The sequence below is a fragment of the Candidatus Villigracilis affinis genome (assembly GCF_016705895.1).
GTDB classification, from domain to species: domain Bacteria; phylum Chloroflexota; class Anaerolineae; order Anaerolineales; family Villigracilaceae; genus Villigracilis; species Villigracilis affinis.
Window position 1 is genome coordinate 1 of the sequence record NZ_JADJKT010000004.1, and the last position, 54,700, is coordinate 54,700.

The 54,700-nt window shown below is 52.3% G+C and carries 68 protein-coding genes, 1 tRNA gene and 2 pseudogenes (1 of these 71 cut by a window edge); 17 read left to right on the forward strand and 54 right to left on the reverse strand.

Features of this window, described 5'->3' with window-relative positions; genetic code table 11:
- Positions 1–457: hypothetical protein (locus tag IPI86_RS01275; RefSeq protein ID WP_345296165.1), on the forward strand; the 457-nt coding region annotated here is incomplete at its 5' end.
- A 111-nt stretch (positions 458–568) separates the two neighbouring features.
- Here the strand turns inward: IPI86_RS01275 and IPI86_RS01280 are convergent.
- Positions 569–898 carry a GyrI-like domain-containing protein gene (locus tag IPI86_RS01280; RefSeq protein WP_345296166.1) on the reverse strand — a complete coding sequence of 110 codons (330 nt, stop codon included), beginning with the start codon at positions 896–898 and terminating at the stop codon, positions 569–571.
- Between the two features lie 711 nt (positions 899–1,609).
- Between IPI86_RS01280 and IPI86_RS01285 the strand changes: the two genes are divergently transcribed.
- Positions 1,610–3,670, forward strand: a complete 2,061-nt coding sequence (locus IPI86_RS01285) for an S-layer homology domain-containing protein (protein WP_345296167.1) — start codon at positions 1,610–1,612, stop codon at positions 3,668–3,670.
- Between the two features lie 188 nt (positions 3,671–3,858).
- Here the strand turns inward: IPI86_RS01285 and IPI86_RS01290 are convergent, their stop codons facing one another.
- Both IPI86_RS01290 and IPI86_RS01295 read right to left on the reverse strand, forming a co-directional pair.
- Positions 3,859–4,284, reverse strand: coding sequence for a hypothetical protein (locus tag IPI86_RS01290; protein ID WP_345296168.1), 426 nt, complete (start codon positions 4,282–4,284; stop codon positions 3,859–3,861).
- A gap of 18 nt (positions 4,285–4,302) precedes the next feature.
- Positions 4,303–5,748, reverse strand: a complete 1,446-nt coding sequence (locus tag IPI86_RS01295) for a M1 family metallopeptidase (protein WP_345296169.1) — start codon at positions 5,746–5,748, stop codon at positions 4,303–4,305.
- Between the two features lie 38 nt (positions 5,749–5,786).
- Here IPI86_RS01295 and IPI86_RS01300 point away from each other — a divergent pair.
- A tRNA-Arg gene (locus IPI86_RS01300) sits at positions 5,787–5,858 on the forward strand.
- A 192-nt stretch (positions 5,859–6,050) separates the two neighbouring features.
- Here IPI86_RS01300 and recN read toward each other — a convergent pair.
- The 8 genes from recN to IPI86_RS01340 all read right to left on the reverse strand — a co-directional run bounded on the left by recN (position 6,051) and on the right by IPI86_RS01340 (position 10,661).
- Positions 6,051–7,787 (reverse strand): DNA repair protein RecN, encoded by a 1,737-nt coding sequence (gene recN, locus IPI86_RS01305; protein ID WP_345296170.1) that lies wholly within the window; start codon positions 7,785–7,787, stop codon positions 6,051–6,053.
- Positions 7,788–7,790: 3 nt separating this feature from the next.
- On the reverse strand, positions 7,791–8,303 hold the full coding sequence (locus IPI86_RS01310; protein WP_345296171.1) for a hypothetical protein: 513 nt from the start codon (positions 8,301–8,303) through the stop codon (positions 7,791–7,793).
- Positions 8,300–8,920, reverse strand: a complete 621-nt coding sequence (locus tag IPI86_RS01315) for an NAD(+)/NADH kinase (protein WP_345296172.1) — start codon at positions 8,918–8,920, stop codon at positions 8,300–8,302. The genes IPI86_RS01310 and IPI86_RS01315 overlap by 4 nt, the downstream gene beginning before the upstream one ends.
- Positions 8,902–9,165 (reverse strand): hypothetical protein, encoded by a 264-nt coding sequence (locus IPI86_RS01320; protein ID WP_345296173.1) that lies wholly within the window; start codon positions 9,163–9,165, stop codon positions 8,902–8,904. Before IPI86_RS01320 ends, IPI86_RS01315 begins: the two co-directional genes overlap by 19 nt.
- Before the next feature lie 41 nt (positions 9,166–9,206).
- The gene (locus tag IPI86_RS01325) at positions 9,207–9,716 is read right to left on the reverse strand and encodes a Dna2/Cas4 domain-containing protein (protein ID WP_345296174.1); all 510 of its coding nucleotides are present in this window, start codon (positions 9,714–9,716) and stop codon (positions 9,207–9,209) included.
- 34 nt (positions 9,717–9,750) lie between these two features.
- Positions 9,751–9,936 carry a hypothetical protein gene (locus IPI86_RS01330; protein ID WP_345296175.1) on the reverse strand — a complete coding sequence of 62 codons (186 nt, stop codon included), beginning with the start codon at positions 9,934–9,936 and terminating at the stop codon, positions 9,751–9,753.
- Between the two features lie 71 nt (positions 9,937–10,007).
- Positions 10,008–10,382: a hypothetical protein gene (locus tag IPI86_RS01335; RefSeq protein ID WP_345296176.1), complete on the reverse strand. Its 375-nt coding sequence runs from the start codon at positions 10,380–10,382 to the stop codon at positions 10,008–10,010.
- Positions 10,383–10,391: 9 nt separating this feature from the next.
- Positions 10,392–10,661: a hypothetical protein gene (locus tag IPI86_RS01340; RefSeq protein WP_345296177.1), complete on the reverse strand. Its 270-nt coding sequence runs from the start codon at positions 10,659–10,661 to the stop codon at positions 10,392–10,394.
- Between the two features lie 67 nt (positions 10,662–10,728).
- On the opposite strand from IPI86_RS01340, the gene IPI86_RS01345 reads away from it, so the two are divergent.
- Positions 10,729–11,280 carry a phosphoribosyltransferase family protein gene (locus IPI86_RS01345; protein ID WP_345296178.1) on the forward strand — a complete coding sequence of 184 codons (552 nt, stop codon included), beginning with the start codon at positions 10,729–10,731 and terminating at the stop codon, positions 11,278–11,280.
- An 82-nt stretch (positions 11,281–11,362) separates the two neighbouring features.
- Here the strand turns inward: IPI86_RS01345 and IPI86_RS01350 are convergent, their stop codons facing one another.
- Positions 11,363–11,617, reverse strand: coding sequence for a GIY-YIG nuclease family protein (locus IPI86_RS01350; protein WP_345296179.1), 255 nt, complete (start codon positions 11,615–11,617; stop codon positions 11,363–11,365).
- A 112-nt stretch (positions 11,618–11,729) separates the two neighbouring features.
- Positions 11,730–12,599, reverse strand: a complete 870-nt coding sequence (locus tag IPI86_RS01355) for a prephenate dehydrogenase/arogenate dehydrogenase family protein (RefSeq protein ID WP_345296180.1) — start codon at positions 12,597–12,599, stop codon at positions 11,730–11,732.
- Positions 12,600–12,665: 66 nt separating this feature from the next.
- Between IPI86_RS01355 and IPI86_RS01360 the strand changes: the two genes are divergently transcribed.
- The 4 genes and pseudogenes from IPI86_RS01360 (at position 12,666) to IPI86_RS01375 (ending at position 15,018) form a co-directional block, all read left to right on the forward strand.
- Entirely contained in the window at positions 12,666–13,013 is a 348-nt protein-coding gene (locus tag IPI86_RS01360) for a methylated-DNA--[protein]-cysteine S-methyltransferase (RefSeq protein WP_345296181.1), read from the forward strand.
- A 59-nt stretch (positions 13,014–13,072) separates the two neighbouring features.
- Positions 13,073–13,594, forward strand: a complete 522-nt coding sequence (locus IPI86_RS01365) for a chromate transporter (RefSeq protein WP_345296182.1) — start codon at positions 13,073–13,075, stop codon at positions 13,592–13,594.
- Between the two features lie 59 nt (positions 13,595–13,653).
- Positions 13,654–14,165, forward strand: a pseudogene (locus IPI86_RS01370) (chromate transporter).
- Positions 14,166–14,172: 7 nt separating this feature from the next.
- Positions 14,173–15,018, forward strand: coding sequence for a universal stress protein (locus tag IPI86_RS01375; protein WP_345296183.1), 846 nt, complete (start codon positions 14,173–14,175; stop codon positions 15,016–15,018).
- Positions 15,019–15,260: 242 nt separating this feature from the next.
- On the opposite strand, the gene IPI86_RS01380 is transcribed toward IPI86_RS01375, so the two are convergent.
- The 12 genes from IPI86_RS01380 to IPI86_RS01435 form a co-directional block, all read right to left on the reverse strand.
- Positions 15,261–15,662, reverse strand: coding sequence for a hypothetical protein (locus IPI86_RS01380; RefSeq protein WP_345296184.1), 402 nt, complete (start codon positions 15,660–15,662; stop codon positions 15,261–15,263).
- Between the two features lie 5 nt (positions 15,663–15,667).
- A complete protein-coding gene (locus tag IPI86_RS01385; RefSeq protein ID WP_345296185.1) occupies positions 15,668–15,979 on the reverse strand; it encodes a hypothetical protein in 312 nt (103 codons plus the stop codon).
- A gap of 2 nt (positions 15,980–15,981) precedes the next feature.
- Complete coding sequence (locus IPI86_RS01390; RefSeq protein WP_345296186.1) at positions 15,982–16,179, reverse strand: zinc finger domain-containing protein; 198 nt, start codon at positions 16,177–16,179, stop codon at positions 15,982–15,984.
- A complete protein-coding gene (locus IPI86_RS01395) occupies positions 16,140–16,793 on the reverse strand; it encodes a DNA-formamidopyrimidine glycosylase family protein (protein WP_345296187.1) in 654 nt (217 codons plus the stop codon). The genes IPI86_RS01390 and IPI86_RS01395 overlap by 40 nt, the downstream gene beginning before the upstream one ends.
- 128 nt (positions 16,794–16,921) lie before the next feature.
- Positions 16,922–17,911 carry a ribose-phosphate diphosphokinase gene (locus tag IPI86_RS01400; RefSeq protein ID WP_345296188.1) on the reverse strand — a complete coding sequence of 330 codons (990 nt, stop codon included), beginning with the start codon at positions 17,909–17,911 and terminating at the stop codon, positions 16,922–16,924.
- Positions 17,912–18,466: a GNAT family protein gene (locus IPI86_RS01405; RefSeq protein ID WP_345296189.1), complete on the reverse strand. Its 555-nt coding sequence runs from the start codon at positions 18,464–18,466 to the stop codon at positions 17,912–17,914. It abuts the gene before it with no gap.
- Positions 18,463–18,756: a hypothetical protein gene (locus IPI86_RS01410; RefSeq protein WP_345296427.1), complete on the reverse strand. Its 294-nt coding sequence runs from the start codon at positions 18,754–18,756 to the stop codon at positions 18,463–18,465. The genes IPI86_RS01405 and IPI86_RS01410 overlap by 4 nt, the downstream gene beginning before the upstream one ends.
- Positions 18,719–19,492: a methylmalonyl Co-A mutase-associated GTPase MeaB gene (gene meaB / locus IPI86_RS01415; protein ID WP_345296190.1), complete on the reverse strand. Its 774-nt coding sequence runs from the start codon at positions 19,490–19,492 to the stop codon at positions 18,719–18,721. The genes IPI86_RS01410 and meaB overlap by 38 nt, the downstream gene beginning before the upstream one ends.
- A gap of 60 nt (positions 19,493–19,552) precedes the next feature.
- Positions 19,553–19,975: a cobalamin B12-binding domain-containing protein gene (locus tag IPI86_RS01420; RefSeq protein ID WP_345296191.1), complete on the reverse strand. Its 423-nt coding sequence runs from the start codon at positions 19,973–19,975 to the stop codon at positions 19,553–19,555.
- Between the two features lie 119 nt (positions 19,976–20,094).
- Positions 20,095–20,481 carry a type II toxin-antitoxin system VapC family toxin gene (locus IPI86_RS01425; RefSeq protein ID WP_345296192.1) on the reverse strand — a complete coding sequence of 129 codons (387 nt, stop codon included), beginning with the start codon at positions 20,479–20,481 and terminating at the stop codon, positions 20,095–20,097.
- Entirely contained in the window at positions 20,463–20,690 is a 228-nt protein-coding gene (locus tag IPI86_RS01430) for a hypothetical protein (RefSeq protein WP_345296193.1), read from the reverse strand. Before IPI86_RS01430 ends, IPI86_RS01425 begins: the two co-directional genes overlap by 19 nt.
- A 68-nt stretch (positions 20,691–20,758) precedes the next feature.
- The gene (locus IPI86_RS01435) at positions 20,759–23,080 is read right to left on the reverse strand and encodes a DNA translocase FtsK 4TM domain-containing protein (RefSeq protein WP_345296194.1); all 2,322 of its coding nucleotides are present in this window, start codon (positions 23,078–23,080) and stop codon (positions 20,759–20,761) included.
- Positions 23,081–23,464: 384 nt separating this feature from the next.
- Between IPI86_RS01435 and IPI86_RS01440 the strand changes: the two genes are divergently transcribed.
- Both IPI86_RS01440 and pfkA read left to right on the forward strand, forming a co-directional pair.
- The gene (locus tag IPI86_RS01440) at positions 23,465–24,397 is read left to right on the forward strand and encodes a ribonuclease Z (protein WP_345296195.1); all 933 of its coding nucleotides are present in this window, start codon (positions 23,465–23,467) and stop codon (positions 24,395–24,397) included.
- Positions 24,387–25,361 (forward strand): 6-phosphofructokinase, encoded by a 975-nt coding sequence (gene pfkA, locus IPI86_RS01445; RefSeq protein WP_345296196.1) that lies wholly within the window; start codon positions 24,387–24,389, stop codon positions 25,359–25,361. The genes IPI86_RS01440 and pfkA overlap by 11 nt, the downstream gene beginning before the upstream one ends.
- A gap of 54 nt (positions 25,362–25,415) precedes the next feature.
- Here pfkA and IPI86_RS01450 read toward each other — a convergent pair whose 3' ends face one another.
- The 8 genes from IPI86_RS01450 to IPI86_RS01485 all read right to left on the reverse strand — a co-directional run bounded on the left by IPI86_RS01450 (position 25,416) and on the right by IPI86_RS01485 (position 29,070).
- The gene (locus IPI86_RS01450) at positions 25,416–26,072 is read right to left on the reverse strand and encodes an HD domain-containing protein (protein ID WP_345296197.1); all 657 of its coding nucleotides are present in this window, start codon (positions 26,070–26,072) and stop codon (positions 25,416–25,418) included.
- Between the two features lie 107 nt (positions 26,073–26,179).
- Positions 26,180–26,590, reverse strand: coding sequence for a hypothetical protein (locus tag IPI86_RS01455; RefSeq protein ID WP_345296198.1), 411 nt, complete (start codon positions 26,588–26,590; stop codon positions 26,180–26,182).
- A gap of 3 nt (positions 26,591–26,593) precedes the next feature.
- Positions 26,594–27,163: a DUF5655 domain-containing protein gene (locus tag IPI86_RS01460; RefSeq protein ID WP_345296199.1), complete on the reverse strand. Its 570-nt coding sequence runs from the start codon at positions 27,161–27,163 to the stop codon at positions 26,594–26,596.
- Between the two features lie 27 nt (positions 27,164–27,190).
- On the reverse strand, positions 27,191–27,595 hold the full coding sequence (locus IPI86_RS01465; protein WP_345296200.1) for a hypothetical protein: 405 nt from the start codon (positions 27,593–27,595) through the stop codon (positions 27,191–27,193).
- Between the two features lie 167 nt (positions 27,596–27,762).
- On the reverse strand, positions 27,763–28,170 hold the full coding sequence (locus IPI86_RS01470) for a DUF1761 domain-containing protein (protein WP_345296201.1): 408 nt from the start codon (positions 28,168–28,170) through the stop codon (positions 27,763–27,765).
- Positions 28,171–28,242: 72 nt separating this feature from the next.
- Positions 28,243–28,458 (reverse strand): AraC family transcriptional regulator, encoded by a 216-nt coding sequence (locus IPI86_RS01475; RefSeq protein WP_345296202.1) that lies wholly within the window; start codon positions 28,456–28,458, stop codon positions 28,243–28,245.
- Positions 28,401–28,928 carry a DUF6597 domain-containing transcriptional factor gene (locus tag IPI86_RS01480; protein WP_345296203.1) on the reverse strand — a complete coding sequence of 176 codons (528 nt, stop codon included), beginning with the start codon at positions 28,926–28,928 and terminating at the stop codon, positions 28,401–28,403. Before IPI86_RS01480 ends, IPI86_RS01475 begins: the two co-directional genes overlap by 58 nt.
- Complete coding sequence (locus IPI86_RS01485; RefSeq protein WP_345296204.1) at positions 28,900–29,070, reverse strand: hypothetical protein; 171 nt, start codon at positions 29,068–29,070, stop codon at positions 28,900–28,902. Before IPI86_RS01485 ends, IPI86_RS01480 begins: the two co-directional genes overlap by 29 nt.
- 116 nt (positions 29,071–29,186) lie before the next feature.
- On the opposite strand from IPI86_RS01485, the gene IPI86_RS01490 reads away from it, so the two are divergent.
- Both IPI86_RS01490 and IPI86_RS01495 read left to right on the forward strand, forming a co-directional pair.
- Positions 29,187–30,008 carry a DsbA family protein gene (locus tag IPI86_RS01490; protein WP_345296205.1) on the forward strand — a complete coding sequence of 274 codons (822 nt, stop codon included), beginning with the start codon at positions 29,187–29,189 and terminating at the stop codon, positions 30,006–30,008.
- 119 nt (positions 30,009–30,127) lie between these two features.
- Entirely contained in the window at positions 30,128–30,793 is a 666-nt protein-coding gene (locus IPI86_RS01495; protein WP_345296206.1) for a deoxynucleoside kinase, read from the forward strand.
- An 87-nt stretch (positions 30,794–30,880) separates the two neighbouring features.
- Here IPI86_RS01495 and IPI86_RS01500 read toward each other — a convergent pair whose 3' ends face one another.
- The 5 genes from IPI86_RS01500 to rlmB all read right to left on the reverse strand — a co-directional run bounded on the left by IPI86_RS01500 (position 30,881) and on the right by rlmB (position 35,989).
- Entirely contained in the window at positions 30,881–31,513 is a 633-nt protein-coding gene (locus IPI86_RS01500) for an aminoglycoside phosphotransferase family protein (RefSeq protein WP_345296207.1), read from the reverse strand.
- A gap of 26 nt (positions 31,514–31,539) precedes the next feature.
- Entirely contained in the window at positions 31,540–33,672 is a 2,133-nt protein-coding gene (locus IPI86_RS01505) for a Tex family protein (protein ID WP_345296208.1), read from the reverse strand.
- A 354-nt stretch (positions 33,673–34,026) separates the two neighbouring features.
- Positions 34,027–34,533, reverse strand: coding sequence for a family 1 glycosylhydrolase (locus tag IPI86_RS01510; RefSeq protein WP_345296428.1), 507 nt, complete (start codon positions 34,531–34,533; stop codon positions 34,027–34,029).
- Positions 34,427–35,221, reverse strand: a complete 795-nt coding sequence (locus tag IPI86_RS01515) for a family 1 glycosylhydrolase (protein WP_345296209.1) — start codon at positions 35,219–35,221, stop codon at positions 34,427–34,429. Before IPI86_RS01515 ends, IPI86_RS01510 begins: the two co-directional genes overlap by 107 nt.
- A gap of 39 nt (positions 35,222–35,260) precedes the next feature.
- The gene (gene rlmB, locus IPI86_RS01520; RefSeq protein ID WP_345296210.1) at positions 35,261–35,989 is read right to left on the reverse strand and encodes a 23S rRNA (guanosine(2251)-2'-O)-methyltransferase RlmB; all 729 of its coding nucleotides are present in this window, start codon (positions 35,987–35,989) and stop codon (positions 35,261–35,263) included.
- A gap of 54 nt (positions 35,990–36,043) precedes the next feature.
- Between rlmB and IPI86_RS01525 the strand changes: the two genes are divergently transcribed.
- Complete coding sequence (locus tag IPI86_RS01525; protein ID WP_345296211.1) at positions 36,044–36,511, forward strand: GNAT family N-acetyltransferase; 468 nt, start codon at positions 36,044–36,046, stop codon at positions 36,509–36,511.
- On the opposite strand, the gene IPI86_RS01530 is transcribed toward IPI86_RS01525, so the two are convergent.
- From IPI86_RS01530 to IPI86_RS01550, 5 genes are all read right to left on the reverse strand, one after another.
- Complete coding sequence (locus IPI86_RS01530) at positions 36,512–36,664, reverse strand: hypothetical protein (protein ID WP_345296212.1); 153 nt, start codon at positions 36,662–36,664, stop codon at positions 36,512–36,514. It abuts the gene before it with no gap.
- A gap of 19 nt (positions 36,665–36,683) precedes the next feature.
- Positions 36,684–37,958: an aspartate aminotransferase family protein gene (locus IPI86_RS01535; RefSeq protein WP_345296213.1), complete on the reverse strand. Its 1,275-nt coding sequence runs from the start codon at positions 37,956–37,958 to the stop codon at positions 36,684–36,686.
- 145 nt (positions 37,959–38,103) lie between these two features.
- Positions 38,104–38,874 (reverse strand): class I SAM-dependent methyltransferase, encoded by a 771-nt coding sequence (locus IPI86_RS01540; RefSeq protein WP_345296214.1) that lies wholly within the window; start codon positions 38,872–38,874, stop codon positions 38,104–38,106.
- Between the two features lie 179 nt (positions 38,875–39,053).
- Positions 39,054–40,451, reverse strand: coding sequence for a cysteine--tRNA ligase (gene cysS / locus IPI86_RS01545; RefSeq protein ID WP_345296215.1), 1,398 nt, complete (start codon positions 40,449–40,451; stop codon positions 39,054–39,056).
- A gap of 104 nt (positions 40,452–40,555) precedes the next feature.
- The gene (locus tag IPI86_RS01550) at positions 40,556–41,644 is read right to left on the reverse strand and encodes a PIN domain-containing protein (protein WP_345296216.1); all 1,089 of its coding nucleotides are present in this window, start codon (positions 41,642–41,644) and stop codon (positions 40,556–40,558) included.
- A 113-nt stretch (positions 41,645–41,757) separates the two neighbouring features.
- On the opposite strand from IPI86_RS01550, the gene moaA reads away from it, so the two are divergent.
- The 4 genes and pseudogenes from moaA to IPI86_RS01570 all read left to right on the forward strand — a co-directional run bounded on the left by moaA (position 41,758) and on the right by IPI86_RS01570 (position 44,972).
- On the forward strand, positions 41,758–42,738 hold the full coding sequence (moaA, locus tag IPI86_RS01555) for a GTP 3',8-cyclase MoaA (protein WP_345296217.1): 981 nt from the start codon (positions 41,758–41,760) through the stop codon (positions 42,736–42,738).
- Positions 42,728–43,111, forward strand: a complete 384-nt coding sequence (locus tag IPI86_RS01560) for a hypothetical protein (RefSeq protein ID WP_345296218.1) — start codon at positions 42,728–42,730, stop codon at positions 43,109–43,111. Before moaA ends, IPI86_RS01560 begins: the two co-directional genes overlap by 11 nt.
- The gene (locus IPI86_RS01565) at positions 43,045–43,452 is read left to right on the forward strand and encodes an HAD family hydrolase (protein WP_345296219.1); all 408 of its coding nucleotides are present in this window, start codon (positions 43,045–43,047) and stop codon (positions 43,450–43,452) included. The genes IPI86_RS01560 and IPI86_RS01565 overlap by 67 nt, the downstream gene beginning before the upstream one ends.
- 171 nt (positions 43,453–43,623) lie before the next feature.
- A pseudogene (locus tag IPI86_RS01570) lies at positions 43,624–44,972 on the forward strand (malic enzyme-like NAD(P)-binding protein).
- Between the two features lie 111 nt (positions 44,973–45,083).
- Here IPI86_RS01570 and IPI86_RS01575 read toward each other — a convergent pair.
- From IPI86_RS01575 to IPI86_RS01625, 11 genes are all read right to left on the reverse strand, one after another.
- Entirely contained in the window at positions 45,084–46,316 is a 1,233-nt protein-coding gene (locus IPI86_RS01575; RefSeq protein ID WP_345296220.1) for a PLP-dependent aminotransferase family protein, read from the reverse strand.
- A gap of 174 nt (positions 46,317–46,490) precedes the next feature.
- Positions 46,491–46,910, reverse strand: coding sequence for an NUDIX domain-containing protein (locus tag IPI86_RS01580; protein WP_345296221.1), 420 nt, complete (start codon positions 46,908–46,910; stop codon positions 46,491–46,493).
- 39 nt (positions 46,911–46,949) lie between these two features.
- Complete coding sequence (locus tag IPI86_RS01585) at positions 46,950–47,804, reverse strand: EamA family transporter (protein ID WP_345296222.1); 855 nt, start codon at positions 47,802–47,804, stop codon at positions 46,950–46,952.
- 3 nt (positions 47,805–47,807) lie between these two features.
- Positions 47,808–48,671: an alpha/beta hydrolase gene (locus IPI86_RS01590; protein WP_345296223.1), complete on the reverse strand. Its 864-nt coding sequence runs from the start codon at positions 48,669–48,671 to the stop codon at positions 47,808–47,810.
- A 4-nt stretch (positions 48,672–48,675) separates the two neighbouring features.
- Entirely contained in the window at positions 48,676–49,347 is a 672-nt protein-coding gene (locus tag IPI86_RS01595; protein WP_345296224.1) for an SDR family oxidoreductase, read from the reverse strand.
- Between the two features lie 2 nt (positions 49,348–49,349).
- On the reverse strand, positions 49,350–50,108 hold the full coding sequence (gene ribA, locus IPI86_RS01600) for a GTP cyclohydrolase II (RefSeq protein WP_345296225.1): 759 nt from the start codon (positions 50,106–50,108) through the stop codon (positions 49,350–49,352).
- 32 nt (positions 50,109–50,140) lie between these two features.
- Positions 50,141–50,836: a dihydrofolate reductase family protein gene (locus IPI86_RS01605; protein ID WP_345296226.1), complete on the reverse strand. Its 696-nt coding sequence runs from the start codon at positions 50,834–50,836 to the stop codon at positions 50,141–50,143.
- A gap of 59 nt (positions 50,837–50,895) precedes the next feature.
- Entirely contained in the window at positions 50,896–51,666 is a 771-nt protein-coding gene (gene ygiD, locus IPI86_RS01610) for a 4,5-DOPA dioxygenase extradiol (RefSeq protein WP_345296227.1), read from the reverse strand.
- Positions 51,667–51,675: 9 nt separating this feature from the next.
- A complete protein-coding gene (locus IPI86_RS01615) occupies positions 51,676–52,098 on the reverse strand; it encodes an Rrf2 family transcriptional regulator (RefSeq protein WP_345296228.1) in 423 nt (140 codons plus the stop codon).
- 175 nt (positions 52,099–52,273) lie between these two features.
- The gene (locus IPI86_RS01620; RefSeq protein ID WP_345296229.1) at positions 52,274–53,881 is read right to left on the reverse strand and encodes a M1 family aminopeptidase; all 1,608 of its coding nucleotides are present in this window, start codon (positions 53,879–53,881) and stop codon (positions 52,274–52,276) included.
- Positions 53,881–54,700: the 3' portion of a M1 family aminopeptidase gene (locus IPI86_RS01625; RefSeq protein WP_345296230.1), read on the reverse strand. 671 nt of this gene lie beyond the right edge of the window; only the last 820 of its 1,491 coding nucleotides appear in the window; its start codon lies off the right edge, out of view — the gene reads right to left on this strand; it ends in the stop codon at positions 53,881–53,883. The genes IPI86_RS01620 and IPI86_RS01625 overlap by 1 nt, the downstream gene beginning before the upstream one ends.

Genomic DNA, 54,700 nt, shown 5'->3' on the forward strand with positions numbered 1-54,700 from the left:
TAATAATTTCGATCCATTGCAACGAATTCTTTTCGGTTGTTGCTGTCTTGTGATTGGGGTAGGCGGCTATTATGGCTACCAAGCCTATGTGGCAGCGAAAGAAATTGTAGATCAGGCCACGGAAGTGTATGAGATTCCAGTTAATCCAGATGACCCCAACAGTCCCAATGTTCCAATTCCGTTTACACCTTTTAGCGAAGCGCCGGAAGGCGGGCTGGGAGATAAAAGGGCGCGCGAACTTGTCTGGTCGCAGATTCCCATCTACTACGAAGAAGCGAATTGCCCGGCTCCCCAAGTGGATACGACTGAGATTACTGTGGTCACCCAGCCAAATGCTGAAGGCTCGTGGCAGGAAGAATGGAAAGTGGATTGCGGCGACGAAACATTCCATGTTTTTGTTGTGGATTTTTTTACCCAGGATGGATATTCTTCCGGGCTTGTTCAACCACCTCAGTAACTGTTTGTAATGTGTAAAATAAAAACGCGGGTAGATGTCAATCTATCCGCGTTTTGTTTGTGAGTGTTGATTCGCCGCCCGCACGGCGCGGGAAATCGCTGTGCGAAAATTTTATTTATCCGCTACTTTGATCGCCACTTTGATCTGCCATTTGGATTTTCGCGGTTCGATCTTCGGGTCTGTGAGAAAGGTTTCGTAACGCCCGCGGAAGTTATCTCCCTCCTCTGTATCCCAACGATCAAAGTCGATGCCCTGGGCGCGCACCCATTCGATCAAAGCCCTGTTGCCGGAAATGCCGCCGCCCGAATAAATGAGGCTGGCATATCGTCCCGCTGGAACTACATCTGCTTTGATATTGCCATTGTCGGGCGATGCCTTGCGGACGGGAATACAGTACGAAATATCCATGAACCCGCGCATGTCGATGACATGGTATCGCAAAAAGGCGGCCTGTGGTTTTGATCTTTTTCGTCCACCCAACTGTTTAGTTCGTTCGCGAGTCTGTCAATCTCTTTGGACATTCCTTTGAATGGCGAAATGGTTCGAATGCCCATATAAGTCAGTTTTGGACGCTTTTCTATTTTGGGTTTGCCAATCGTTGTCATTTGGGCTCCTTGTAAAAATAACCGGACTCAATTATCTCCACAGTACAGGCATCTTGCGCGTGAAGTCAAGGTCTAAACTGCAAGTCACGCCTAATGTGTAACTTGCAGTTTGGCGCGTGAATGTTCGCGCAGGTTCTCGCGGCGCGCGCCCACGCCGATGACGAAGCGGCTGGGGAAATTTTATCAGCGTGGCAAAATGCAAATTTGCCGTCACCAGTTCCCAGGTCCAGCATGATGCGATCGTAGTTTGCGAGCCGCGCGTACAAGTCAGTCAAATCCATGTTAAGGGACGCTTTGCCCCGAATTGTTTCCATTTGAAACCTCCAGTTTGTTGAGTTGCAAAATGGGACAAACTGGAGCGCGAGTCGCATTGTTGATCGCAAACAGACGGGCGCCATGGGCGGCGTTTTCTACAATGGCCGATATGCGGACCGCGCTGGATCAATAATTTTCCCATGTAAATTTCCATGTGACTTGGTTGTCATTTGTTGTTACAATCCTGAAACTCCTCCGGTATATTTGACAATCATCTGAAAAGGAAACCAGCATGTATAACCTCAAACGTTTTTCCCTCATTCTTCTGATATTGTCCGTTCTTTTTGCCGGTGCGCCTGCCGGATTCGCACAGGCTGCCGGTCAGGTTTATTATGTTGCCGATAATGGGAATGACAGCAACCCCGGCACGCTGGCTCAGCCCTGGCGTACGATTCAACATGCGGCTGATTCGGTTGCAGCGGGTGATACGGTGCAGGTGCGCGGCGGAATTTACAACGAGACCGTTTCCATCAATAGTTCAGGTTCGGAAGCAGGCGGCTACATTACATTTCAAACCTATCCCGGGGAGATCGCAGCCCTCGATGGCAGCGGATTCGCCTCCGCCGCTGGAGATATTGCCTTTACCATCGAAAATCAAAATTACATCATTGTGAATGGATTCGAAATCCGCAATTACAAGACCGCCCAGTCTGGCGCCACGCCGATGGGTATCTTTGTCACCGGCGCAGCGCATCACATTCAGATTCTAAATAACTATATTCACTATATTGAGACGAATGCCGGCGCGAATGGAAACGCCCACGGCATTGCTGTGTATGGAACTTTCGCTCCCGCATCCATTCATGACCTGTTGATTCAGGGCAATCAGTTATACGACTTGAAACTGGGCAGCAGTGAAGCGCTCGTTCTCAATGGCAACGTGGAAAATTTTATTGTCACCCAAAACAAGGTGGCATTCTGCGACAATATTGGTATTGACCTGATTGGGTTCGAGGGTGTTTCTCCCAACCCCGCCTACGATCAGGCCCGCGATGGCGTGGTTAGTGAGAATCAAGTCACTGCCATTGATACGATCACAAACCCCGCCTACAGCGGCTCACAAAGCGCGGCTGGTATTTATGTGGATGGCGGCACGCGCATCGTCATTGAGCGCAATGAAGTTGCCGCATCCAATATTGGCATCGAACTCGCCAGTGAGCATCAGGGACGCGCAACCAGTTACATTACCGTGCAAAATAACCTGATCCACTATAACCATATTGCCGGTCTTGCCATGGGCGGTTACGACACCCTGCGCGGCAGCACCGAAAATTCCGCCATCGTCAACAACACGTTTTTTGAAAACGACCAAAATCAGGATGGCAACGGTGAAATCTGGCTGCAATACAATGTCGTCAATAACATCATCCAGAACAACATCGTCTATGCCAACCAGCAAAGCTGGCTCATCACCAATCCCTATGCCCAAAATCAGGGCAACGTAGTGGATTACAACCTGTATTTTTCGCCCGCCGGAATTGACAACAGTCAGTGGCAATGGAAGAACATCTTCTATCAGGGCTTTGCCGCCTATCAGGCCGCTACGGGGAACGATGCCCACTCCCTGTTTATTGATCCTCAACTCGAAAGCACATTTGTGTTCGACTATAACCTGCTGGCAACCTCCCCCGCCATTGATCGGGCAAATTGCACCGCAGCCCCAGCCGCTGATTATGCAGGCGACCTCCGCCCGCAGGGCGCAGGCTGCGACATCGGCGCGGATGAATATTCCAACCTGCTCTTCGCCGACGTGCCGTCTGATCACTGGGCCAGAACCTGGATCGAAACCCTCTACACTACCGGCATCACCGGCGGCTGTGGAACCAACCCGCTGATCTTTTGTCCCGAGGCACCCGTCACCCGCGCACAAATGGCCGTCTTCCTCGAACGCGGCATGAACGGCTCCGCATACAATCCCCCCGCCGCAGTTGGCACAGTGTTCACTGATGTCCCCGCTGATTATTGGGCCGCCGCATGGATCGAAAAACTCCACGCCGATGGCATCACCTCAGGCTGCGCCTTTGCCGCCTACTGCCCCGAAGATTATGTCACCCGCGACCAAATGGCAATCTTCCTCCTGCGCGCCAAACACGGCGCCGCCTATGCCCCGCCGCCCGCAACGGGCGTATTCACCGACGTTCCCGTTACACACTGGGCCGCCGCATGGATTGAGCAGCTCGCCTCCGAAGGAATCACCGCCGGTTGCGGCAGTGGAAATTATTGCCCCGATCTGGCGATCAGCCGCGCCGAGATGGCAGTATTCCTTGTGAGAACCTTCAACCTCGCGCCATAAAATAAAAAACAGCAAAATAGATTTCTCAAGCGCGGCAATTTTGTCACGCGCTCTTCAACGCGCCTATTTGCGAAAAAAAATTCCAAAATGCGACTCATCTCCGCCCCGATTCTAATTTCCCGCGCCCAAACACCGCCTCAGACTCCGCCGATAATTGATCCTGCCGCCCGAACAGGGATCGCCCCGTATTATTGATCCTCCACGATCCGCATGATCGGCCAGCCCTTGAATCCTTCTACAATAAATTCACGGTGATAACTGGAATCGTCGCTTGATGAATCCACGCATTCATATCTGGCCAGCATTCCGGGCGAATCGACCTGCTTGCAGGTGGACATGCCGCTCGGCATCCACAAAGGACTGAGCAGTATGAAAACAAAACATGGAACAATAAGCGTCAGTATCAACCCGGCCAGCAGTTTTGCACCCGCAAGTTTTTTTTGAAACCCAAGCAGAATGCAGACGGGGACTCCCAGCATACAAATTGGCAGATAAAATAAAATCGCAACTCCCTGATTGGGCGGCGCCGGCACAATTTTTATAAAGAATAATATGGCCGCAAAAACGGGCGCGGCCATTATCATCAACATGGGTTTGATGAGGTTGTTTTTCATTTCTTGTTTTTCCCTTGGTTATCTGTTTTTGAAATATTTCTGCAAAAGGTCGGAATAATCAGCATCGGTGTGCGAATCCAGAATGCGGAAGAAATCGTCGCCAGAGACGATCTTCTCCCTGCCCTGATTGTAATAATCCTGAAGAAAAGCGAAGAAGGCTTCATCGCCGATGCGCCCGCGCAGGTCCCGCATAAAGTGCGCGCCGTTGAAATAGACAATGTGCTTGTACGTTTCTGCGTCCTGACCTTCGTATACGGGGATGTCGATCTGCCCAAACGGTTCAAAATAATCGATGCGATTCATCCACCACCAGCCCAGCGCTTCTGGGTGCGCGGATTCATAATAGATCGCCTCCGAGTAGGTGGTCAGGGATTCATCCAGCCAGGGTTCCTGCGCCTGATCGTTTGCGACCTGCTCGAACCACCATTGATGCCCGGTTTCGTGCGCGCCCACGGCGATAAGATAACTTTGCGGGGTTCCCTCATACAGATTATAGAAACTGCGGCTGTGGAAATACAACGCAGAAAACTCCATGCTGTCTTGAAAATCGGCAATGACAATGGAAAGTGTCTTGTGCGGGTATGGCCCGAACATTTGCGAGTAGACTTGAATGGCTTGCGAACTTGCCAGCATGACCGCATCGCCTGCGTTTTTATAAATGGGGAAATAGTAACTGTAAACAGTCGTCTCCCCGATTTTAGTAGTGGAGACTTGAAAATCGCGGCTGGCAGAAATTGCGAAGGCGCGGCCTGCTGTCAATGTGTAGCGGGTGAATTCACCGTTCGGTTCGGCAAATCCGCTGGCGGCGATGATGGGCGCGGTTTGCGGGTCTGCGAATTTAATATTGACCTCAAAATCTGCAATGGGATACACGAGATATTCCCCATGTGACCACGGCTCACGAATCACCCAGTCGCCGTTTTGGAATGGCGCGATAAACGGGTACCAGTTCACGAGGTTCATTTGAATTTCACTGTAACCAAAAATGCGCGCGCGCTGGCTGTTGACCTGATCCATATAGGGGAGAAAAATGCTGTAGCGCAGAGTCACTGTCGAAACAGAATCAGGCATGAGCGCGGCAGGAAGCGGTATGTCGAGTCGATTAAGGTTGAGGGCGTAATTCGTGACCGGGACTCCATCCACTTTTATTTCCATCACATAAAAACAATTCGGCCAAAAATTCGGCGCGACAGCAAGAGTTAAAGAGGTGAGTTGCTGCCCGGTATGATTGGGATAGACGATGGTTTGGTCCACGTCAATAAAGTGCAGGTCATAATCAAGGAAGGTGTTTATCGTATATTTTTCACGCGCAGGAATCGGGATCGGCGTGGCGGTTGGTGTGGGTGTTTCGGTGGCGGGCAATGTGGGCGTTGCTGTGTTGATCGGCGGCGCTGTTTGTGTTTGGGCGGCGGGAAGCGAACATGCTGTGAGTAGCAATGATAGAAGAAGAAGGATTCGGCGCATGGATATATTTTAACCTTTTGTGTATAATCTCTGTACCCGCCTCGATAGTTCAATGGATAGAACAAAGCACTCCTAAGGCTTAGATGTAGGTCCGATTCCTACTCGGGGCACAAACATTAATAATCTTCTAATGCAATACCCTTGTCAAAAATAAATGCCAGTAGTATTATTACAAACGATGACCGCTAGGGTGCCCCCCTCACCCTGGCGGTCATCATTTAATCTCATAGTATAAAAATATCCCGCAGGTTTGTTTGGATTTTTCAGCCAACAGACTGCGGGATATTTTTTGTTTAGACGATTTATTTTTTAGTTGTCTTGACCATTTGACGCGCAGACTGCAGTAATTCATGCGCTGAGCGCAATGTGCCTTCGCCCACTTCGCCGAGCATTTGCGAAAGTTCAAGCAGGCGTGATTCGCCTTCGAGGTTTTCCACGCGGGTCAGTGTGCGGCCTTTATCGACAAGTTTTTGCACCTGATAATGCTGGTCGCCAAAAACGGCAAGCTGGGGAAGATGGGTCACGCAGAAAACCTGATGCGAGCGGGAAAGATTCCAGAGTTTCTGACCAACCACCATGCCCACGCGCCCGCCAATGCCTTGATCAATTTCATCGAAGATCAAAGACGGCACTTCATCGGCGCGGGCGAGGACATTTTTCAGGCCAAGCATTAAACGCGAGGTCTCGCCGCCTGAGGCGATTTTTGCGAGCGGCTTGAGTCCTTCACCGGGATTCGGCGCGATCAAAAATTCCACGCGGTCGAAGCCGTTTTGGCCAAATGCGATGCGTGCGCCATCGGGCAGGGGAATACCGTTTACATCGGGCCTGGTCTGGAAGTCCACGCCGAAGCGCGCCGCTTCCATTCTGAGATCGTTGAGTTCGGCTTCGATGCCTTTGCCCATTGCAGTTGCCGCAGACTTGCGTTTTTCAGAAAGCGCGCCGCCTTGTTTGGCTAGTTTTTCCAACAACTTCGCTTCCTGCATTTCGAGTTCGTCGATTCGATCCGCTGCGCCGGTGAGGGTTTCAAGCTGTTTGCGGGCATCTGTGCCGTAGGCAATCACAGCGGGAATATTGCCGCCATATTTACGTGTGAGCGTGTGAATTAAATCCAGCCGTTCTTCAACTTCATCAAGGCGCTTGGGATTGAATTCGATCTCTTCGAGATAATTCTGCAAGCCGTGAACGACATCTGAAATCGTGTTAAGCATAAGTTCGGCTTGGTTTGCAAGTTCGTTTTGTTCAGGATCAATTTTTGCGAGGGCGGCTAATGCCTGCGCGGCCTGACCGATCAAATCGGTGGCAGCGGGTACTTCGGGTGAGCCTTCATCAAGCACGGCCAGCGCTTCCTGTGCATTCTGCGCGAGCGCTTCGGCATTCGCCAGACGGTCACGCTCTTTGCGCAGTTCCTCGTCTTCGCCAGCCTTCAAACGCGCCACTTCGATCTCTTCCGCTTGATAGGTGAGCATCTCAATGCGGCGTTCGGCATCGGATTGTGCTTTACGTAATTCAGTCAGTTCGCGCCGCAAGCCAAGCAAAGATTGGTAACTCTGGCGATAGTCGCCAAGGGGCCGATCCACTTCGGCGAAGCGATCGAGCAGGCCAAGGTGTGCGCGCGGATCGAGCAGTGAAAGATGTTCCGCCTGCCCGTGGATGTCGATCAACAGCGCGCCCAATTCCTTCAACAATCCAACATTGACGGTGCGGCCATTTACACGCGCCACACTGCGCCCTTCCTTGCGGACTTCGCGCATGAGCACAACATAATTCGGATCATCCAATAATTCTTCGCGGGTGAGGACTTCAGTCACCGCTTCTTTTTCTGGACCTGTGAGCTGAAACACCGCTTCGACAAATGCGGCGTCTGAATCAGTTCGCACAAAGGTCGTATCTGCCTTGCCGCCGAGCAGCATCACCACGGCATCGAGGATGATGGATTTGCCCGCGCCTGTTTCACCGGTAAGGATGATCAGGCCGGAGTCAAAGCGCAGATCGAGCTTGTCAATGATTGCAAAATTTTGGATGTGAAGTTCAGTAAGCATAGGCTATAACTGGATCCCCGCGAGGCGCGCATAGACTGTGGAGGTGGCGACTACTGCGTAAATTCCGATCGCGATGATGGAGAACATGTTGTTCGTAAAAACAAAATAAAGCGATGGGTAACGCGCCCAGCACAACCGCCGCGCAGATAAACAGCCAGCGGAACGGCGCTTGCCAGTGACTCGTAATGCGATATTTGAAAGGAATACGCCCGCTCCGCCAGCCACTGCAAACGAGACAAAGATCATGTAAAAGCCGATGAAGGTGGCGACGAACGCAAGCAATCCACTGGTGATCACTGAAAGAATTGAGGTGGCGGTGATACCAAGCAGATAGTCGTACCAGAGCGCGGTGTCGAATATTTTTTTATGCTGGTTGACACAATCTTTGCACAGATACCCCGTGGGTGTGCGCTGGGCGCAGGAGGCGCAGATCGGTTTCTCACAGCGTTTGCAGCGCAGTGTGGTCTCGCGGGTGGGATGGACATAACAATAGGTTACGGGTGTGTTCTCTATCATCGTGGAAATCCTAAAGAGTTTTCGTTCATGTGCGCTGTGAGGTTGCGATAAAAATAACCCGGGTCGCCAAAGCGGATAAATTGCGCGGTGACATCTGCGGCGGTTACTTTCACCTGATCATCTTCCATCAAAGGTGTTGGCGGTTGACCATCCACACTCATAACGGAATTTTCGCTTTTTACAACAATGCTCACCGAAGATCCTTCTGATAAAACGACGGCGCGATCTACAGAGAGATGCGGCGCAATTGGCACAAGCAAAATATTTCGCAACTCCGGCGGCAGGATCGGCCCGCCTGCGGCGAGGGCATAAGCCGTGGAACCTGTGGCTGTGGACGCAATAAGTCCATCCGCGACGTAGCTCGTCAGGCGGCGGCCATCCACTGTGGCGGTCAGGCGGACGGGACGAAGGTTCTGTCCGCGCGCGACGACGACTTCGTTCAAGGCGTTGGAGCGGTTGAGGCTTTCACCAGCGCGGATATGCTCGGCGCGCAGCATCATGCGGTTTTCGATCCACGCTTCGCCGTTGAATAATTTTTCAAAGTACTCGTGCCATTCCTTGCGATCGATCTGGATTAAGAATCCCAGCCTGCCAGGGTTTACACGGAGGATCGGCACACCGCAGGGGCGCGCACAAATTGTCCTGCGCGTAAGACACTTCCATCACCGCCGACGGCGATGAGCATGTCAAATTCACCTTTTTTTACACGTCCGCGAAGTTCTTCATCGTACATGGAACCGCAGGGCGCTTCAATTCCTCGCTCTTTGAGAAAGGCTGCCATGGCTTCTGCTTCAGCAAAGGCTTCAGGCATTTTCGGGTACGCCGTGACAACGGGACGTTTAGGCAGGAAAGGTTCAGGCATGTTGAAATTATACCTTTTGTAATGTCACAGCGTATTCTTTTTCAAACCAGACTCTGATCGCAAATGTTTTTGAATCCGCATTTGGCGCAGCGACCGGGTTGTTCATGCGAGCGCGGGACATTGTGGTTATGTTCATCCAGTTTCATGGCGGCGAGCAGATCGATCAGGGATTCTTCCAGTTTGCGGGTGTAATCGACTGCAAAGTCGCGGTCTTCATAATGGATGATTCCATAAGGCGGGCGTTTGCCGAAGGTTTTTTCTACCAACAGGCAATAGGCTGCAAGTTGATAAATATGTGAGTCGGGGGCTTCGGGCGCGCTGCCTGAGTTCACTTCCATGTGAATGATCTGTCCGTTCTTTTCGACGAGATAATCCGGTTTGCCGGTCAGTTCGAGCGCGGGATAGAAAAGAGGTTTCTCCACCTTGCCCCAGCCGCGCGTATCGGTGTAGATGATGCGGCCGCCGGGCAGCCCCGCTTCTTTCCGCTGAACCGATGACTGGCGGAAAAAGAACAGGGCAAAGATGAAAAGGGCGAGGGCGAGATAAAGCATGAGGAAAGGATGAAGGATGAAAAGTTGAGGGTGGTTATATTTTTTCCACAATACGAATGATGCGGGCGAGGCGGGTGAAGGCTGCGCCGGAGAGATCGTCATTGCGTTTGTTGAGGAATTTAATGAATTCGTCGCGGTTGGATTCGTTTATGGCGGGCAGTGTTCGCTCGGCGTGCTGGGGCAGTTCGCTTGGACGGGTGGCTGAGAGATATTTGATCAAAAAGGAAAGATGATTTTGTTGTATTCGTCATTTGCGGCGGCGGTGTTTGCCGCTGCACGGAAACTGAATGATCAATGGTGGCGTCTGAGCCTTCCTCTCGGGCTCTTGATCTCTTCGAGATGCTTGAAGGTAATATCAGGCCTGATCTTGGCGATTTCTGCGAGCGCGGTCATTGCGCCGCCGACCACATTTCCATGTTTGCTTTTCAGCAGTCTGACAAAATCTTCGGCATACGGCGCGATGAGTTTTGGATCGATAATGCCGATTTCATAGATGACATGAACGCAATCTGCTTGAATATTTTTGTTTTCACTGCGCATGTTTTCAGCGATTTCGCGGATGCCCGCCTTGTCGTTGCGTGCGGCGAGATCGCGCGCCAGATCGAGGTTGGGGGTTCGGTCACGGCGGGTTTGCAGATAGGCGAGGCGTTTTAGTAGATCGGACATGGGTATCCTTTATACATACTGGGCGGTACAAAATGCCACAAGCAAAAGAATTGCCGCCAGAAACAGGATCATGCCGAGGGTGCGCAAAAGAAGCGCGGATAAGGCTTTGCGTCCATGTTTGCGGTGGAGGTCTGTTCCGGCGGCGAGTTCCGCCTGATTCGAGGATTCATATCCTTTTTTGCGATACCACCAGGAACGCCGGCAGTATAAATAATTTCCGATCTCGGAGGCGCGGATGACTGGCATGGGCAGAGTATAGCACAAATATTCTATGCTCAATCGTTTCAATTTCAAATTATGATAAACTTCGGCGGTAAAAATATTTTTCCGTGAAAGAGGAAATGCAATGACCACACATGATTCTTACCCGATCGAAATTGCAGGCATCAAGCGTGACTTGCGCCTGTTTGAGATCAAGCCCGGTCTGCGGATTGCGATTTTAAATATTCTCGGTGATACCGAATTGGTGCAGGCTTGCGCGCGCGAACTCGCGAAGAAACTCGAAGCGGTTGATTATGATATTCTCGTGACGGCTGAGGCGAAATCGATCCCGCTGGCTTATGCGCTTTCGGTTGAAACGAAAAAGCCGTATGCGATTTTGCGCAAGACGTACAAGCCTTACATGGGCGCGGCGCTTCAAGCGGAGACTCTTTCGATCACCACCGGCCAGCCGCAGTTGTTGATTCTGGACGAGAAGGATCGTGAAAGCATTCAGGGTAAAAAAGTTGTGATCCTTGATGATGTGATCAGCACGGGATCAACCTTGCAAGGTATGCGCATGATTTTGGATAAGACCGATGCGAAGGTGGTCGCTGAAGCGGCGATCCTCACCGAAGGCGATCGCGCCCAGTGGATGCACATCATATCGCTGGGACATTTGCCGTTGTTTACGGAGTAATGAAGTAGATACGGAAATAAGTAGACAAGTAAACATGTAAAAAACACCAAGACCCTGAGATGTTTTCCTCGAGGTCTTGCTATTATGACTTCTCACTTCTTCCATCCCTTACTTCCCTTTGTTTCCGCTTCATTTTCTTGATTGCCAACTCTCGTTTCAGGGCCGTTATTTTATCGGGTTGGGTTTCGAGATAAACCAACTTCACCGGTCGGCGGGCGCTGGTGTATTTTGCGCCGATGCCTTTATTGTGCTGGGATACGCGTCTTTCAGGATCAAGAGTCCAGCCGGTGTAATAGGTGCCATCTGCACATTCAACGATGTAACAATAACAGGTCATTTCCTGTTGTGCTTTTTGACAAACATGCCGCCGAAGAAACGTTCGGAGAAGGTTGGCATCCCTGCTGCTTCAGAGCGGGGCGCATTGGTCCAATCGGCAGATACTCTTTCGCTCAGCCAGCGTTGCCTTCCTTCGAGCGCAGATTCAAGGCGCGCGGCAACTCCTTCATCGTCCTCTTTTCGATGTCATCGCGGAAACCGCGCAGGGCTGCGATCATTACATCCAAAGCATGTACCATGCCGGCGCGATTGTGCAGGGAAGATAATCGCAGCGAATCGATCTCATCTTGATATGCCAACCCCGCAGTGACGGCTGCGTAGGCGCGGCCTGCCACTTTGCGGGCTTCCTGCCAGCCGGGCTGATCCACTGTCGCGTTTAGCAGGGAAGCAGCCACCAGTTGCGGCAAAAGATGCGTAGTGGACATTAATCCATCTGATTCAATTGGATCGGCCAGCAAAGGCAGCGCATCCAAAAGACGGACAAAATCTATGGCGGTGGTCACAACCTCTTCCGGCGTCCCGTAGGGTGCGTCGATGAGGAAAATGCCGTTCGAAAACAGATCAGCTTTCGCCGCAGCCTGACCGAATTGAAAATCATGGAGATAAACGGGGTTGATCGCCGGGACGAGTCCCACATAATGCCGCCCTTTTGGTAGTAATTCCTTCGCCCACTTCGCCACATTTGATTTGACCGGCGAGGTGTCTAAAACCACCGTGTCTTCCTGCAAATCCGGCGCAATGAACTCCAGCGTTTCGCGCACCTGGCTTACCGGAATCGCCAGCACCACAATCCGTGCATCGCGCACGGCGGTGGGCAGGTTATGTTCCGCTTTGTCAATTGCATCCTTTTGCTGGGCGTCGCGTTCCAGTTCGGCCTTTTTATCGTGTCCCACCCGCACAATGGAATTTTTATGGGCCGCAAGCGCCAGCCCCATCGAAGTACCAATTTGGCCGAGACCAATAATCGTGATTTGAATGGGCATAAATACCTCGCAGTAATTTGATGAAACAATTATACTGCCACCACTCATAACCAGAAGGCGATCCACATGTACGCAAAGGAACTGGGCGAATACCTCAAAGGCAAACGCCATGAATTCACCTTTGCGATTGACTGGGGAACTTTGAAGCCGTTTCAGCAGAAGGCGCTGAAAGCCGTCTACGCCGTTCCCTATGGTGAGACTCAAACCTACACCGATATCGCCATGCAGATCGGGCATCCACATGCCAGCCGCGCCGTGGGCCGCGCCAACGCTACAAACCCCATGCCGATTATCATTCCCTGCCACCGCCTGATCGGCAAAGACGGCAAACTCCACGGCTACGGCGGCGGAGATGGTTTGCCCACAAAAGAATGGCTGTTGAAACTGGAAGGCGCGACGATGGCTTGGGTATGATACACTTCAAAAAATAAATACCTGAATAAACCAAAATCATCTTCAACATCCAATCTACATTGAACATTCTTCTTACACTCTTCTGGACCTTTCTCAAGGTCAATCTGCTCAGCACTTCCGGCTCTGCTTCTACTGGACTTCTATACAATGAAGCCGTGGGACATTTTCTAACCGAGGATCAATTCGTGCAGGCCGTCGGTCTCGCCACCCTTCTGCCCGGCAGTGACGCGTTACAACTTGCCATGTTTGTCGGCTATACCGTGGCTGGCATCCCCGGCGGATTTGTCTCCCTGTTTGCTTCCATTCTGCCGCCGACCGTGATTATGCTTGGCGTGGTAATGCTACTTCACCGCATCCAGCGCGAGGCATGGGTCAGCCGCTTTGTGGAGGGACTGACGCCCGCCGTTGCCATCCTTATTCTGACAGTTGCCTGGAAAATATTCAGGGGCAATACAGATGATCCCATTGGCTGGCAGTCTCTTGCGCTTGGCGGCGCGGGGTTGATCGCCTTATTGCTGGAAGCGCCTGCCCCATTCGTGCTTCTCGCTTGCGGAATTGCCGGGACGTTTCTATTCAAATGAACGCATCACAGCCGCCTGAAAACCCCGAAGTTAAAGTAAAGTCCAGGTTCAAAATTGACATGAGTCTATTTTGGATCTTCTTAAAAGTTAATCTGTTAACCACTGCCGGCCCCACTTCTGTGGGTTTGTTATACAAGGAAACGGTCGGCACGATTCTGACCGAAGCCCAATTTGTGGAAGCCGTTGGTTTTTCAAACCTTGTCCCCGGTAGCGAAGCGCTCAAACTGGCAATGTTTATCGGCTGTGCATCCGGCGGGATCCTGGCCTGATCGCCGCGTTGTTGGGCGCGATCATTCCGCCCACTGTGATTATGCTTACAGTGGCCTCCATCCTTGTGCGCTTTCAAGGGCAGGATTGGATGAAGCATTTCATCAAAGGCATGAGCCCGGCGGTTGGTGTTTTGCTGGCGCTTGTATCATGGCAGTTGATTCGAGCGGGCGGCCCGAAATCGATCAAGTGGCGGGCTGTCTTAATTGCCGTGTTGAGTTTTTTTGCTCTGGTTGTCTTTAAAATCCCACCGCAATATGTTTTGATCGGCGCGGGAATTGTCGGATTATTCCTCTTTCGGTAGATAAACAATGAAACCTGACCTATTAATCACAACCAACGGATTCCAGGAAACATGGCCCGCGATCGAATATGGCGCATGGTTCGCGGCCACGCTTGGGAAAAAAATTACGCTTCTCGGCGTGACCGAGAACCTGAATCCGGCTGCGATAGATGACAACCACCCGTTGGAAGATATCTTCGCGCAAGCCGTCGAGTTGTTCCGGAAAAACGGCGTGGAATATACTCTCATCGTTGAAAACGGAAATGCTGAAGATGTCATTCCGCAAAAGGCGCGCGAAGGCGAGTACATCATCGTGCTTGGGCCGCTGGGACGCCCGCAGATTCGACGGTTTCTAAAGGGTCGTTCCATCCGGTATATGATGGAGGAAATTGACCAGCCGATTCTGTATGTGCCAGAATCAAGACTGCCATTAAAAAAGATTCTGATCTGCATTGGCGGGCTGGGGTATGAAGTTACGGCGGAACACATCGCCATGCAAATGGCAATGAAGAGCCGCGCCGAGGTTACGCTGTTACACATCGTTCCGCCGATCGATCTCGATTACCCCACCGCGCGGACCGTCCGCGAGAACTGGCAAAATCTTACAGCGACAGATACCCCCGTAGGACGAAGTTTGCGGCAGGCGCTGGAAGTGGCAAAAGGTGACGGGTTGACCGCTTTTGTGAAGGCGCGTCAGGGAAATGTGGTTGAGGAGATTTTGGCCGAGATTAAAGATGGAAATTATGATCTGTTGTGCATGGGTTCGCCATACAGCACGCACGCATTGCGTCAGTTATATGCGCCCAATGTAACCGCAGAAATTGCAGAAGGTACGACCTGCCCGATCTTGTCGGCAAGATATAAGCAGGGATAATTTTCTGAAATTAATAACTCAACTTACGCAGTAAACAATCCCGAAGGGATGGCACGATTATAGAATTGCGGTGCAGAATCCCCAAATCCCGTAGGGATGACATGACTCCTTCGGAGTTGTAGCCACGAATTCCTGGAGAAGTGTGTAGTATCAGTTAATAAGCAATGTCCCGCAGAATACCTGCGGGACATTTTGTTTGCCAATTAATTCAGTATGACATTGCGTAAGCGTGTTGCGCCTTGCTATGCGCCCGGCACGTATTTTTGTTCCCACTCTGCTATGGCTGCACGGATTTCTTTTTTGATCGCCAAATCTGTAACATCGTCCACGGTGGGGAATTTATCGAGCCCGACGATCACTTCCACGCCGCCTTCGGGGGATTCCTGTAAACGAATGCCCGCTTTTTCAAGTGGTCCGCCCATAAGACGCCCTTGTAATACGGTGTCGATCTGATTGACGATGCTCATTGCCCGGATATTTTTTTCGGCTTCGGCCTTGGCGGCTACGGTCACGAGCGGCGGCATGGGACGAGATACTGCCGATTGAACAGGAACAGGCCCGGGCGGAGTCTGAGTCGGCGCGTCAGGTTTCGGGGCGGGCTGGGCGGGAATGGAATCCAACCATGGGCGGAAGAGTGTGATCAATTCGATCAGCGCTTTTTTTCATCCGAAGTCAGCGGCTTGTTTACATTTTTTCCGTCGAAGTTCAAGGGAGTAATGCGCGTTTTCTTTTTGAAACGCAAAAGACCGGGGTTATCCTGCTGGCCGCCCTCTGCGAGCGCCATTTTTTTTTCGGCTTCCCTGATTTTTGTTTGTGCCTGTGCTTCTGCGGCTGTAATTTTTTTTGCAGTGCGGAAGTTGGAATCAAGATACCCGGCCAAATAGCCAAGCAACGCAGCCAAAAGCCCAAGCCCTATTAATGCTGGCACCGGCCAGGTAACTGTTGCGAATTCGAGTTGCATGATTATTTCCTTTCAAGCGCCTGACATTTCGGGCAGATATGTGTGCCGCGCTGGCCGACTGTAAATTTTTGAATCGCTGTGCCGCAAACCGGGCATGGTTTGCCCTGCTGATCGTAGACACGAAAATGATTTTGAAAATCGCCGCCGCGATAGACCCAATCTATGCTGGCGCCGTTGTTGCGGATGCCTTTTCTAAGCACGGCGCGAATTGCCTTATGCAGTGCGTTGGCTTGTTCCTGCGTAACGGTATTTGATAATGTGAGTGGATGAAGTTTTGCGATGTGCAGGCATTCATCTGTGTAAATGTTGCCGAGACCCGCAACGAAGGTTTGATCGAGAAGCAATGGTTTTCGAACTGGCGTTTGCGGGTGTGTAAATTTTCAAGAAGCCAGCGCGCTGTAAATTCTTTTTCAAGCGGTTCGGGGCCGAGTTTGCCGAGAACCTTTTCGGGTTGATCTGTGAGCCAGACGCGCCCAAATTTGCGGGTGTCGTTGAAGGCAAGTGATTCGCCGTTGGAAAGATGCAATAACAGGCGGTCGTGTTTTTCTGGCTTGATTTTACCTTTTCTTATCACCAAATCGCCGCTCATGCGCAGATGTATCAGGAGATTGTAATCTTTCAGGCGGATCACGAGATATTTTGCGCGGCGCGAAACATCCATGATCTCTTGCCCGATGACCTGTTTTTTGAATTGCGCGGGGGATGGAGTCGCTAACGTGCGTGCCCAATGCAAGTCGGCAGAGAGGATGGTTTTTCCAACCAGTTCCGGTTTGAGCGCACGGGCGAAGGTTTCGACTTCAGGAAGTTCGGGCATGGGGGTTATGTCTTTGCGAGGAGGGTGTTTTTCCCGACGAAGCAATCTCCTTAGAGGTGGAGATTGCTCACTGCACTGGCGTGCGGCGCTGGTCGGGCGAAGAGAAAGAGCGCCCTCGCAATGACATGTTACTCGTTGAACATTTCTCCAACCGAGCGGCCTTCGTGGGCGCGCTTGATCACTTCGCCCAGCAGTTCGGCGACAGAGAGCACGGTGGTGCGGCCTTCAAGGAATTTCCATTTTTCGGGAGTGATCGGCGCAGAGTCTGTGGTGATGATGTGTTTGATTGGCAGGGATGCCAGCCGCTCGGCGCCATTGCGCGAAAGAATGGCATGTACAAAGGCAAGATATACATTGCGCGCGCCGTTGTTCTTGACCACATTCACAGCCTGCGCGATCGATCCGCCGGTATCCACTTCATCATCCACAATGATCACATCGCGATCTCGAACGTCGCCGATCAATGTTAATGCTTCGGCGTTGGCATCGTTTCCGTGACGGCGTTTTTCGATGAAGGCAATCGGCATGTCCATATCGGCGGCGTAGTTGCGGCCCTTCTTGGCGAAGCCGAGATCAACCGAAACCACAACCGGGTCTTTCATCTCTGCACGCATTTTCTTGTTGATGTGATCCACCAATAAATGTGATGCGGTCAGGACATCGCCGGGAATCGAGAAAAATCCCTGCACCTGCCCGGCGTGCGGATCAAGGGTCATGTAGCGATCAGCGCCGGCAACTTCGAGCATGTCTGCGATCAGGCGCGCGGTGATCGGCACACGCGGCTGATCTTTTTTGTCGGAGCGGCCATAGCATAGATACGGCACAACCGCCGTGATGCGCGCCGCAGAATCCAGGCGCAGGGTCTGGATCGTGATCAGCAGTTCCATCAAATTGCGATGCACCGGTGAAGACGTGGTCTGAATCACATATACATCCTGTCCGCGCACGCTGCCATTTAATTTCACAAAAAGATTTTCATTCGGGAATTCAATAACCTGACAGCCGCTCACCGGCTGGTCAAGATATTCTGCAATCTTCTGGGCGAGTTCTGGAGACCCTGTGCCTGCAAATAATTTGATCCCGCCGTACACTTTCAAATCGTGATGAACATGATGCATTTATGGTTTGCCTTTCGTTTTGATTAAATCTGAACGTAAAACACTCATGACGATCACATCGTCATATTTTCCATGTTTGTAAACAGCCTCGCGCAAACGGCCTTCTTCAACAAAGCCGGCTTTTTCATAAGATCGTTTTGCGCGCAGGTTTTCTGCGTACACACGCAAATGAACGCGGTTGAAGTTCAAGGTATTAAAACAATGCTTCACCAGAAGCATCATTGCCTCGGTGCCGTAGCCTTTGTTCCACTCGTCTTTTTCGCCGAGCATAATGCCGAGTTCGCCCGAACGGGTGACGGTGTCAATATCGAAGACGCCGCAATTGCCGATCAACTTCCAGCCGCTTTCGTTGCGGATTTCGATGGAGAGTGTCTTTTCACTTTGCGGGCGCTGACTCATGGAGTTGAACCAGTTTTCCTCATCCACAATAGACAGCGGCAAATACATCGACAAATAACGAGTCACATCCGGGTCGTTCACCCAGTTGTAAAAAGTTTTTACATCGTTGCGCTCGGCGGCACGCAGCCGAATCCGTTCGCCGTAGATCATGCTCATTTTGTCCTTCCGTTCATTAACAACTTAACTGCTTCCCACGGTGATATTTTTCTTTGGACGATGCTTTCCAACGCATCATCATACTGACCTTGTGAGACTTCCCTGCGGAAGCGGTTGATCAATGTTTCCTGAATCAGCGCATCCAACTCGACCTCAAGCCTGTTACGCTCACGAATGGCCCATCCTCCGCTTTGAGTTAAGTGCGTCACATGCCGCGCAATGGACTCGCATAATTCTGCGATGCCTTTGCCTTCAGTGGAAACCGTCCGCTGGATGGGGGGAATCCATATCGGCGCTGATCCTGCCTGTTTTTTGGATCAGGTTCATCGTAGTCTGACGGGTAGGTATCCGCATGGCTGTGCCGTGATGTTGAAAAATCCGCTCGGTTGGGTGCGCCAGATCGAGCATCGACTTCAATGCCTTTTCGGTATTTTCCACGCCTGGGCGGTCGGCTTTATTGACGACGAGAATGTCGGCGATTTCGAGGATGCCCGCTTTGATGGCTTGAATGTCGTCGCCGAGGCCGGGCGCTTCTACAACCAGAGTGGTGTGCGCGAGGCGGGCAACGTCCACTTCGCTTTGGCCCGCGCCGACGGTTTCGATGATGATGATTTCGTAGCCAGCGGCATCGAAGACCTGCGCCATGTTTGCAGTGGATTGCGCCAGCCCGCCGAGTGATCCGCGCGTTGCCATCGAGCGGATAAACACGCCGGTGTCGCCGGAGAGATCGCGCATACGTACGCGATCGCCAAGCACCGCGCCACCCGTGAACGGGCTGGATGGATCAACGGCGATGATTGCGACGCGTTTTTGCGCGGTCTTGCGATAATAGAGCGCGAGTTGATTCACCAGCGAAGATTTGCCCGTGCCGGGTGAACCTGTCACGCCGATCAAGTGCGCCTTGCCGGTGTGTGGAAATAATTCGATCAGCGCGGCGCGGCCTTCGGGTGAATCATTTTCCACCTGAGTTAACAGGCGGGATAATGCGAGGCGTTCACCGTTGAGAACTGCTTGAGAATATGTCATAGGGCGGTTGGCATTAACAACAAAACACAGAGCAACCCGCACTCTGTGTTTTTTGCTTTTTTATCCTGTCACCGCTAATTTAACATCGCGGATAATGTCTTCGGTGGATGCGCCGGGACCATATACGCCTGCCACACCCATTTCCTTTAAACGTTGCAGGTCTTCATCAGGGATGATGCCTCCGACAAAGATCTTCACATGCGCTTGTCCGTTCTTTTGGAGCAATTCCAAAAGGCGCGGGGTGAGTGCCATGTGTGCGCCGGAAAGAATCGAAAGCCCAACTACATCCACATCTTCTTGAAGCGCGGCTTCGGCGATCATTTCAGGGGTCTGGCGCAGGCCGGTGTAGATCACTTCCATGCCGGCATCGCGCAGTGCGCGCGCTACAACCTTCGCGCCGCGGTCATGTCCATCCAGGCCGGGTTTGGCGACCAGAACACGTATCCTTCGACTTTGCTCAGGACTGGTTTTATTTTCGGTCATTGTTCCTCCGAGGGAATGATGGACAAAATTATACTATGTATCACAAGCGCAGTTACTTGGTACTAAGGAAATTGCAATACCAAATGCTTCTGATAAATCCTTTTATAAATAGAGGAATCTTACTTGTACAAATCCAGCCCTGAAATGTAATGAAAGTCTTTGACGTTCAAAGTGTAAAGTGGAATCGAGTAATGGAGAGCAGTTGCCGCGATCAGCGCGTCTGGGATATTAAGCCTGTGGCTCAGGGAATATTTTTCGAGTAATTCAAGGTGTAGTCTGGATATTTCTTTATCGATTGGCAATTGCCGAAGCAATGAAAGATTTTCGCGCAAGGTTTTCATTTCGCGCTTATCGCGTGCGCCAAAATATAACTCCCCCACAGTAATTACACTAACTGCCAGACCGGATACACCAACCGCGCTCAACGTCTCAATGACATCGGCGCGGCCTCTATAGAATTCGATCAGAATATTGGTGTCGCAAAGGATCACATTCGCCTCGGCCATGCAGATGATCGCAGGCTATCCAATGTCACATCCCGCTTTGACCAGACTCCGGCCATTGCAAAGAAATCTGTTTTTACAGTGTTGCGGGGTTTTGTAGGAATCCGCAGATTTGCAATGGAGACCTTTTCTACATAATCCAATGATTTGAGAAAAGTCTTCAATGCATATGCCTTGCGTTTATCGCGGATTTGAATGGTGATCTGTTCCATAATTTCCTCAACGCAAAAGATTATACTTTAATTTTTGTCGCGAAAAAGATGATCATATTTCTTTCAGATTACATCCCATCGTCTTTCGGCGGCGCGGTTTGACCGTAATCGAGCACCGCGCGCATTTGCGTTGCGCCTTCAGGCGGACCGACGATCTTTTTATCTTCCATCGTATCCACGATGCGTGAGGCGCGGGTGTAGCCGATGCGTAATCTGCGCTGAAGCATGGATACGGAAGCGCGGCCTTCCTTGCGAACGATCTCCACGGCGTCGTCGAAAAGCGGATCGCCGTCTGCTTTTTTGCCTTCGTCCCATAATTCGGTCTGTTTGAGCGGGACATTGGTCGGTACTGAATCTGCGGGGTTGGAGCCTGCCACAGCATAGGGACTCGCTCCGCCTGCCTGATTGCGCCAATATTCCACAAGGTTTTGAATCTCATGATCTGAAACGAACACACCCTGCAAACGCGCGGCGGATGGAGCATCCGGCGCCTGATACAACATGTCACCGCGGCCAAGCAGTCGTTCCGCGCCGGGTTGATCGAGAATGACGCGGCTATCGGTATTGGATGCAACTGCGAAGGCAATACGCGCCGGGAAGTTGGCTTTGATCAAACCTGTCACCACATCCACGGAAGGGCGCTGTGTGGCAAGGATCATGTGAATGCCCGTGGCGCGCGCAAGTTGCGCAAGGCGTGTGATCGTTTTTTCGGTTTCATCGGGGGCGATCATCATCAAGTCGGCGAGTTCGTCGATGATGACGACGAGGAATGGCAGTTTTTTCAGTCCCTGTAATTTCAGCTTCGCGTTGTAATCGGTGATGTTGCGCGAACCGGCCTGCGCAAACAGATGATAACGCTTGTCCATTTCGCGGGTCATCCATTGCAGGGCGCCGATCACGCGATCCATTTCAACGACCACGGGGCCGAGCAAATGCGGAATGCCGTTATAGCCGGTCAACTCCACGCGTTTGGGATCGACCAATACAATCCGCAAATCATCGGGGGTGTTGTATAACAACATGCAAGTGAGGATGGAATTTACGCACACCGATTTACCGGAGCCGGTGGTGCCCGCGATCAACATGTGCGGCATACTCTCAATGCTGGCAATGACCGGCAGGCCGGCAACATCGCGGCCAAGCGCGAAACTCAAAGGCTTTGTGGTGCGTGTGTAAACTTCGCTTTCCAAAATATCGCGCAGGGCTACCATCGCCATTTCTTCGTTTGGAACTTCAATGCCTACATAACTATGACCGGGCACCGGCGCTTGAATGCGGATGCGGGGAGCGGCGAGCGCGAGCGCGAGATCATCGGAGAGGGATGCGATCTTGCTGACGCGCACCTTGGTGCGGACGCCGCCTCTGGTCTCAAGAAATAGCGGCTCCACTCCGAACTGCGTGATCGATGGCCCGCGGCTGATCGCAACTACTTGCGCTGGCGCGCCAAAGGAGGCGAGAGTCTCTTCGATTAATCTTGCGCGCTGTTGAATGAATTCTTCATTGATCGATGGCGCATTGCCCGAGTCGAGAATGTCGCTGACGTTGGGCAATGTCCAATGGATGACGGTTGCGCCGCTGGTTGTCCGTGTGGGTTGGACTGCGCCCGCAGCCGGTTGTACTTCGGGCACGGCGGAGGGATCTATCGGGGTGAAATCTTCTGTCGAAACAGGATCAGTTGTCGGCGCGTTGGATGCGATGGGTTTATTCATCAACTTCTGAATCCAGGCAATGATCGGGCCGAGCCAGAAGAATAAATCCTGCACGGGTTTGTCGAGCAGCACGGCGATGCCGATGATGAGCCAGGCGACCAATGCGATGAATGCGCCGCCGCTACCAAACCCAAACCAGAGAAAGCGTTGGAAGAGTCCGCCGAGCGCGCCGCCGCCGATGCCTTTGAGCGCTTCGGCTTCGGCAGTTTCGGCTGTTGCGACGAATGAATGCAAAATGGTTAATAGCCAGAGGAAAAGAATAACACTGCCCGCAACACGCTCAAGTGAGAGCGGCGGGATGCGTTCAATTTTGCGAAAGACAAGCCACAGACCAAAGACAAGCAGGCCAAGCGGAAGAATGTATACGCCCCAGCCGAAAATTTGCGCGATGAAAAAAATTGCGCCGCCGACAATGGCGGAACGATTGGCAGATGCCAGACCCAAAATGATGACAAGGCCCAGAAAAGCGAGACCAATGCCGATGACGTCGAGTCTGCGTTCTGCTGAAAGTTGATCCCAAAGAGTGAGCGCGGGTCTCGGCGCGGCTGGCGGTGGTGCTTGCTGATCTTTGCCTTTCGGCGCAGACTTACCCTGCGGCGTTTCTCCCTTTTTGGGAGAAATTATTTTGCCCGCAGGTTTATCGCTTTTCTTTGGGGGAGTGGATGGTTTGAGGAGTGGCATGTTAAAAGGATGAAGGCGGAATGATAAAGGATGAATGGGGAGGATGCTGTGTTCCCATCCTTTATACCTTGTAATGCTATGTGATGATTTCGAAAAGATTATAGCACAAATGGTCTGTTATCTTTTGAGGCGCTTCTGGCTAACCGCAGGCTTGCCAAAAGATTTAACCACGGAATACATAGAGGCCACGGAGAAACAAAATCTCTGTGTACTCCGTGACCTTTGTGGTGATGTCTTTTGCAATATGGGTTTTCATGTCTGCCGGGCGTGAGAGATGCTTTTCTTTAAGGTACAATTGCAGGGTTTAATCGTCATTTATTGTTACGCTTTTCCCTTCCCCGGTGAAACCCGGGTTTTTCAATAAATTTTCCTGAGGAATTAAACTTGTTCGAAATACTTTTTCTTGGCACATCTGCCTCCGCGCCTTCTGCGAAACGCGGGCTTTCGGGACAGATCATTTCCCATAACGAATACCGGTTCCTCGTCGATTGCGGCGAAGGCACACAGAGGCAGATCCTTCAATCGGGTATCGGCTTCAAACGCCTGACTCGTATTCTGTTGACGCACGGCCACCTTGATCATATCCTCGGGCTGGGTGGTTTGCTGTCCACTTTTTTGCGCTGGGAAGCCATTGAAGAACTTGAGATCTACGGCGGGCACAGCACGCTTGAACGCGTGCGCACGCTTCTTTATGATGTAGTTCTGCGCGGCAACCAGCCGCCCATGCCGCTGGTGCTCAAAGAGATCAAACCCGGTGTGATCTTCGATGCCGAAGATTTTACCGTTACGGCTTTCCCGGTTACGCATCGTGGACCCGATTGCCTCGGATATATTTTTGAAGAGAAACCCCGCCGGCCTTTCCTCTCGCAAAAAGCGGATGAACTCGGCGTGCCATTCGGACCTGAACGCCGTGATTTGGTCGATGGAAAAGAGATCGTCCTCGCCGATGGCACGCGCATCAAACCTGACGATGTGCTGGGGGCGTGGGAAAAAGGCAGTAAACTCGTCCTTGTAGGGGATTCCGGCAGAACCGACAACCTGCTCGAAGTTTGCAAGGATGCCGATGCGCTCGTGATCGAATCCACTTATCTGGATGAAGAAGCCGACATGGCAAAGCAATTCTCTCATCTCACCGCGCGCATGGGCGCGGAACTCGCCATCAAAGCGGGGGTTAAGAGGCTAATTCTTACTCATATTTCGCGCCGTTACCGTGAAAAAGATGTGATCGCGGAAGCGCAATCCATTTTTCCAAAAACCGTAGTAGCCCGCGATTTTGACAATTATCAAATTAGGAAAGAAACAGACAATGGCAGATAAATTTACAGTAGGGTTATTAACTTCCGGCGGTGATGCGCCCGGCATGAATGCCGCGATCCGCGCCGTGGTGCGAACAGCATTGACCAACAATATGAATGTCATCGGAGTTCGTCACGGATACGAAGGCTTGATCAACGGCGAATTCACCCCAATGGATGCACGTTCAGTGGGCGGTATTTTGCAGCGCGGCGGAACCATTTTGCTCACCAGCCGCAGCAAGCGTTTTCAGGAACCAGCGGGCCAGCGCGACGCGATCCGCAAGATGAACGAAGCCGGCATGGATGCGCTGATCGTGATCGGCGGTGAAGGGTCAATGAACGGCGCGTATGCGCTCTCCCAAAAAGGCGTGAAGGTGATCGGCATGCCCGGCAGTATCGATAACGATATCTGGGGTACGAACATTTCCATCGGCACAGATACAGCCATGAACACCATTATGGAAGCCGTGGATAAACTGCGCGATACCGCCTCATCACATCAGCGTGCGTTTGTGATCGAAACCATGGGACGCAACAGCGGTTACCTCGCGGTGATGGCCGGCATCGTTTGCGGCGCGGAGATGGTCTTGATTCCTGAAGTGCCTGTTACCGGCGAGGAAGTTGCCACAGCGGTGGAATATGCCTATCAGCGCGGCAAGACACACGCGATCATCATCAACGCCGAAGGTTCCGCCATCAGCACCACGGATCTGGTGGAAAAAATTGACACGCTCGATCTGGGCTTTAAAACACGCATGACCATTCTCGGTCATATTCAACGCGGCGGCTCGCCGACTGCGTATGATCGTTTGCTCGCTTCCCGTATGGGCGTGAAAGCGGTTGAAGCGCTGGTGGAAGGTCAGCATGGCGTGATGACCGGCCTCAAAGGCAAGGGCGTGGATTTCATTCCGCTTTTGGATGTAATCACCAACAAGCGCAAGGTCAATATGGAGTATTACCATATGGCCAAGGTGCTGGCGAGATAAAACTTTGAAGAATGAAAACGCCGCCGGGATTATTCCCGGCGGCGTTTTTTTAAATTATGTTATGTCTTTTCCTTCCCACTCGTTCATAAACTGATCAAGAAAGCGGAGCATGACCTCATGCCGCTGTTCTGCTATTTTTTTTGCGGTTGCAGTATTCATCATATCTTTGAGCAATAGCAATTTCTCGTAAAAGTGATTGATCGTGGCGCTTTTGCTGTTCTTGTATTGTTCAAAGGTGGCGTGCATTTGCGGCGCGGACTCGGGATCGTACATCGGTCTGTTTTTGTAGCCGCCGTAGGCGAAGGCACGGCCAATGCCGATGGCGCCGATGGCATCGAGTCTGTCGGCATCCTGCACGATGAAGCCTTCGAGACTTTTCATTTTATTTTCCACGCCTGCGCCTTTGTAGGAAATGTGCATGATGATCTCGCACACTTTATCGGCAATGGAAATGTCCACATTGCACGAATCAAGCCAGGCTTTGGCGCGAAGCGGGGTTTCATCGCCTGAGTCGTTGAATTTCCAATCGTCGAGATCGTGAAGAAGCGCGGCAAGTTCCACGATGAACAAATCCGCTTTTTCGTGTTCGCAGATGGTGACGGCGTTTTTCCACACGCGGTAGATGTGCCACCAATCGTGGCCTGAGGAATCGTCGGAGAATTCCTGTTTGATGTAATCGGCTGTTTTTTGAATGATGAGAGATTGATTCATGAGGCTATTTTGCCACAAAAATCAGCCGTTCCATTTCATCCTCATATTATTTTTCAACACACAAAGTGCCTGACGGATCTCGCCAAGATGATAAGCGGTATGCACCACTACAGCGAGCGAGCCGCCGATTGAGTCTTCGTTCCAAACGGGGTTCTCGCGGAACAAGTTTGAAATGCGTTGATAGGCTCCCCGCAGCTTGTTTTAGAGGCGGCCCATTCTTCGGGCGTGACCTTTTCCACCGTGCGCCAGACTTCGCCCCAATCTGCGCGGCTGGTGTCGTGCTGCACCACATAGCGTTCGAGCACTTCCAGATAAAAGCTCACGTGGGCAACCTGCGCGGCGAGCGAGGCGCATTTTCCGCCAACGGGAATCGATGCTTCTTCCGCCGAAACAGTTTCAAGGGTCCGAAAAAGAGACGTGTCTTTGTCGAGGTAAATGCCGTGGGTGTTGTCGAATGTTTCGTCGAGCAGCGCCATCAGATTATTTAGAAAATCTTCCTGCTTGATCATTGCATCCATGAGTTATTCTGCTCCTTCAAATGCGGATTTGAGCCACGCGACAAGTTCCGCATCGACTTCACGCGCGTCACTGACATTAACGATGTAGTTGCACATGCTTCCTTTGGGCTGTTCCAGCAGGCGGGCATTTTGTTTGAAGTCCTTCGCGTTAATGCCAACCTCGAAACGCGTGTTGGTCTTTGGACCGATCATGGCAAATTGTTTTTTGCGGCGCAAACTGACATATCCTTTTTTGGGGACGATCTCGAATTCGCCAAACTTGTTGATCTCTTTCATCAGTTTTTCGTGAATGGGGCGGAAGCCCGCCTTCGCGCCTGAATAAATTTCATCAAGCACGGCATCTTCGTTTTTGCCTTCCGCGGCGCGTGTGCCGTCAGATTCAAAGATTGCATGAACGAGCGCGTTCGCATCGCCGTGCCCCAGCCCAAGTTTTTCCTTGAACATGTCGCGGAGTTCGCCGTGTTTGCTCAATCCGCTTTTCTTTGCGATGGCGGCCAACTCTGCAAGGGACTTGCCGGTTTTCTTTTGGATGTTGTTGATTTGGGTTTGAATGGCTTTATCAAGGCTACTCATAAATCAGCTTTTTATAGGGTCTCAAAGTTAATGACAGGCTGTGCGCCTTCGCTTGAAGGCAGTCAACCAGTTCACAGGCGCATCGGATCGAATCACGGACGTTTGTAAATTGAACACACGTTTTCCCCGACCTCGGGAGATTAATATTCCTCCCAACAAAAAGACAGCGAACATGCTGGCGACCACCGCAGGCCAGAACGGTGCAGAAGGCAGGCGGGTGGCAGCTTCTGATACTCCCGCCGCGATCAACCCCACATACGACCAATTCATGAATTCATAGTGAAATTCAAGCCAGCGTCCATGAGGAAGGCGAAGATAGGCGGGGATGAATCCAGCCAGCAGGGTGAGCAAACTTGCCAACGCTGCACCATGAAAGGTCCAAGTGACCCGTGAGTTGATAAATAAAAGCGCAGTGATGTTGAGTCCCAGCATGTTGAAAAGTAGGCATACCCCAGTTGTTTGTGCAGACGTCCCTTTGCGGGGCAATCAGTACACATGCGCCAAAGATCAAAGCTGAGACAGCGGACACCATATGAAATGTTGATACAAATTGATACATCATTCTCTTCTTTCTAAAGATCTACACACAATATTATTTTCTAGCGCCATATCCCGAGTATAAATCCGATAACCGTAAAATACATCGTGATGAAGCCGCCGTTGACGAAAATATATTTCCACGAGCGCTGTTCAAAGAGGGCAATGACCGCAAAGATCAGGGCCGCAAAACCGAAGCCAGCCAGAAAACCTGCCGCCGCGCCCCAGGCTGCGTTGGTATTCGCATCACCGAGGAAGAAGGCCAGGTTGTACGAGATTAGCAGTGAAAACAGAAAGGCAAGACCATAGGTCCTGGCAGGGTTTTGCTTTGCGAGTTGGTCTTCGGTCAGTTTTGTTTCAGCCAGCCAGGTTTTGTAAAACAGAACGGGCGAATACCACAATGCGCCCAGCGCCAGATTGAAAATGGCGCAAACAAGAACAGCGGCGTGATTAATATACAGGTTTTCCATGAGATTTCTCCTTTGTCTTTTTGGAGATAATCTTACATAAATCGCGCCTGGGTGTATTGGAGAAAATTTACATTAATTCACTGGAACATAGTTCAGCGTGGATGCCTTCCTTTTGATGTACTCATTGGGGGTGAATCCTGAAAATTCCTTGAAATTATTGATGAAGTGTGCCTGATCGTAAAAACCGCTGTCCATGGCAACTCCACTCCATTGAATGAATTGATTGTTTTCTATCGTTTCGATCGCTTTTTGAAAACGGGCGATCTTGAGATATTGTTTTGGCGGCACACCGACCTGCCCTTGAACAGGTCTATGAAGTGCTTTTGGGAATACCCAATCTGTTCGCCCAGTTTTTTGAAGTTGAACAAAGTTGGCTGGTGTAGCATGCTGGTCACCGCATATTTAACGCAGTTGGATTTCGTGCTTTCGTAAAGTTTATCCCCGGCGATGTTCAGCAGAAACAATTCAACCAGTTGGAACATTTCCTGTGGTGAATGGGCGGTAAGCAGTCTTTCGCGCAAACTGAGAATACTCCTGCCAAAGACTAGATCAGCCATGACGACTGAATCGGTCAGTTCGTTCATCGGAAACGGATAAAAAGGACGCGCCATTCCCTTTTTGAAGGCCACCACCAGCATCCTGCTTTCCCTGCCTGAAGGGATGGTGATGGGGCGGGTTCGCACCCCGCTGACCCAGACATGGCGGCAGGATTGAACGATTTTCAGCGTGTCATATATCGTAAATATGCTGGGGTTCATCCGACAGGTCAATGATGAGTTCCGTATTTCCATCGGGTAGAAATCTGTCCAGAGCGTGTGGCGGGCGCATGCCGCCAAAGTAAAGCATACTGTCGAGAAAGTCATTCAGTGGAAATGAAGGTTGGTGAATTTCGAAAAACATGACGATTGATCCTTTGTTTTATTATAGAACAAATATTCTGCCTGCGCAATGTCTTGGGTAAAAGTGAATCTTAGGCAAACTTAAGTCCTTTCCACAAAATGTCTGGAAAGACTATAATGCCATGTATGACTACCAAACCTAAAAAATCCATTCCCATCCTTGATAACGACGACGACGAAGAAGACGTCGTGGAAACCCCTGCTGTCATTCAGCAGGAACCCGAAGAGACCATCACTTTTAAGAAAAGCCATTTTTATTCGGTACTGGTCGTGCTGGCATTTGCCGTTGGCGTACTTGTTGGTTATGTAGCCTGGGGACCCGGCTCAGGCGCAACCGCTGCTGTGACTCAACAACAGGCAGCGGCTCCTGTGGCACAGGCTCCCGCTGCACAGCAGGCTCCGCAATATCAACGGTATGATATTCCCACCGCGGGCTTCCCCAGCCTCGGCCCGGATGATGCGCCGATTGTGGTCGTCGAATTCAGCGATTTCCAATGCCCGTTCTGCCGCCGCTTCCACGATGAAACCTACCAGTCTTTGTTGGATGCCTACCCCGGCCAGATCCGTTTTGTATATCGTAATTTACCGCTTACCTCCATTCACCCGAATGCGATGCCCGCTGCGGTTGCATCCCTTTGTGCCAATGATCAGAATGCCTATTGGGATTATCACGAAAAACTATTCAGCAGCGAGCAATTGGATGAGGAAACCTACATCCGCTACGCCGCTGATCTTGGGCTGGATACTGAAAAATTCACCGCCTGTCTTTCCAGTGGCAGCCATGATGCGGAAATTCAAGGCGACATGGATTTTGCCATCAACCTCGGTGTGCAGTCCACGCCGACTTTCTTCGTCAACGGGCTGGCCATTGTAGGCGCCCAGCCGCTGACAAATTTCCAGCAGATCATCGAAAAGGAACTGGCCGGAGAAATCCCCTAAAAAATCGGCTCACTAAAACAAGCAGAGTTCACGGAGTTCTTAAAATTTCCGTGAACTCTTTTTCTTTTTGGTATCATCACAGCCGAACAAAAAATCAAAAAATTCCCTGAGAGGGACACATGAAAAAGTTTGTAGCCATTGCTGGAAATATCGGTGTGGGGAAATCCACGCTTGTAAAAATGTTGTGCAACGAAATGGGCTGGGAACCGTTCTACGAACCCGTCACTGAGAATCCCTATCTCGCAGATTTTTACCAGAACATGTCTGCATGGGCGTTTCACTCGCAGGTATTCTTTCTCACCCATCGTCTGCGCTCGCACATGGGGCTTGCCCAGCATCCCAGTTCAGTGATTCAAGATCGCAGCGTATATGAAGACGCCGAAATTTTCGCGCAGAATTTGTACGACCAGGGCAACATGCAGGATCGCGATTATCGAACGTATCGCGAGTTGTACGAAACCGCCGTGCAGTTCCTGCCGCCGCCCGACCTCGTCATTTATTTGCGTGCTTCCGTGCCCACGCTGTTAAACCGCATCAACTCACGCGGACGCACCTACGAGCGCACCATTGCGCCCGAATATTTACAAAACTTAAATGACCTGTACGAATCATGGATCGAAAATTTCACACTCTGCCCCGTATTGGCTGTCCCCTGCGACGATCTCGATTACGTGGCGCATTCCGGTCACCTGCGCTTGATCATCGCCAAGGTCGAAGATAAACTTGTCGGAAAAGAAGAAGTGGTTTTCGAGCCCGATGAAGTGGCGCGCGCCGCAGAAGATTAAAAACAAAACCTCCCTCGGGAGGTTTTTCATTTAAGTTGAGCAAATATTTCCGCGCATTGAATGGCATTATCCTCTTCCATATTATCTTCAATGCTCCACCATGCGGACAGGACGGCATGAGCAGTTGCCCAGTGAATAATTTTTTCCCGCTCCCAGCCTAATCTCTCCGCGAGGATGCTCACCCGCCTCTTTGCCTGCACCTGGAAACTGATTCCGTCCGAAAATGCTGTCCCATGGGTTGAGCATGAGCGGACCTATCTCATACCCCGCCGGCCCGATGACTCCCTTTGGGTCAATAACGAGCCAGCCGCGTTCAGAGGAAAGAATATTATAGTGATGAAAATCGCCGTGCATTAATTTCACATCGGTATCGGCAAATAACTCAGGTAAAAATGATTCGACTTTCTCCAAAAGAACTTTTGGAAACGGTCCCAACCCGCCGTCAAAGTGTGGACGAATTTTCTTTAATCCGTTGAACCAATTCGATAATTTTATAAATTTATTTTCATTCGGAACTTCACGCCATAGCTTGCTCATCACCTCGGCGGCGATGAGCGTGCGTTCGTCATCGTCTTCGAGTTCAACGAGCATCTTGCCGGGCTTGAGTCTTTCCAACAGTAAAAAACCGCGCCTTAAAGAAGGAAGGACAGCGAGAAAATTCTCGCCGTCCTTTTTGTAGACGTTTTTTATAGTGGAGATGAAGGAGTCAGGGAGTTGCATGGCGTTGCGCGAGATATTATCTCGCGTTACTTTACCCAACCCAGGCCGATGCGTCCGCGTTCGGTTTCGATCTTTTGGATCTCTACGTCGATGATGTCGCCCACTTTGAGGACGGTGCCGTTCGGGATTTGGGATTTATGCAGAAGACCATCCTGCTTGACGCCGATGTCTATGAAGGCGCCGAAGTCCACTACGTTGCGGACGGTGCCTTTGAGCTGCATACCTGTCAGCAGGTCTTCGGCTTTGAGCACATCGGAGCGCAGGATGGGAGCGGGGGTATCGGAGCGCGGGTCACGGCCTGGGCGGACGAGTTGTTCGAGGATGTCTTTCAGTGTGGGTACGCCGCATTCGAGTTCGGCGGCTAATGTTTCGAGGGAGGTTTTTGCGGTGAGGGATTCCAAGGCGGCGATTCTGTCTGGGATGGACGAATCAACTGTCAGCGCGGCGCGAGCGAGAATGGATTCTGCTATCGCGTAGGATTCTGGATGGATCGCTGATTCATCCAACGGGTTCGCCCCATTTCGAATCCGCATGAAGCCTGCTGCCTGTTCAAAAGCCTTCGGGCCAAGCCCAGCGACCTTCTTCAATGCGGTGCGGGATTTGAAGGGGCCGTTCGCGTCGCGATGCGTGACGATGTTGGTGGCGAGTTTGGGGCCGATGCCCGCGACATGCGTGAGCAGCGCGGAGCTGGCGGTGTTGACATCCACGCCGACGCTGTTGACCACGCTTTCGACGACGCCGTCGAGGGCGTGCGTGAGCGCGGTTTGATCGACATCGTGCTGATACATGCCCACGCCAATGGACTTGGGATCGATCTTGACGAGTTCAGCGAGCGGGTCTTGCGCGCGGCGGGCAATGGATACCGCGCCGCGGATGGTGACATCGAGATCGGGGAATTCAGCGCGGGCAAGAGATGACGCGGAATAGACCGATGCGCCCGCTTCATTGACGATTGGGGAAGGATATTTTGTTTGCGGTGCGTTCTTGGTTAATTCGGCGGCGAGCTTTTCCGTTTCGCGTGAGGCGGTGCCGTTGCCGATGGTGATGAGCGTGACGTGATGGCGGTTGATCATATCCTGCAGGGTGTTGATCGAACCCTTCCAATCGTTCTTCGGCTCGTGCGGATAGATCGTGCCTGTGTCGAGCAGTTTGCCAGTGGCGTCCACGACGGCGACTTTGCAGCCTGTGCGGAAGCCAGGGTCGAGGCCGAGGACAACTTGATTCGCAAGCGGAGCTTGTCCGAGCAGGGCGCGCAGGTTGGTGGCGAAGACTTGAATGGCGTGGTTGTCGGCGACCTCGCCTTTTTCACGGCGGACATCGCGTTCGATGGCGGGGAGCAAAAGACGCTCGGCGGAATCTTGAATGGCGAGCGCGAGTTGATCGGCGAAGGGACTGATGATGTCCTGCTCGAATTCAGATTGAACGGCGTTGAGCCAGTCACGTTCGGGGACATCCACACGCACGCGCAGGATGCCTTCCTTTTCGCCGCGAGTGAGCGCGAGGATTTGATGCGGTTGGAGTCTGTCCACGCGCATGGAGAAATCGTAATAGCTTTCGTACACACGCTTTTCATCGGCTGCGTCTGCGATCTTCACAGAATGGACGGTGGAAAACTTGAGCGCCTTCTCACGAGTCGCGGCGCGGACGTTGGCATTTTCGCTGATCATTTCAGCGACGATGTCACGCGCGCCTTGCAAGGCTTCTTCGATATTCGCAACCTGGTCGTTGAGATATTTCTTGGCGAGTTTTTCAGGGGAGCCGCTGGTGGATTGCTTGAGAATTAATTCGGCCAGTGGTTCCAGTCCCTTTTCACGGGCGACCATGGCGCGGGTGCGGCGTTTCTTTTTGTAGGGCGCGTACAGGTCTTCGAGCGCGGTCATGGTGACGGCGGCGTTGATGCTCTCGCGGAGTTCGTCGGTGAGTTTGCCCTGCTCTTCGATGGAGGCAAGGATGGAAACTCGGCGTTCGTCGAGTCCGCGCAGGCGAAGGAGTTCATCGGCGATGATGCGGATCTGTTCGTCGTCGAGCGAGCCTGTCATTTCCTTGCGGTAGCGGGCAATAAACGGGACGGTGTTGCCTTCGTCTATTAAGTTGATAACTGCCGTAACTTGCGACGGCTTGACATTGAGTTGGGATGCGATCTGTTCAGCGTGGGTCATGGAAGAATTTTATCATGGGGAGGGTGGGAGTAAAAAGTGAGAAGTAAAGGGTTGAAAGTCAAAGGTCGAAGGTCGAAAGTCAAAGCAACCACGGAGACACGGAGGCACGGAGAAGACAGAAAAACTCTGTCTCTATGGCGGAAGTTAAAAAAACAGCGCACAGAGATTGCTCTCCATGCGCCAGTCACTTATTACTTTTCACTTCTCAACTTATTACTTATCTACGATGGAAACAATTTATCAAACACCTCAGGGCAATACTTCTGCACCATGTCGGAGGAGATGCCGTTCTCTTTGCAGATCTCGGCGTAGAAATCCACACTCGGGCGGCGGATTCTCTTTTGGGTGTCGAGGTCAAGACCCCACAGGCCGAAGCGATACTTCCAGGCGAAACTCCCATTCAAAGTTGTCCACGAGTGACCAGTGGAAATACCCCTTCACAGGCCAGTTGAAATTACATGCGCGCCAGACTTGATGCAAATGCTGGGCAAGATAGCGCGGACGCATGTGATCATCAGAATCTTCCACGCCGTTTTCGGTGATGATGATGGGCGTGTTTGGATAGGTGCGCTCGATCCATTTGATGGAGTTGAAGATACCTTCGGGGATATTGGCGAGGAAGTTCGTGTCGCTCATGTCCGCGTCTTTGGGATAGCCGCTGTTCGAGAATAATTCGCCAGGCTTGAAGAGATCGAACCACACCGTGTCCACGGAGTAATAGTTCAGTCCAAAATAATCCTGCGTGCCTTTGGCCTCAGGGGATGTTCTGACTGCCGACTGGCGAACGCATGATGCCCGTTGAAATGGCAGAGGGAAAGCCCATGTTGAGTCCCTCGTAGCGGATGTTGCGCATGAGTCTATCGAGCGGTGACCAGCTCAAACGCGGAACCATCGGGCGGTAGTGCAGGGCATAGCCCACACGGGCTTCGGGTTGCAACTCATGAATGGCGCGGTACGCAGCGGCATGTGCGCGCACCATGTTGCCAAGCACACGCATGGATAACCTGATGTCTTTCTTCCCTGGCGGGAATACGCCTTGCACGTATCCACTCAAAGTGTAGACGTTCGGTTCGTTGATCGTACACCATAGCGTGTTGTATTCCTTGAGCGCATCCACCACTTTGCGGGTGAACTTTTCGAAGAGGCCGACGATCTCGGGGTTTTCCCAGCCGCCGCGTTCCGTGACCCAGAGCGGGTCGGTGAAATGATGCAGCGAAACCAAAGCCGTCATGTTGCGTTCCTTCAGTCCGCGCAGCATGGAGCGGTATTTCTCGATGGCTTCCTCATCCCATGTATCGGGCGTCGGCTGAATGCGGCTCCACTCCAACGAGAAGCGATGCGCGTTCTGTCCCGTTTCGGCGGCGCGGTCGAAGTCTTCGCGCCAGCGTCCGCCCCACCAATCGGCAGCGAGGCCAGACTTGTGGACGGTGTGCCCCGCTTCTTCCCACGCGTGCCAGTTGTTGTTGGTGTTGTTGCCTTCCACTTGATGCGAGGCGGTTGCCGTTCCCCACAGAAAGCCTTTTGGAAAATGATAGGTTGCTTGAGGCATGATTACTCCAGACACAAACCCTAAAGGTCTTAAAGACCTTTAGGGTTTTCTTGATAAATACGCGAGATACAAAGCGACAGAGCCAGCGACAGCGGCGTTGAGGGATTCGATCTTGCCTTTCATGGGGAGCTTCAAAACGATGTCGCATTTCTTTCGGACGAGATCATGCAGCCCGTCGCCCTCTGAGCCGACGACGAGTCCCAATGCGCCTTTCAGATGACGAGATCCCGCTTCAACCTCCGCCCCAGCTTGATCCAGTCCGACGATCCAAATATCATTATCTTTGAGCGCGTCAATTGTCTGGGACAGATTCGCCTGCGCGATGAGCATGTGCTCGCTCGCGCCAGAGGATGCGTTGACCACGGCGGGAGTGACCTCCACAGAGCGGGCGGTGGGAATGACCACGCCATGCACGCCAAGCGCCTCGGCAGTGCGGATGAGCGTGCCGAAGTTCTGCGGGTCTTGCAGGGAATCGAGCATCAGCACAAAAGGCAGTTCCCCCTTCGCGCGTTCCAATATTTCGATCACATCCGAGTACGGATATTGATCCACCTCGGCCACGATGCCCTGATTATTCTGATGCACCTTATCCAGCTTGGGACGCGGCACGCGGCTGACCCTGATCTTCTGCTGCTGCGCCATTTTCAAAATATCAGCCAGGCGCCCTTTTTCCTGCACCCCTTCGGCGATCTCGATTGAAAATACCTGTCTGCGTTTTGCGCGCAGGGCTTCGTATACTGCATTGCGGGAATAGATAAGTTCTTTCATGATGGGTTGATTTTACATGAGAAACAAGTCTTCTGTGAATGTATAATTTTTAACATGAAAAGAGAGTTCATCATCACCCAAATCAACGCCAAAGATTCTCCCCTGCTGGATGATCTGTGCAAACTCCGCGATGGATTATCCGCGCATCACAACGACACGACATCATCCAGGCGGTTCAGGGAATTCATGATCAAACATCTCGGCGAAGAAACCATGCTCACCTTTTTGATCTTCGATGACGGCCAACCCATCGGCTACGGACTCGCCTTCGATGTCACTGAACATGCCTACATGCCCGAGTGGACTCGCAAGGGCTACATCACGCAATTCTTTGTAAGCGCGGCATATCGTGGGCAGGGCATCGGCGAAATGGGATTGAACTACATCCATGATTGGTTTCGCGCACGCGGCATCATCGATGTACTGCTCAATGTGGCAATCAAAAATGAAGTCGGCAACCGCTTCTGGCAAAAGAATGGGTACGTCCCTTATGCCACGCGCATGATCCGCCGATTGAAATAATCATTCTTTGTACGTGTTGATATTATCCAGCAAATCCAGCACCAACTCTTTCAAGTCACCGCGATTCGGCAGGGAGCCGATCAAACCATACATCGGCGCCATGCGCGAAGGCAACCCGCTGCCGCCGCCAAGAAGCGACGAAGCCTTGTTCATCAGATTGCTGACCGTCTCCTCAGGCAGGACTCTTGTCAACAGGTTTGCAGCTTTGACTAAAAACTTCGTCGCGGTCTTTCTTAGCCCGGGCCTGCTGACTCTTTCTGCGGCATTCGCCAAATCTGTGAGAAACTCCGCCGCCCGCCTGCGCATGGACGTAATTCACAGTCACATGCAACGACGGGGGAAAAATCTGTCTGTCCAAATGCCAGCCGCGCAGGGCAAGTTCATCGGCGAGTTCGTACACATCCATGGAATCAGATGCGATGGCGAAGACGCTCATCTCAGGGTTGCTCAACACCTTCAAACCGGGAATCGCATTGATGCCATCTTGAAATATCTTCGCTGTGCGCATGACGATATCGGTGATCTCAAGGTAACCATCTTCACCCAAATAATTGAGCAAAGCCCAAGCTGCAGCGACGGGTCCGCCGGGGCGCGAGCCAGCCATGCCAGCCGACGGGTATATGCCGCCCGGCCAGTCGGTGGAGACAAACATTTGATGGCGGCGCAGTTCCGAGGTCCGATAAAGAACGAGGGAGGCGGGTTTGGCGGCGTAGGCGTACTTGTGCAAATCCGCTGAGATGGAAGTCACGCCCGGGACGTTGAAGTCAAAATCAGGCACGGGGTATCCCAACTTGCGGACGAAGGGCAGCATGAAGCCGCCCACACAGGCATCCGTGTGAAAGAGCAGACCGTGTTCCTGCGCCAGCGCGGCGAGTTCACGAATCGGATCGACCACGCCATGCGGATACGACGGAGCCGAGCCGACCAGCATGATGGTGTTCGGCGTGATGGCGCGGCGCGTGGCTTCCACATCGGCGCGGAAATCATCACGCACGGGAATGTGAATCATGCGCACGTTGAAATATTCGCCCGCCTTATCGAGCGCGGGGTGGGCGGTGCTGGGAAGAATGATCTCAGGGTTCGTAATGCCGCGCTTTGCACGCGCATAATCGCGCGCGGTCTTGACCGCCATCAGCAGGGACTCGGTGCCGCCTGAAGTCATCGTGCCCGCCACTTTGTCATCGCCACCCAACAGGTTGGATGCCATCGCGATGATCTCATTCTCAAACTTGCTCAGGCTGGGGAAGGCCGTGGGGTTGAGTCCGTTCTCCGAGAAGAACATGGTGTAGGCTTCTTTGAGCAGGTCATCGATCTCTTCCGAGATGTGATAGACCAAGCCGAAGACTTTCCCGTTTTGCCATTGCGCATCTTTATCCCGCGCACGGCGCATGGATGCGAGAATATCTGCCTTGGTTTTGCCTGATTTGGGAAGTGAGAGTGTGGGCATGGGGAACTCCTTTTGGGATGGGCAAAGTTTAGCATGATTTTTTGGAAGGCAAAAGTAAGAGTCAAAAAAACTTCCAAGACCATAATCTCAGAAGTTTTTAGGAGGGGGTTTGTCGCACTTGGAAACGCGACCTACGGGACTAACATTAAGCAGGTTTGACCAGTTGAAAAGATAGATAGACCCGCTCGCCGTTGACGAAACTGTTGTAGATGGAGGAACCTTCCACGCCAGCGAAGGCTTCCATGATGGGGTGCAGGATCTTTGGGGATAGGCGATGAGCGAGAGTGCGAAAGCGTTCTGTCGTGCGCTGCAAAGCACTGACTACGTGTGCGGTAATGTCCGTTTTGGATGCGATCTGGAAATTAGCGGTGATGTCTTTTTCCCATTGGGAGAGTTCGTCACGCGGGCGGAAGTCGGCATGCAGTAATCGTCCGCCTGGCTTGAGTACGCGTTTGGCCGAGGCAAAGAAAGCCTTCTGGTCTGGGTAGCAGTGGGATGCTTCCACGTTGATGACCGCGTCGAAGGAGTTTTCAGGAAAATCGAGTGCCTGTGCATCGCCGATGCGGAAGTCAATGTTTAGGGAGGCGTGTGTTTTGTGGCAAAAATCAATGGCCTTGGGATTCTGGTCAATGGCGGTGTAGAAGACTGGGTGATGATAGCGGGTGAGGAAGGATGCCCCGCCGCCATGTCCGCAGCTGACTTCGAGGACATTTTTCCCATCCAGGGGCCAAGTCTCAGCGACGTGGTGATAGAGCTGAATGGCGGGACGATTGATTTCATCTTGCGGGTCAAGCGGGAGGGTTTCGCCTTCCGGCGGCCAGTAGCCGTAGTTGAGGAAGGTGACGGCGTCAGTGCCGATTCGTCCGCTGAGGTATTGGTACCAATGTTTCCAGAATGTTTGTCTAAAAGATGGCATGGTCACTCCTACCGTTAAAGAATTTCTATTTATAAAACAGCATGCGCATTCAGCGTCGAGGTTCTTCGCTCACTTGCACCGCGCTGTGGATGCAATGCGGGGGTCGCTCAGAACGACACTGCATAAGATGAGTTAACAAAACAGCGGCACAATATTGTGCCGCTGTGCTTTACCGAGACTTATCCCCATCTCCAGGTCGTGCCGTCTTTGCTGTCTTCGATGGTGACACCGAGTTCTTTAAGTTTATCTCGAAGCTGGTCAGAGAGTGCCCACTGTTTTTGTTTGCGGGCTTCGGTGCGCTCTGCGATCAGGGCGTTGACTTGTGCCTCGACTTCGCTGGAACCTTGTTTCTCTTCGAGTTTGAGTCCGAGGACGGCAGCCAGTTCGCTGAAAGTGGATTGGGCGGATTTGAGCTGGTCACTGGTTGCGCCATTATCGCGAGCCGTGTTGATGGCTTTACTCAGTTCGAACAAGGCGGCGATGGCGCCTGCGGTGTTGAAGTCATTGTCCATGGCTTCGGTGAAGTTGGCTTTGGCTGAGTCCGCGGCGGATGCGAGGGTGGAGAGTGCTTCGGCGCTGAGTCCCTTTGCGGAGGCAGAGGCAGGCCGCAGGGCGGATTTGAGGCGCTCGACATTTTTTTCCGCGGCGTCGAGGGTATCGTCATTGAAGAGCAGCGGCGCGCGATAGGTCCCGTTCAAGACGAGCATGCGCATGACATCGGCGGAACGCTTGGATAAAAAGTCCTTGATGCTGATGATGTTACCGAGCGACTTGGACATTTTTTCGCCGCCGAGTTGCAGCATGCCGTTGTGGACCCAGTAGCGGGAGAATTCCTTGCCGGTGTAGCTTTCGCTTTGGGCGATTTCGTTTTCGTGGTGCGGGAAGATGAGGTCATTGCCGCCGCCGTGGATGTCGATCTGTTCACCGAGTTCGGCGAGGTTCATGGCGGAGCATTCGATGTGCCAGCCGGGGCGGCCTTTGCCCCACGGGCTATCCCATGAGATTTCGCCGGGCTTGGCGGCTTTCCATAAAGCAAAATCCATAGGGTGATCCTTGGCTTCACCGACTTCGATGCGCGCGCCTGCCTGCATGTCATCAAGCTTGCGACCCGAGAGGCGGCCATAGTCATCATCGCTGGTAACGCGGAAGTACACATCGCCGTTGGAGGCGGCATAAGCATGCTCTTTTTGGATCAGCCCTTCGATGAACTGGATAATGAGCGGCATGGTCTTGCTGACCTGCGGATTGGATGTGGCAGGCAGCACGTTCAGACTCTTGAGGTCGGCGGCGTAATCTTCGATGTAGCGCTGTGACAGTTTGAGCGGGTCTTCGTTAAGCTGTTTGGCGCGGTTGATGATCTTGTCGTCCACGTCGGTGTAGTTCATGACGTGCTTGACGGTGTAGCCGCGATACTCAAGGTAGCGGCGGATAATATCGAAGACCAGCGCCGACATGGCATGGCCAACATGCGCGTCGTTATAAACCGTCACACCGCACACGTACATTTTGACGAGGTTCGGTTCGAGGGTTTGGAATTCTTCGGTTTTGCGGGTGAGGGTATTGTAGATTTTCAGCATGGGTCTATTTTAACCACAGATGAACACAGATGAAAGGGATTTATAAGGGCAAAATAAAACAGGACGCCTCTCGACGTCCTGCTCACTGACCATTGTTCACTACCTTATTTACTGCCCTTCCCCTTTTTCCCGCCATTCTCTTCCTCCACACGGCCAAAGATCATGCGGCCTGCGGCGGTTTGCAGGACCTTGGTGATGTTCACTTCCATGTATTCACCGATGTAGTCCTTGCCGTTTTCCACCACGACCATCGTGCCGTCGTCCATATAGCCCACACCCTGACCGTATTCCTTGCCTTCCTGCATGATGTTGATGCGCAGGGATTCGCCGGGCAACACCACAGATTTGACGGCATTCGCCAGTTCGTTGATGTTGAGGACCGTCACGCCCTGTAATTCGGCGATGCGGTTGAGGTTGTAATCATTTGTCAGCACCGGACTCTTGAGTTGTTTGCCGAGCACGATGAGTTTATCGTCCACTTCGCGCACGCCTTCCACATTGATATCTGAAATGCGGACCAGCACGTTGGGGAGTTTCTGCAATTCGGAGAGCACTTCCATGCCGCGGCGTCCGCGCTGACGGCGCATGCCATCCGGGGAGTCAGCGATATATTGAAGCTCGTTCAACACAAAGCGCGGAATGAGAAGCGTCCCGGGCAGAAATCCCGTTTTGGCGATATCGGCCACACGACCGTCGATGATGACACTGGTATCGAGCAGGATGTTGCGGTTGAGGTTCGTCCAAGAGGAAGAACCGCCGCCCTCGCCACGTCCACTTAATGCGCTGAGCAATCCCATAATGTCACCCTGACGCATGGTGAACAGGGAAATGCCGAGATAGGAAAAGACCAGCACCCCTAAAAAGGGCAGGATCTGACCAAACGGCTCAGGCAGCAGTGAAAGCGGAAAGCCCAACAAAGCCGCGATCAACAGGCCCACGACCAGCCCGGTGAGGGCCGCGAACAAACTTTCCGCCGCAAGCCTGCCCAACAGTGAGCGCAGATAACGGGCCGGGCGTGTGGTGAAATACGGTGTGAGGATGATGCCCGCCAGTGCGCCGACCAGCACGGAAAACGTAGTCGTAACGATCGGGTCAGTTTCCGGATTGGCCTTTGTAAAATTGACTCCCCAGAAGCCGCCCCCAATTGCGAGCACGAACATTGCAAAAATACGAAGAAAAAATTCAAAACTCATAATAACTCCTTTATAATGAATGCAAGATAATAAGAGATAATAGCACGGGTGACACCCATCGTCAATCGCCCCCAAGAAGATTCATATATTATTGTTATAATCTGGAAAATACCATGGCAACTGACCGTTTTGGACGAAACATTCACTACCTGCGCATCAGCCTGACGGACCACTGCAATTTACGTTGTGTATATTGCATGCCGGAGGATATGACCTTCCGCCCCAACGCAGACCTGATGCAGGATGACGAAATTCTGACCTTCGCGCGCCTGTTTGCCAGCCTCGGCTTCGACAAGATCCGATTGACTGGCGGCGAGCCGACTGTGCGCGCCAATATCGTGGACATCGTCCGCGGGATTTCCTCCACCGAGGGCATCCGCTCCGTTTCCATGACCACGAACGGGCTCCTGCTTAAAAAACTGGCCCAACCCTTGGCAGATGCCGGCCTGCAGCGCGTCAACATCAGCATCGATACCCTCAACCCCGATAAATTCAAACGACTCACCCGCTGGGGCAAAGTGGAGGAAGTCTGGGAAGGCATCCTCGCCGCGGAACGCGCGGGGCTCACCCCGGTCAAACTCAACGCGGTGGTGGTCAAGGGCTACAACGAAGAAGATGTTGTTGACCTGGCAGCCCTCACCATTGACCATCCCTGGCAGATGCGCTTTATTGAAATGATGCCCTTCGGCGGCGCAACCGACCTGCAGGTCAATCAGGTCATCACCATGAAACAGATTCAAGACAGCATCGAATCTGAATTCGGAAAACTGGAAACCGCAAACGACGGAAAACTCGACGGCGAAGCACAGGTTTTCCATATTCACGGCGCAAAAGGAAATGTCGGATTCATTTCATCGGTCACGCATCCGTTCTGCTCCGCCTGCACGCGCGCACGTCTTACCGCCGATGGAAAATTACGCCTGTGCCTGTTGCGCGAAAAAGAAGTGGACCTGCTCACGCCCATGCGCGCTGGAGCAGACCTTGAAGAATTACGCAGACTCCTCCTCGACGGGGTCTGGGAAAAACCCTGGGGTCACGGCCTGGCAGATGGAGTCATTCCATTGAATCGGGTCATGAGTGAAATTGGAGGATAGCATTAACAACATCAAAGCAGTCCTGTTCGATCTTGACGGAACGCTTCGTCATCACCTCCCCTCTGGTGGGGAGGTTTTTGTGGAATATGTCCGCAGCATGGGCTTTCAAGTCTCGGAAGAAGATCGCATCCGTGCCGAACATTGGGAGCATTTCTATTTCGCCTCCTCGCTGGAGATCCGCAAGGACAGTGAAACCTACAAGGATGATCGCAGCGGCTTCTGGGTCAATTTCGGCAGGCGGCGTCTGGTGGCGCTGGGGCTCAAACCGCCGATGCCCTCGAACTCGCTCCGAAAGTATCCGCGCATATGGACGAAGCCTACAAACCCCAGGTGCATGTTCCGCCCGATGCGCACACTCTGCTGTCTTCCCTGAAGAATGAAGGCTACGTTCTCGGCGTGGTATCCAACCGCGAAACACCCTACCATGATGAACTGAAGGAATTGAAACTCGATTCCTACTTCAAGTTCCTGCTTGCGGGCGGCGAAGTGAATTCCTACAAACCCGACAAGATCATCTTCGAACGCGCATTGGAATTGGCCGGGACCTCCGCGCCTGAAACGATGTACATTGGTGACAACTACTTTGCCGATGTGATGGGAGCGCATCGCTCCGGGCTGATACCTGTTCTCTACGACCCGACCAGTCTCTTCCCCGATACAGGCGGCTTCGCGTTCATCAGGTCATTTACTGAACTGCCCGAATTGTTGAAATAATCAAACACATAGATTGCAGACTTCAATCTGCATCCTCCGCCAATACCGCGAAACCTCAAACGGTTCGCGGTATTGGCGTTAAAATGAATAAGTAAATATTATTCGCCCTGAACTGGTGGTTGCATTTATCCAGGCAGGGCGGTGGTGAAACACACAACAAAGGAGTCAAACATGGCCTGGGAACGAAAACTCATTCGAACCGTACGCATTCGTAATTCACAAAAGACGGGGGTGCTCGCCCGGTTGTTGACTGCCATCGCCGAGGCAGGCGGAAACACGGGCAGTCTTGTGCTATTAACCGAAACATCACAAAACGTCGTGCGCGACATCACCATCAGCGCAGAAAATGAAGCGCACCTTGAGACCATCCTGGAGGCCATGCGCAAGAATGAAGGCACTCGAATCATCGAAGTGCGCGACGAAGTGCTGGAGCTTCATCAAAAAGGCAAGATCGCCATCCGCTCGCGCTACCCCATCGAATCGCTGACCACTCTGCGGCGCGTGTACACCCCCGGCGTTGCCGAAGTCTGCCTCAAGATCGCCAAAGACCCGTCGCAGGCGCGCTTGTACACCAGCATCAGCCACATGGTCGCCATCGTCACAGACGGAACCGCCGTGCTTGGGCTCGGCGATATCGGTCCGCTGGCAGGGATGCCCGTCATGGAAGGCAAAGCCATGCTGATGGAAACGCTCGTCGGCCTTTCAGGGATTCCCATTTTGCTCAACACCAAAGACACCGAAGAGATCATCGCCGCAGTGGCCGCCATCTCCCCGACCTTCGCCGCCATTCAACTTGAAGATATTTCCGCGCCGCGCTGTTTCGAGATCGAAGAAAGATTACAAGCCATGCTCGATATCCCCGTTCTGCATGATGACCAGCACGGCACGGCCGTCGTTTGTACGGCGGCGTTACTGGTGGCTACCCGCGAAACAGGCACGGACTTGAACAAGGCTGTCATCGGGCAGATCGGCCTTGGAGCCGCTGGTCATGCCATCGGTGTGATGATGATGCGCCTGACGGGCAACCCAGTCTATGGCGCAGATTTGAGTCCCGAAGCGTTGGATCGCTTTGAAAAGGCAGGCGGTAAAAAATCCAACTTAAAAGAAGTCATGGAAAAATGTGACATCGTGATCGCCACCACGGGCGCGCCGAATCTCATCAAGCCTGAAATGGTACGTATGGGACAGATCATCCTCGCCCTCTCGAACCCCAATCCCGAGATCGATCCCGACGTTGCCATGGAACACGGCGCGGCCTTTGCTGCAGACGGAAAATCAGTGAACAACGTGCTCGGATTCCCCGGCATCTTCCGCGGCGCAGTGGATGCAAATGCCCCGCGCATCACGCATGAAATGCTGCTTGCCGCCGCGCACGTCATCGCTGAAATGACCCCGCCCGGCGAACTCGTCCCCAGCCCCTGGATAAAAAGGTACACCGCGCCGTGGCCCGCGCCGTGGCAGAGATGGCGATTAAACAAGGCATCGCCCGCGCCGATTATGTGCCGTACGTGGAAGAGTGAAAATCAAAGATAAAGGATAAAAGACGGCCTGCCTTTTTGAGCAAGCCGTCTTTTGTTTTCCATTTTCTACATTTTACTTTTCACTTCTTACTTTCTATTTTTCACACCCACTTACTTCTTCCCATTCTTCAACGCCTCTTTCAAAGTCAGCGCCAGACGTGAAATTCCCTCACGGATGTTCTCCGGGTTGGAGAACGAAAAATTGAGACGCATGGTATTTGCCCCTCCGCCGTTGGGGTGGAAGGCGGCTCCAGGCACAAAGGCCACCTTGCGTTCAATGGCAACCTTCAACACTTCAGCCGCATCCACATTCTCAGGCAACATGCCCCACAGGAACATACCGCCTTGCGGCTTCGTCCAGCGCACATCAGGCGGAAACAATTCATCCATCAGTTCGAGCATCACATCGCGCCGTTCCTTATACGTGGCGCGGATCACTTTCACATGCTCATCCAAAAAGCCGCCCTTCGCCACCTCATAAGCCACGTTCTGATTAAACGATGAAGTATGTAAATCGGCGGCCTGCTTGGTCATCACCAATTTGCGAATGACCTGCGGCGGCGCAATGACCCACGCAAGGCGCAGACCCGGAGCAAGCAGTTTTGAGAATGTGCTCAGGTAAATAACGTTACCGGTATATTCGCCATTATCCTCGTTACGATAGCGGCTGTCGAGAGTCGCCACCGATGGGATGTGTTCCCCGTCGTAACGCAATTGCCCGTAGGGATCGTCTTCCACGATCGGCACACCGTATTGATCGGCCAACAGCACCAGCCGCTTGCGGCGCTCAAGGCTCATCGTGGAACCCGATGGATTTTGGAAATTCGGAAGCACATAAATGAACTTCGGACCAATACGCAGCGCCTCTTCCAGTTTATCCACGATCATGCCGTCTTCATCCGAAGGCACGGAAATATATTGCGCGCCGTAGGCATTCCACGCCTGCAATGCGCCCAGATAGGTGGGCGACTCCACCACCACATAATCGCCGCGATTAATGAACAGCCTGCCGATAAAATCCAGCGCCTGCTGTGAGCCGGATGTGATCATGATATTTTCAGCGGTGACCCTCACGCTAAAACGTGCATTGTGCCGCGCGATCATTTCGCGCAAAGGCAGGTACCCTTCTGTGGTGCTGTACTGCAAAGCCTGCGCGCCGTGGTCTGTCAACACCTGGTTGCAGGCTTCCTGAAACTCCTTCAACGGAAAAACCTCAGGCGCGGGCAATCCGCCTGCAAATGAAATAATATCGGGCTGTTCGGTGAACTTCAACAGTTCGCGGATGACCGAGCTTCCCATTTTTTGTGTACGGTGGGCGTAGCGATACTCCCAGGGTGTCTGCATTTTTTCTCCTTAATGAACGGAATAAAAAAGCCTGACAGGTACGTGTGTACCCGTCAGGCTGACTGACTTAAGGCATTAATATGCCCAAAAGGTCAAAGGCCGCTATTCTTTCCATGGTACCTTTATCTTAACCATTTTCAGGCGGGACTGCAACCTCATTTTGTATGAAACGCATTATGACAAATTTCCTGCAATGATCCGCTCGACAGAAGTCCGCGTGTACGAATCCAATGGCAGATGAAGAGCCGCTTCGGGACTCACCCAAACATGCTCCTCCGCCTCATCATTCAGTTGCACCGACAGGGAATCCGTCTTGCAGGCATAATCGAAGAAGATGAAATGCCGCCGTTTCCAAAATGACGGGTCGTAAATGAACTGCTGAAAATTGATGAACTTCAGATCATAGATATCCAGCCCCGTCTCCTCTTTCGCCTCGCGGATGGCCGCCTCCTCCAGCCGCTCGCCCAATTCCACATGCCCGCCGGGGACAACATACTTCTCCGGCCATTTATGGCTTTTCAACAACAACATCTCACCCGCCTGGTTGAAAATAAAAACGCCCACTGTCGGTTCTGGAAAAATCTGGTCTGCCATACCGCCTCCGTTCATCCGTGAATCCGTGACAAAGTCCGTTTACCCAAACACGGCGATCACCATCACCCCTGCAAACACGATCGCAGAGCCCACCACGCGGATACCGCCCATTTCTTCCTTCAAGAATCTCCAGCCAAGGAAGGCTCCAATGACCGCGCTCACTTCACGAATCGCACCCGAGTAACTCAGCGGCGCGAAGGTGTACGCAAACAAAGCCAGCATGTAAGCCACCAGCCCAAGCACGCCGCCGATCAACAAATATCCGCGATTTTTCTTCCACACACTGACGAACGAACGCCACCCATAACGATGGGTGAGATACGGCGTCGTCACGAACGGAACCATCACGAACATGGATAATCCATACGGCAGGGCGGGACCGTGCTTCACGGCATTGCCATCAATGTAGGTATAGACCGAGATGATCAAAGCCACCGAAAGCGCGGTCAGAATTCCGCGCAGGTGTGGTTTCTCTTCGTGATTCTGCATCAGTGTCGTCGCGCCGATCAGAATCATTCCGCCTGTGATCATCGCCAGGCCAATGTACCCGCCTGTGGTCAATTGCTCATGCAGGAAAAGCGCAGTCCACAATACGAGCAGGGCGGGAGCCGCTCCGCGCGCAATGGGATACACCAGCGAAAAATCGTGGTCACTGTAGGCGATGCACAACAGAATAAAATAGATCGCTTCGAGGATCATGCTTAAAACAGCAAAGAACCACATCGAACGCGGCGGCAGTCCGGTGAAGAAGATCAACACCGTGGAGAACACGCCGCTCAAGATGACCTGCCACCCCATGGCAATATATTTTTCCTCTGCGCTTTTTAACAAAAAATTCCATGTGGCATGCATCGCCGCGGAAAAAAACAGCAAAACAAGGGCAAGGATCGGCATGAATTACCTCAGGAACTCGATCAGGTTTTTGTTCACTTCATCGGCCTCATCATGCTGAACCCAATGCGTGGATTTTTCAAACAGCACGGCCTTCCCGTCATCGCACAGTGCAATCGACGGCTCCACCATTTCATGGCTGAGCGCCACATCCCGCTTTCCCCACAACATCAAAGTTGGGACGGTCACCCTGCGCGCCGAAGACTTTTTACCGAATGTATAACGCAAGCCGCGCCGCACCGCCGCGCGATACCAGTTCAACATTCCTGTCATCGCACCGGGCTGTGACCAGGCTTTTTTATATTCGGTCAAGTCCTGTGAAGTGAACGTGCTTTTGCGCCCCGAACCCACCAGCATCCGCGCCATGTTGTGGAAGTTGTTTCTGCTCAAAAACCACTCCACATAGGCGGGAATTTGGAAAAAGAAAACATACCAGGATTTCTTCCGCTGCGCAGGATTTCTAAGCACAAAATCTGTCATCACATCGGGATGCGGCACATTCAAAATGGCAAGCTTCTTCAAACGGTGCGGATGATTAAGCGCCACCGTCCAAGCGACGACCGCGCCCCAATCATGTCCGACAAGGAAGGCTTTCTCAATGCCAAAGTGATCGAACAAGCCGATGATATCCTCCGCGAGGACATCCACATCGTAAGATGAAATTCCCTTCGGTTTATCAGATAAGTTGTAGCCGCGCTGGTCTGGCACAATGACCCGAAACCCCGCCGCCACCAAAGCGGGGACTTGTTTTCTCCAACCATAGCTGAATTCGGGAAATCCATGCAATAAAATGACCGGCGTCCCTGTTTGCGGGCCGTCGGTCATTACATGCAGGTTGATGTTATTTGTTTTTACAAATTGACTGTGCATCGCGCTAGTATAACGGAATTCTGGCTCCCGTCACTTTATTCGCTTCCTCTGAAAAAAGGTACTGCATTGCAGAGACAATTTCAGCAGGTGTGGTGCCCTTGCCTTCATTTTTCACATCGATTGATTTAACGTGAATGACATTCGCGGTCAATCCGCTTTCCTTGAATTCCTGCGCCAGTGTCAGCACCAGGCTTTCCTGTGCGGATTTTGCGGCGGTGTACAAGGCTGTCTTTGCGGCAGGCATGATCGTCTCAGGTTTGGACACGATGATGACCCGTCCCCACTTACTCTCAGCGATGAACGGGGTGAATGATTTCAACAGATGAAATGTCGTCCACACGTGCTGGTTGAGCATGGATTCAAGATCGGCTGCGTCAGACTCGGGGATGGTCTTGCCGCCCGTCCACCCGCCGACGAGATGGATCAAGGCGTGGACACTGCCAAATTTGGAATGAACAGCTTCGGCTGAGTCCTGAACCGCCTGCCCGTTAAGTAGGTCAATGCTTTGGGCGTGGAGTCTCTCACTGGGCAGGTTCAAGTCACGGATGAGGGAATCCAATTTAATTGAATCTCGATCAAGTAGCACAAGGTTGTGCCCACCTGCCGCGAAAGTTTTTGCAACAAGCTGCCCCAGCACACCCGTTGCGCCAGTTACGATAATGGTTTTTTTATTCATCCTTACTCATACAATGCTTTGATCTGATCTTCGGTCATGCCTGCCACGATGGGCGGGTCGCTTTGTTCAACGAGATGCGGCTTGCCGCGAAAATCAATCATGTGACCGGACTTGGCCGCCTTGGTTTCGAGATAGAAACGGTTGTGCTCATTGCTCGGCAAAATATGCGGCACGCGCGCGTTGACCTTGACGCCATGCTGTTCGAGCTGTGCGATCTTCTTCGGGTTGTTGGTCATCAAACGAATCGATTGGATCTTGAGCGAGTGAAGCATGTGAGCGGCCACGGCATAATCGCGTTCGTCATCACGGAAGCCAAGCGCGAGATTCGCCTCCACGGTGTCGAGTCCCTGATCCTGCAAACTGTAGGCGCGGATCTTGTTGGTGAGGCCGATGCCACGCCCTTCCTGACGCAGGTACAGTACAACACCCATATCCATTTCGCCGATCTTTTGCAGCGCAGCTTCGAGCTGGTCGCGGCAATCGCAGCGCAGCGAACCGATCACATCGCCCGTCAAACATTCAGAATGCAAACGCACCGGCACATCTTCCGCGCCAAGCACTTCACCCTTGATAATGGCAACATGTTCCTTGCCATCGCGGTTGTTTGAAAATGCGACAATATGGAAATCGCCAAAGCGTGAAGGCAGTTCGGCGATCGCTTCAATGTGTACGCAGATCTTATCCGAGCCATATCCCTCGCATTCATGGCAGCAATCTTCATCCATCAAAACCTGGATTTGTTCGTGTGTAAATGTAGTCATGTTTTCTCCAAACGATCGCCCTTCGATTTCTCTCAGGACGAAAAAAATTTATATCTTAGAAGGACTCCGCCATCCTCCCACTTTTCAACATCCATTAATTTCATCTCGACCGCCGCATCGCGCAGCAGGCCGGTCCCATCCGCAGGTGTGGGGGCATTCGCGCCGCCAAAGATCATCGGCGCAACAAAGAGCATCAACTCATCCACAAGGCCAAGGCGCATTAACTCGAAATTCATCGTCCCGCCGCCTTCCACCATCAAATGATCCACACCGATCTTTTTCAGCGTCTGCATCATCGAATTCAAGTCAACGCGCGGCGCATCGTGCACAAAGACTTCCACGCCGCTGGCGGTCAGCTCCGCAAGTTTGTCTTTAGATGTCTGATTTGTTGTAAATATTACGACTCGCGCCGGGCCCGCTTTAATGAAATCTGACTCAAGCGGGATGTCGGCATTCGCTACGCTCGTGACAACACCGACCTTAACAGGGTTGGGACTCAACCCACGTCGGACTCTGTCCTCACGCAACGCTTCGCTCTTAACTGTGAGCTTGGGTGTTTCATCAAGAAGCGTTCTCCCCCCGACGAGGATTCCATCCGCCGCGGCGCGCAATTCATCCACGCGCGATTTATCGCGTTTGGATGAGATGGCAGAACCTTTTCTTTCGAAGGTATCGATCTTCCCATCTGCCGTCATGGCGACGTTGATAAAAGTATAAGGCCGATTCATGATTCGTATGATAATGGACTTTTGACCGTGGACTGTGGTCTATCGTCCATTGTCGCTTCTTATCCAATTCTCACTGAACGCATGGATACCGATCCGCCCCAGACCTTCTCGGCGAAGAATGAAATTTTGTCGTCTTCATCCTTCAATGCCAGTGAATACAACAGCGGCACATAATGCTCGCCCGAATTGATTGCCAATTGCGCGGCCTGTCCCTGCTTTTGGAAATTGATGATCGGGTCGTGGTCATTAGTAAGGATCCAGTTCTTCACCTGTGTATCAAACTCAGTGGCCCAGTCATACGCAAAATCGCGGAATTGCACCAATGACAGGTTATGCACGATATTTCCAGAACTGATGATCAGCACGCCTTCTTCGCGCAATTCCTTCAACTGCCTCGCCACCTCATAATGGTCACCGACAGCCAGATTCGCATTCAAGCTCATCTGGATCACGGGCACATTCGCTTCCGGGAACATATTGCTCAACACAGACCATGTGCCATGGTCGAGTCCCCACTCCTGATCCGAATGGACTTCGGTCTTTTTGATGATGCGCCGCACCTGCTCCGCCAGATCGGGTGAGCCCGGCGCAGGATATTTCACTTCGTACAATTCCTTCGGAAAGCCGTACATGTCGTAGATCATGCGCGGCTGCTCCATGGCAGTGACGAGCGTGCCGCGCGTCACCCAGTGCGCCGAAATACAGAGGATCGCGCGCGGTCTCGGCAGGGTCTTACCTGCATCCCGCCAGGCGCGGGAGAATTCATTATCTTCGATTGCATTCATCGGGCTTCCATGCCCAACGAACAGGACTGGCATCTTTTCGGTCATGTGACCTCCTTATTGGTTTGCTTTTCTGCGAACGTCATTCAAAATATCGGCCACCGTGTAATTGCCCAGCGCCTTTTCCATTTCAGATTGGGCATCTTCGAACACGGAACGCAGCACCCCGCTGATGTTCCCGCCGATGGGGCAGTGCTTGTTCGGATGGCTGTGAACGGCCAGCACGTTCACTTCATCGAGGCTGCGATAGACCTCGCACAAGCCGATCTCTTTCGGCTCACGCAAGAGTCTCCAGCCGCCCTTTGCACCCGACTTGGATTCCACCAATCCGTGCTCGCGCAGGCTCGCCATCGTGCGACGAATGACGACGGGGTTGGTATCCACACTGCTGGCGATCATCTCCGAAGTGAGCGGATCACTGCTCGAAGCAAGCAAAGTCAGGGCATGAACGGAAATGGCAAAACGTTGGTTGGCATTCATAATTGTAACCATTATAGTTACGAATACAAAAGAGTCAATGGTGAAGGGGGGAATTCTTATGAAAGATTAATCACCGATTTCAAGCAACCCTGAAGAAACAACCGCAGAGAGCAAAAAGCGCACAGAGATTCAGCAGTTTCTCTGTGCGCTCCATGGTAAAACCTTACAAGGTAATTTAATGAGATTGGGAAAAATACGCCGCGATCAGATCACTGATATCTGCGCTGGTATTGGCGCGGATCGTGGCAAAAAGGTCATTCGAGGTCGCATGTCCGCGGGCATGGATTGCGGCGTAAGCCTTCAAAAAGCGGAAGAAATCATCATCACCCATACGGATGCGCAGATCCTCAAAGAAGTGCGCGCCATTCAAATACACCGCATTGACATATGAACGCTGGTCGCCGAAATTATAGATATTTGCATCAACATAACCGCTCGCGCCAAAATAATCCACGCGGAACTGCCACCACCAATCACCGTAGCGCGGATAGTTATATTCATAAAAAATACGCTCGCTGTAAACCGACATGGCCTCGTCCACCCATGGCTCCAACGCCTGGTCACTGCCCACCAGGCCAAACCACCATTGATGCGCGATCTCATGCACGCCGATGGTCGTCAGATTGTTCTTCGCGCCGCCGCCATACTGGCCGTAAAAATCCGTTGAAAGAAAAACCAACCCGTCATATTCCTGTCCGTCATGAATGTCCGTCTGCACGATCGCAAGGCTTTGATACGGGTACGGGGCAAATTTCGCTTCGAAGAGACTGACCGCCTGCACCGCTCCGTAAAGGATTCCATCTGCCGCCGCGCCATAACCATCGAAATAATACGAGCGGATCACCACCAACCCGACAGCTGATTCGGTCACGAGAAATTCATCGCTCGCCGAAAGTGAGAACGTGCGCGCACCGTAGAGACGATAGCGGGTCCATTCGCCGTTTGGTTCCGAAGGCGCACCGGTCGCGATGATCACATCCGCATCTGTTTTGATATTCACCTCGATATCCGATGTATCGTAAACGAGATGCTCTCCAAAGGGCATGGGGTCATGCAATATCCAGCCGCCGTTATACGGCACGACGAACGGATACCAATCCACGAGATTGATCTGGTTGAAATCATAGCCGAACAAGCCCGCCCCCTTCGCAGGGATGTTAAGTCTGAAACTGAGAGTCAGCGTAGTGGCAGATCCTGCCGGTAGAAGCTGAGGCAGGTTCACGGTCAGGGCTTGACCGTTGAGTGTGTACGAAGTCAACACAACAGAATCCTGCGAAATCGAGTTCAGCACAAATGCGTTTCCATAAAAATTCGGCTGAACCGATAAGACAATATCCGAAAGCGATGTGCCTGTGCTGTTGTAATAACGGATCGTCTCCTCAACATCCAATGTGCGCGCCGCGAAATCCATCGTTGCGTACAGGATGTAATTGGTGCGCGAAGGCTCGGAGGGCGGGGGAGAAGTGAACGTAACCGCCGGGGGAGGATTTGTGGGCGGCACCTGCGTTTGTGTGGGGATCTGGGTAAACGTTGCCGATGGCGCAATCGTAGGCGAAAGAGTCGAAGTTACCGTGGGGATAAAAATCGGAACGTTCGTGTCAGTCTGCGCCGCTGGTTGAAATGGCGTCGGCGTGGGAGATGCGTTCGGTGCACGCGTCACCAAAATGAACGGCGCAAATACCTGTGGGGTGGGCACAGGCGTGGGCGTCGCGCAGGACGCAAGAAAAGAAAACAGCAATACGGTACACGCAATGCGTATGAGACGGGAGGGAGTGGGTTTCATCAATAGATATTTTGGAAATATTGGCGCACGATATCCGAAGTATCTGTGCGGGTGTGTTCACCGAGGATACGGAAGAAATCGTTGGTGGTCATGATCTTATTGCGTCCCTGTGCGAGATAATCCTGAATGAATTCAAAAAAGGCATCATCCCCGATGCGGGCGCGAAGTTCACTGAGGAAATGTGCGCCTTGAAAATAGGCCGCGTTTGTGTAGGGACGGAATCCCTGCCCATCATAGATCGGAATATCCACAAAGCCCTGCGGGTTGTAAAAATCAATGCGATAGGCCCACCACCAGCTGACAAGGTCGGGGTGAAGGGTTTCGTAATAAACGAGTTCTGAATAGGTGGCAAGCGATTCATCGAGCCAGGGCTGCTGAGCCTGGTCGTTGGCTACCTGATCGAACCACCACTGATGCGAGGTCTCATGCACAGCGACAAAGATCAAATAATTGGCGGGCGTTTCATCATACAGGCTGTAGAAATCGCGGGAAAGATAAAAGAAAGCAGAATATTCCATGCCGTCGTTGAAATCACCCATCACCATCGAAAGCGTCTTGTGCGGATACGGCCCATATTTCTGGCTGTAGATCTGCAGGGCCTCGGCACTGGCTTGCAGGGCGGCGCGCCCGGCGATCTTGCTCAGCGGAAAGTAATAACTTGCCACGATGATATCCCCAACCTGCAAACTTGAAACCTGAAATTCGGGGCTGGCAGCAAGGGCAAACGTCCGTGCGGCGGTGATGGTGTAACGGGTAGAGTCTGCTCGTTGTTCGGGCACCCCGCTGGCGGCTACGATGGGCGCGTTGGCTGGGTCCGCA

Coding starts and splice junctions, on each gene's coding strand:
- IPI86_RS01495 (WP_345296206.1), top strand. CDS start 30,128: ATGAAAAAGTTTGTAGCCATTGCTGGAAATATCGGTGTGGGGAAATCC.
- meaB (WP_345296190.1), bottom strand. CDS start 19,492: ATGACATATTCTCAAGCAGTTCTCAACGGTGAACGCCTCGCATTATCC.
- IPI86_RS01425 (WP_345296192.1), bottom strand. CDS start 20,481: ATGGCCGAGGCGAATGTGATCCTTTGCGACACCAATATTCTGATCGAA.
- IPI86_RS01320 (WP_345296173.1), bottom strand. CDS start 9,165: ATGCCTGAACCTTTCCTGCCTAAACGTCCCGTTGTCACGGCGTACCCG.
- IPI86_RS01395 (WP_345296187.1), bottom strand. CDS start 16,793: ATGCCCGAACTTCCTGAAGTCGAAACCTTCGCCCGTGCGCTCAAACCG.
- IPI86_RS01295 (WP_345296169.1), bottom strand. CDS start 5,748: ATGCGCCGAATCCTTCTTCTTCTATCATTGCTACTCACAGCATGTTCG.
- cysS (WP_345296215.1), bottom strand. CDS start 40,451: ATGCTGAAAATCTACAATACCCTCACCCGCAAAACCGAAGAATTCCAA.
- IPI86_RS01310 (WP_345296171.1), bottom strand. CDS start 8,303: ATGATAGAGAACACACCCGTAACCTATTGTTATGTCCATCCCACCCGC.
- IPI86_RS01580 (WP_345296221.1), bottom strand. CDS start 46,910: ATGGCAGACCAGATTTTTCCAGAACCGACAGTGGGCGTTTTTATTTTC.
- rlmB (WP_345296210.1), bottom strand. CDS start 35,989: ATGAAAGAACTTATCTATTCCCGCAATGCAGTATACGAAGCCCTGCGC.
- IPI86_RS01500 (WP_345296207.1), bottom strand. CDS start 31,513: ATGCAACTCCCTGACTCCTTCATCTCCACTATAAAAAACGTCTACAAA.
- IPI86_RS01385 (WP_345296185.1), bottom strand. CDS start 15,979: ATGCAACTCGAATTCGCAACAGTTACCTGGCCGGTGCCAGCATTAATA.
- IPI86_RS01505 (WP_345296208.1), bottom strand. CDS start 33,672: ATGACCCACGCTGAACAGATCGCATCCCAACTCAATGTCAAGCCGTCG.
- ribA (WP_345296225.1), bottom strand. CDS start 50,108: ATGACTACATTTACACACGAACAAATCCAGGTTTTGATGGATGAAGAT.
- moaA (WP_345296217.1), top strand. CDS start 41,758: ATGGCAACTGACCGTTTTGGACGAAACATTCACTACCTGCGCATCAGC.
- IPI86_RS01335 (WP_345296176.1), bottom strand. CDS start 10,382: ATGTCCGATCTACTAAAACGCCTCGCCTATCTGCAAACCCGCCGTGAC.
- IPI86_RS01285 (WP_345296167.1), top strand. CDS start 1,610: ATGTATAACCTCAAACGTTTTTCCCTCATTCTTCTGATATTGTCCGTT.
- IPI86_RS01605 (WP_345296226.1), bottom strand. CDS start 50,836: ATGAATCGGCCTTATACTTTTATCAACGTCGCCATGACGGCAGATGGG.
- IPI86_RS01435 (WP_345296194.1), bottom strand. CDS start 23,080: ATGCCACTCCTCAAACCATCCACTCCCCCAAAGAAAAGCGATAAACCT.
- IPI86_RS01400 (WP_345296188.1), bottom strand. CDS start 17,911: ATGCATCATGTTCATCACGATTTGAAAGTGTACGGCGGGATCAAATTA.
- pfkA (WP_345296196.1), top strand. CDS start 24,387: ATGGCAGATAAATTTACAGTAGGGTTATTAACTTCCGGCGGTGATGCG.
- ygiD (WP_345296227.1), bottom strand. CDS start 51,666: ATGACCGAAAAGATGCCAGTCCTGTTCGTTGGGCATGGAAGCCCGATG.
- IPI86_RS01530 (WP_345296212.1), bottom strand. CDS start 36,664: ATGAACAAGGCTTCGTCGCTTCTTGGCGGCGGCAGCGGGTTGCCTTCG.
- recN (WP_345296170.1), bottom strand. CDS start 7,787: ATGCTTACTGAACTTCACATCCAAAATTTTGCAATCATTGACAAGCTC.
- IPI86_RS01565 (WP_345296219.1), top strand. CDS start 43,045: ATGGACGAAGCCTACAAACCCCAGGTGCATGTTCCGCCCGATGCGCAC.
- IPI86_RS01480 (WP_345296203.1), bottom strand. CDS start 28,928: ATGAACCCCAGCATATTTACGATATATGACACGCTGAAAATCGTTCAA.
- IPI86_RS01345 (WP_345296178.1), top strand. CDS start 10,729: ATGACCACACATGATTCTTACCCGATCGAAATTGCAGGCATCAAGCGT.
- IPI86_RS01405 (WP_345296189.1), bottom strand. CDS start 18,466: ATGAGCATGATCTACGGCGAACGGATTCGGCTGCGTGCCGCCGAGCGC.
- IPI86_RS01575 (WP_345296220.1), bottom strand. CDS start 46,316: ATGCAGACACCCTGGGAGTATCGCTACGCCCACCGTACACAAAAAATG.
- IPI86_RS01355 (WP_345296180.1), bottom strand. CDS start 12,599: ATGCCCATTCAAATCACGATTATTGGTCTCGGCCAAATTGGTACTTCG.
- IPI86_RS01470 (WP_345296201.1), bottom strand. CDS start 28,170: ATGGAAAACCTGTATATTAATCACGCCGCTGTTCTTGTTTGCGCCATT.
- IPI86_RS01540 (WP_345296214.1), bottom strand. CDS start 38,874: ATGCCATCTTTTAGACAAACATTCTGGAAACATTGGTACCAATACCTC.
- IPI86_RS01535 (WP_345296213.1), bottom strand. CDS start 37,958: ATGCCCACACTCTCACTTCCCAAATCAGGCAAAACCAAGGCAGATATT.
- IPI86_RS01465 (WP_345296200.1), bottom strand. CDS start 27,595: ATGCTGGGACTCAACATCACTGCGCTTTTATTTATCAACTCACGGGTC.
- IPI86_RS01595 (WP_345296224.1), bottom strand. CDS start 49,347: ATGAATAAAAAAACCATTATCGTAACTGGCGCAACGGGTGTGCTGGGG.
- IPI86_RS01455 (WP_345296198.1), bottom strand. CDS start 26,590: ATGGATGCAATGATCAAGCAGGAAGATTTTCTAAATAATCTGATGGCG.
- IPI86_RS01620 (WP_345296229.1), bottom strand. CDS start 53,881: ATGAAACCCACTCCCTCCCGTCTCATACGCATTGCGTGTACCGTATTG.
- IPI86_RS01525 (WP_345296211.1), top strand. CDS start 36,044: ATGAAAAGAGAGTTCATCATCACCCAAATCAACGCCAAAGATTCTCCC.
- IPI86_RS01515 (WP_345296209.1), bottom strand. CDS start 35,221: ATGCCTCAAGCAACCTATCATTTTCCAAAAGGCTTTCTGTGGGGAACG.
- IPI86_RS01420 (WP_345296191.1), bottom strand. CDS start 19,975: ATGACCGAAAATAAAACCAGTCCTGAGCAAAGTCGAAGGATACGTGTT.
- IPI86_RS01450 (WP_345296197.1), bottom strand. CDS start 26,072: ATGAATCAATCTCTCATCATTCAAAAAACAGCCGATTACATCAAACAG.
- IPI86_RS01490 (WP_345296205.1), top strand. CDS start 29,187: ATGCCATGTATGACTACCAAACCTAAAAAATCCATTCCCATCCTTGAT.
- IPI86_RS01360 (WP_345296181.1), top strand. CDS start 12,666: ATGTACGCAAAGGAACTGGGCGAATACCTCAAAGGCAAACGCCATGAA.
- IPI86_RS01375 (WP_345296183.1), top strand. CDS start 14,173: ATGAAACCTGACCTATTAATCACAACCAACGGATTCCAGGAAACATGG.
- IPI86_RS01550 (WP_345296216.1), bottom strand. CDS start 41,644: ATGAGTTTTGAATTTTTTCTTCGTATTTTTGCAATGTTCGTGCTCGCA.
- IPI86_RS01585 (WP_345296222.1), bottom strand. CDS start 47,804: ATGCCGATCCTTGCCCTTGTTTTGCTGTTTTTTTCCGCGGCGATGCAT.
- IPI86_RS01590 (WP_345296223.1), bottom strand. CDS start 48,671: ATGCACAGTCAATTTGTAAAAACAAATAACATCAACCTGCATGTAATG.
- IPI86_RS01430 (WP_345296193.1), bottom strand. CDS start 20,690: ATGGAACAGATCACCATTCAAATCCGCGATAAACGCAAGGCATATGCA.
- IPI86_RS01615 (WP_345296228.1), bottom strand. CDS start 52,098: ATGAATGCCAACCAACGTTTTGCCATTTCCGTTCATGCCCTGACTTTG.
- IPI86_RS01485 (WP_345296204.1), bottom strand. CDS start 29,070: ATGTTTTTCGAAATTCACCAACCTTCATTTCCACTGAATGACTTTCTC.
- IPI86_RS01290 (WP_345296168.1), bottom strand. CDS start 4,284: ATGAAAAACAACCTCATCAAACCCATGTTGATGATAATGGCCGCGCCC.
- IPI86_RS01460 (WP_345296199.1), bottom strand. CDS start 27,163: ATGAGTAGCCTTGATAAAGCCATTCAAACCCAAATCAACAACATCCAA.
- IPI86_RS01325 (WP_345296174.1), bottom strand. CDS start 9,716: ATGCTTTATCTCGCCCTCGCCCTTTTCATCTTTGCCCTGTTCTTTTTC.
- IPI86_RS01350 (WP_345296179.1), bottom strand. CDS start 11,617: ATGACCTGTTATTGTTACATCGTTGAATGTGCAGATGGCACCTATTAC.